General features: G+C 67.7%; 40 protein-coding genes and 5 pseudogenes (2 of these 45 cut by a window edge). 16 read left to right on the top strand and 29 right to left on the bottom strand.

Features of this window, described 5'->3' with window-relative positions; translation table 11 throughout:
- Positions 1–971, bottom strand: partial view of a thiolase family protein gene (locus ISO16_RS27255; RefSeq protein WP_072634975.1) — the 5' portion only. The gene continues 214 nt to the left of window position 1, outside the view; 971 of the gene's 1,185 nt are visible here — the first part of the coding sequence; the start codon lies at positions 969–971; its stop codon lies off the left edge, out of view.
- 115 nt (positions 972–1,086) lie between these two features.
- Positions 1,087–1,938, bottom strand: coding sequence for a hypothetical protein (locus tag ISO16_RS27250; protein ID WP_006939462.1), 852 nt, complete (start codon positions 1,936–1,938; stop codon positions 1,087–1,089).
- Positions 1,939–2,313: 375 nt separating this feature from the next.
- Between ISO16_RS27250 and ISO16_RS27245 the strand changes: the two genes are divergently transcribed.
- Positions 2,314–2,613 (top strand): chorismate mutase, encoded by a 300-nt coding sequence (locus ISO16_RS27245; protein WP_006939464.1) that lies wholly within the window; start codon positions 2,314–2,316, stop codon positions 2,611–2,613.
- A 99-nt stretch (positions 2,614–2,712) separates the two neighbouring features.
- Here the strand turns inward: ISO16_RS27245 and ISO16_RS27240 are convergent, their stop codons facing one another.
- The 3 genes from ISO16_RS27240 to ISO16_RS27230 all read right to left on the bottom strand — a co-directional run bounded on the left by ISO16_RS27240 (position 2,713) and on the right by ISO16_RS27230 (position 5,874).
- On the bottom strand, positions 2,713–3,186 hold the full coding sequence (locus ISO16_RS27240) for a hypothetical protein (RefSeq protein ID WP_072634929.1): 474 nt from the start codon (positions 3,184–3,186) through the stop codon (positions 2,713–2,715).
- Positions 3,187–3,280: 94 nt separating this feature from the next.
- Complete coding sequence (locus ISO16_RS27235; protein WP_072634928.1) at positions 3,281–4,705, bottom strand: aldehyde dehydrogenase family protein; 1,425 nt, start codon at positions 4,703–4,705, stop codon at positions 3,281–3,283.
- A 95-nt stretch (positions 4,706–4,800) separates the two neighbouring features.
- Complete coding sequence (locus ISO16_RS27230; protein ID WP_072634927.1) at positions 4,801–5,874, bottom strand: alpha/beta hydrolase; 1,074 nt, start codon at positions 5,872–5,874, stop codon at positions 4,801–4,803.
- A gap of 147 nt (positions 5,875–6,021) precedes the next feature.
- Here ISO16_RS27230 and ISO16_RS27225 point away from each other — a divergent pair, with 147 nt between their 5' ends.
- Complete coding sequence (locus ISO16_RS27225) at positions 6,022–8,109, top strand: elongation factor G-like protein EF-G2 (RefSeq protein ID WP_072634926.1); 2,088 nt, start codon at positions 6,022–6,024, stop codon at positions 8,107–8,109.
- 19 nt (positions 8,110–8,128) lie between these two features.
- Here the strand turns inward: ISO16_RS27225 and ISO16_RS27220 are convergent, their stop codons facing one another.
- From ISO16_RS27220 to ppk2, 3 genes are all read right to left on the bottom strand, one after another.
- Positions 8,129–8,824 carry an alpha/beta fold hydrolase gene (locus ISO16_RS27220; RefSeq protein ID WP_072634925.1) on the bottom strand — a complete coding sequence of 232 codons (696 nt, stop codon included), beginning with the start codon at positions 8,822–8,824 and terminating at the stop codon, positions 8,129–8,131.
- 33 nt (positions 8,825–8,857) lie between these two features.
- Complete coding sequence (locus tag ISO16_RS27215) at positions 8,858–9,067, bottom strand: hypothetical protein (protein WP_044476108.1); 210 nt, start codon at positions 9,065–9,067, stop codon at positions 8,858–8,860.
- Between the two features lie 104 nt (positions 9,068–9,171).
- Positions 9,172–10,119, bottom strand: coding sequence for a polyphosphate kinase 2 (gene ppk2 / locus ISO16_RS27210; RefSeq protein WP_072634924.1), 948 nt, complete (start codon positions 10,117–10,119; stop codon positions 9,172–9,174).
- Positions 10,120–10,310: 191 nt separating this feature from the next.
- Between ppk2 and ISO16_RS27205 the strand changes: the two genes are divergently transcribed.
- From ISO16_RS27205 to ISO16_RS27195, 4 genes are all read left to right on the top strand, one after another.
- Positions 10,311–10,760 carry a DUF5994 family protein gene (locus tag ISO16_RS27205; protein WP_072634923.1) on the top strand — a complete coding sequence of 150 codons (450 nt, stop codon included), beginning with the start codon at positions 10,311–10,313 and terminating at the stop codon, positions 10,758–10,760.
- Between the two features lie 37 nt (positions 10,761–10,797).
- Positions 10,798–10,932 (top strand): hypothetical protein, encoded by a 135-nt coding sequence (locus ISO16_RS28975; RefSeq protein ID WP_006939481.1) that lies wholly within the window; start codon positions 10,798–10,800, stop codon positions 10,930–10,932.
- Positions 10,933–11,035: 103 nt separating this feature from the next.
- Entirely contained in the window at positions 11,036–12,184 is a 1,149-nt protein-coding gene (locus tag ISO16_RS27200) for a serine hydrolase domain-containing protein (protein WP_072634922.1), read from the top strand.
- A gap of 57 nt (positions 12,185–12,241) precedes the next feature.
- Positions 12,242–12,922, top strand: a complete 681-nt coding sequence (locus ISO16_RS27195; protein ID WP_072634921.1) for a DedA family protein — start codon at positions 12,242–12,244, stop codon at positions 12,920–12,922.
- Between the two features lie 25 nt (positions 12,923–12,947).
- Here ISO16_RS27195 and ISO16_RS27190 read toward each other — a convergent pair whose 3' ends face one another.
- The 3 genes from ISO16_RS27190 to ISO16_RS28870 form a co-directional block, all read right to left on the bottom strand.
- A complete protein-coding gene (locus tag ISO16_RS27190; RefSeq protein ID WP_072634920.1) occupies positions 12,948–14,162 on the bottom strand; it encodes a GNAT family N-acetyltransferase in 1,215 nt (404 codons plus the stop codon).
- Between the two features lie 70 nt (positions 14,163–14,232).
- On the bottom strand, positions 14,233–15,513 hold the full coding sequence (locus ISO16_RS27185) for a glutaminase (RefSeq protein ID WP_072634919.1): 1,281 nt from the start codon (positions 15,511–15,513) through the stop codon (positions 14,233–14,235).
- Positions 15,514–15,771: 258 nt separating this feature from the next.
- Positions 15,772–16,818 (bottom strand): excalibur calcium-binding domain-containing protein, encoded by a 1,047-nt coding sequence (locus ISO16_RS28870; protein ID WP_083662470.1) that lies wholly within the window; start codon positions 16,816–16,818, stop codon positions 15,772–15,774.
- 267 nt (positions 16,819–17,085) lie between these two features.
- Between ISO16_RS28870 and ISO16_RS27175 the strand changes: the two are divergent.
- The 4 genes and pseudogenes from ISO16_RS27175 to ISO16_RS27160 all read left to right on the top strand — a co-directional run bounded on the left by ISO16_RS27175 (position 17,086) and on the right by ISO16_RS27160 (position 24,613).
- Positions 17,086–18,454: pseudogene (locus ISO16_RS27175) on the top strand (ISL3 family transposase).
- A gap of 200 nt (positions 18,455–18,654) precedes the next feature.
- The gene (locus ISO16_RS27170) at positions 18,655–19,944 is read left to right on the top strand and encodes a hypothetical protein (RefSeq protein WP_139310995.1); all 1,290 of its coding nucleotides are present in this window, start codon (positions 18,655–18,657) and stop codon (positions 19,942–19,944) included.
- Positions 19,941–21,947 carry a hypothetical protein gene (locus tag ISO16_RS27165; RefSeq protein ID WP_170914065.1) on the top strand — a complete coding sequence of 669 codons (2,007 nt, stop codon included), beginning with the start codon at positions 19,941–19,943 and terminating at the stop codon, positions 21,945–21,947. Before ISO16_RS27170 ends, ISO16_RS27165 begins: the two co-directional genes overlap by 4 nt.
- Positions 21,932–24,613: a helicase-related protein gene (locus ISO16_RS27160; protein ID WP_072634916.1), complete on the top strand. Its 2,682-nt coding sequence runs from the start codon at positions 21,932–21,934 to the stop codon at positions 24,611–24,613. The genes ISO16_RS27165 and ISO16_RS27160 overlap by 16 nt, the downstream gene beginning before the upstream one ends.
- A gap of 83 nt (positions 24,614–24,696) precedes the next feature.
- On the opposite strand, the gene ISO16_RS27155 is transcribed toward ISO16_RS27160, so the two are convergent.
- The 12 genes from ISO16_RS27155 to ISO16_RS27100 all read right to left on the bottom strand — a co-directional run bounded on the left by ISO16_RS27155 (position 24,697) and on the right by ISO16_RS27100 (position 37,927).
- Positions 24,697–25,908 (bottom strand): bifunctional 3,4-dihydroxy-2-butanone-4-phosphate synthase/GTP cyclohydrolase II, encoded by a 1,212-nt coding sequence (locus ISO16_RS27155; RefSeq protein WP_072634915.1) that lies wholly within the window; start codon positions 25,906–25,908, stop codon positions 24,697–24,699.
- A gap of 5 nt (positions 25,909–25,913) precedes the next feature.
- Complete coding sequence (locus tag ISO16_RS27150; protein WP_072634914.1) at positions 25,914–26,399, bottom strand: flavin reductase family protein; 486 nt, start codon at positions 26,397–26,399, stop codon at positions 25,914–25,916.
- Positions 26,396–26,899, bottom strand: coding sequence for an NADPH-dependent FMN reductase (locus ISO16_RS27145; protein ID WP_075288598.1), 504 nt, complete (start codon positions 26,897–26,899; stop codon positions 26,396–26,398). Before ISO16_RS27145 ends, ISO16_RS27150 begins: the two co-directional genes overlap by 4 nt.
- Before the next feature lie 24 nt (positions 26,900–26,923).
- A complete protein-coding gene (locus ISO16_RS27140; protein WP_072634913.1) occupies positions 26,924–27,955 on the bottom strand; it encodes an ABC transporter permease in 1,032 nt (343 codons plus the stop codon).
- Complete coding sequence (locus tag ISO16_RS27135; protein WP_072634912.1) at positions 27,955–29,493, bottom strand: sugar ABC transporter ATP-binding protein; 1,539 nt, start codon at positions 29,491–29,493, stop codon at positions 27,955–27,957. Before ISO16_RS27135 ends, ISO16_RS27140 begins: the two co-directional genes overlap by 1 nt.
- Positions 29,480–30,658, bottom strand: a complete 1,179-nt coding sequence (locus tag ISO16_RS27130) for a sugar ABC transporter substrate-binding protein (RefSeq protein WP_072634911.1) — start codon at positions 30,656–30,658, stop codon at positions 29,480–29,482. Before ISO16_RS27130 ends, ISO16_RS27135 begins: the two co-directional genes overlap by 14 nt.
- Before the next feature lie 135 nt (positions 30,659–30,793).
- Positions 30,794–31,489 carry an isochorismatase family protein gene (locus tag ISO16_RS27125; RefSeq protein WP_072634910.1) on the bottom strand — a complete coding sequence of 232 codons (696 nt, stop codon included), beginning with the start codon at positions 31,487–31,489 and terminating at the stop codon, positions 30,794–30,796.
- Positions 31,486–32,979, bottom strand: a complete 1,494-nt coding sequence (locus tag ISO16_RS27120) for an MFS transporter (protein WP_072634909.1) — start codon at positions 32,977–32,979, stop codon at positions 31,486–31,488. Before ISO16_RS27120 ends, ISO16_RS27125 begins: the two co-directional genes overlap by 4 nt.
- Positions 32,972–34,624, bottom strand: coding sequence for an amidase (locus ISO16_RS27115; RefSeq protein ID WP_072634908.1), 1,653 nt, complete (start codon positions 34,622–34,624; stop codon positions 32,972–32,974). The genes ISO16_RS27120 and ISO16_RS27115 overlap by 8 nt, the downstream gene beginning before the upstream one ends.
- Positions 34,621–35,589, bottom strand: coding sequence for a carbon-nitrogen hydrolase family protein (locus ISO16_RS27110; protein WP_072634907.1), 969 nt, complete (start codon positions 35,587–35,589; stop codon positions 34,621–34,623). The genes ISO16_RS27115 and ISO16_RS27110 overlap by 4 nt, the downstream gene beginning before the upstream one ends.
- A gap of 72 nt (positions 35,590–35,661) precedes the next feature.
- A complete protein-coding gene (gene rutA, locus ISO16_RS27105) occupies positions 35,662–36,747 on the bottom strand; it encodes a pyrimidine utilization protein A (RefSeq protein WP_072634906.1) in 1,086 nt (361 codons plus the stop codon).
- A 127-nt stretch (positions 36,748–36,874) separates the two neighbouring features.
- Positions 36,875–37,927: a LacI family DNA-binding transcriptional regulator gene (locus ISO16_RS27100; RefSeq protein WP_072634905.1), complete on the bottom strand. Its 1,053-nt coding sequence runs from the start codon at positions 37,925–37,927 to the stop codon at positions 36,875–36,877.
- Between the two features lie 274 nt (positions 37,928–38,201).
- Between ISO16_RS27100 and ISO16_RS27095 the strand changes: the two are divergent.
- A pseudogene (locus ISO16_RS27095) lies at positions 38,202–39,829 on the top strand (IS1634 family transposase).
- A gap of 248 nt (positions 39,830–40,077) precedes the next feature.
- On the opposite strand, the gene ISO16_RS27090 reads toward ISO16_RS27095, so the two are convergent.
- A complete protein-coding gene (locus tag ISO16_RS27090) occupies positions 40,078–40,875 on the bottom strand; it encodes a hypothetical protein (protein ID WP_230304449.1) in 798 nt (265 codons plus the stop codon).
- A gap of 152 nt (positions 40,876–41,027) precedes the next feature.
- On the opposite strand from ISO16_RS27090, the gene ISO16_RS27085 reads away from it, so the two are divergent.
- Entirely contained in the window at positions 41,028–41,375 is a 348-nt protein-coding gene (locus tag ISO16_RS27085; RefSeq protein ID WP_072636901.1) for a hypothetical protein, read from the top strand.
- A 229-nt stretch (positions 41,376–41,604) separates the two neighbouring features.
- Here the strand turns inward: ISO16_RS27085 and ISO16_RS27080 are convergent, their stop codons facing one another.
- Both ISO16_RS27080 and ISO16_RS27075 read right to left on the bottom strand, forming a co-directional pair.
- A complete protein-coding gene (locus tag ISO16_RS27080; protein WP_139310994.1) occupies positions 41,605–42,117 on the bottom strand; it encodes a hypothetical protein in 513 nt (170 codons plus the stop codon).
- A gap of 337 nt (positions 42,118–42,454) precedes the next feature.
- Entirely contained in the window at positions 42,455–45,091 is a 2,637-nt protein-coding gene (locus ISO16_RS27075; RefSeq protein WP_072636899.1) for a DEAD/DEAH box helicase, read from the bottom strand.
- A 121-nt stretch (positions 45,092–45,212) separates the two neighbouring features.
- On the opposite strand from ISO16_RS27075, the gene ISO16_RS27070 reads away from it, so the two are divergent.
- On the top strand, positions 45,213–48,623 hold the full coding sequence (locus ISO16_RS27070; RefSeq protein ID WP_072636898.1) for a helicase-related protein: 3,411 nt from the start codon (positions 45,213–45,215) through the stop codon (positions 48,621–48,623).
- Between the two features lie 86 nt (positions 48,624–48,709).
- Positions 48,710–49,761, top strand: a pseudogene (locus ISO16_RS27065) (ISL3 family transposase); the annotation flags it as partial.
- A gap of 7 nt (positions 49,762–49,768) precedes the next feature.
- Here ISO16_RS27065 and ISO16_RS27060 read toward each other — a convergent pair.
- Entirely contained in the window at positions 49,769–51,340 is a 1,572-nt protein-coding gene (locus ISO16_RS27060) for an IS1634 family transposase (RefSeq protein WP_072636907.1), read from the bottom strand.
- A gap of 110 nt (positions 51,341–51,450) precedes the next feature.
- Between ISO16_RS27060 and ISO16_RS27055 the strand changes: the two are divergent.
- Positions 51,451–51,984 (top strand): annotated as a pseudogene (locus tag ISO16_RS27055) (ISL3 family transposase); the annotation flags it as partial.
- Positions 51,985–52,317: 333 nt separating this feature from the next.
- Here the strand turns inward: ISO16_RS27055 and ISO16_RS28865 are convergent.
- Entirely contained in the window at positions 52,318–52,659 is a 342-nt protein-coding gene (locus ISO16_RS28865) for a DUF4352 domain-containing protein (protein WP_072634898.1), read from the bottom strand.
- Between the two features lie 291 nt (positions 52,660–52,950).
- Positions 52,951–53,043: pseudogene (locus ISO16_RS29130) on the bottom strand (DUF2510 domain-containing protein); the annotation flags it as partial.
- Between the two features lie 1,526 nt (positions 53,044–54,569).
- Between ISO16_RS29130 and ISO16_RS27045 the strand changes: the two are divergent.
- Positions 54,570–57,671 carry the 5' portion of a protein kinase domain-containing protein gene (locus ISO16_RS27045; RefSeq protein WP_083662468.1) on the top strand. 942 nt of this gene lie beyond the right edge of the window, so only the first 3,102 of its 4,044 coding nucleotides appear in the window; it begins with the start codon at positions 54,570–54,572; its stop codon lies off the right edge, out of view.

Raw genomic sequence — 57,671 nt, 5'->3', positions numbered from 1 at the left:
GCCTGCGAGGCGAACGCCTCGTTCAGCTCGACGGTGTCGATGTCGGCCGGGGTGGTGCCGGTCTGCTCGAACAGCTTCTGCAGGGCGAGGACCGGCGCGTAGCCCATCAGCTCCGGCTCGAGCGCGGCGGTGGCGACGGACTCGATCACCGCGAGCCCACCCAGGTCCCGTTCCTGCGCGACGGACTCGCGGGCGAGGACGACGACGCCGGCGCCGTCGTTGATGCCCGAGGCGTTGCCGGCGGTGACCGTGCCGCCGGCGGCGAACGCCGGGCGCAGCTTCGCGAGGGTCTCGACGGTGGTGTCGGGCTTGGGGTGCTCGTCGGTGGTGACGACGGTGGGCGTGCGGCCGCCGATCTCGACGGGGGTGATCTCCTCGGCGAACGCGGCGCGGGCGGCGGCGGTGGCCGCGCGGCGCTGCGATTCGACGGCGAACTCGTCCTGCGCCTCGCGGCTGATGCCGTACTCGCGGGCGACGTTCTCGGCCGTGACACCCATGTGGATGCCGTGGAACGGGTCGGTGAGCATGCCGACGGTGCCGTCGACGAGGGTGCGGTCGCCCAGCTTGTAGCCGGAGCGGGCGCCGAAGTCGTAGAACGGCATGCGGGACATGTTCTCGTCGCCGCCGGCCAGGGCCAGATCCACCCCGCCCCAGCGCATCTGCATCGCCGCCGACCAGATCGCCTGCAGGCCCGAGCCGCACAGCCGGTTGACGGTGTAGGCCGGCACCGAGACCGGCAGCCCGGCCGCCAGCGCGACGCGACGCGCGTTGTAGGCATCCGGGCCGACCTGCCCGATGCAGCCCATGACGACCTCGTCGATGTCCTCCGCCGCCACGCCGGCGCGCTGCAGGGCCGCCTTCGCGGCGGTCGCGCCGAGTTCGTGGGCCGGTACGTCCTTGAACGCGCCGCCGAAGCTGCCGACCGGGGTACGCGCACCGTCGACGACGACGATCCGTTCCGGAGTGCTCATCTCACGTCCCATCTCTCGCAGGAACGGCACCGAGTGCCATTTATTGCCCTCGATGCTACCGGAGCAGTGAGCCGCAACACAGTCGGGTGGCACTGCGGCGCAAGACGGGCAGCCGTCAGGCCGGGTCGCTCAGGTCGCCCCGGTGCACGCGCTCGGCCGCCGCGGCCGACCCGAGCTCCGCCCGGGCCTGCGGATTTCTCGCGTAGAAGTCGAGCATCCGATACAGCAGCACCGGGTCGCCGTCGAACTTGCGGGAGTCGACCTCGATCACCGGTTCGCGGGGCAACCGGTCCAGGCGGAACAGCCGGCTGGTCCGTCGTCGCGCCCAGGCGGCGGCCGGCGTGCCCAGCACCCAGATCTCGGGGAATCCGTGATGGACGGCGTGCACCCCGGCCACCGAGACCCACGGCAGGTACGACTCGATGGTCCAGCCGCGTTGCCGGATCCCGTCCGGGGTCAGCAGCAGCGCCCCTCGGCGGATCCCCCCGCGCAGCACCTCCGCGACGAACGCCGCGCAGGGCAGCCCGAAGGCGGCGAGCAGCACACTCACCCACGGGACGCCGTCGTCGAACAGGACTATCTCGACGGCCGCGCCGAGGGAGAGCAACGCCGCGCTCGTCGTCATCGCCCCCATCAGGTGGAAGACGGCGCCGGAAGCGCGGATCTCGGTGGCCCCGCGGCCCCGGGACTCCACGAACCGGATCTCGGGGTCGCCGCGGCGCGGACGCCAGTACACGTATCCGAAGAGCGCCGTGAGGGCCATCAGGCCGGACAGGATGAGGAAGAACCGGGTCACCGCCCAGGCTCCCGCCTGCCCGGCATCCCAGGCCCGCCAGAGCGAGACGAGGATCACGACGCCGGCGAGGGCGATCGCGGCGGCGACCCGGGCGCTGAACTTCGGGGGCGGCCATTCCTCCGGGCGGATCAGCGGCACGGCGTCGGACTCGTCTTCATCGGTGCCGTGCACAAAACACCCGTCCCACTGAGTTCCCCTTCCGGAAGCGCCGGGGATCCCACCGCCCCGACCGGTTGCCGGTAGGTGGGGAACGCTACCGCAGGGCCTGCGGATTGTGGTTCACGACACGCGCCGGGGCGGGCGTCCACGGCGGAGAAGGGACCTTCGACCCTACGTCCGAGGGGCCCGACGAGGCGGATACTCGACGGTGTGACCATTGCCACAAATGCCACGGGACGGACATAAAGCCCAGTTCAAAAGGTGTTCAACTCGTGTTGGCCGGCCGCCGGACGCGGGACACGAAAATCTTGTCTACGGATGAGTAACACTGGCGCCGACGGGAACGACACAATCATCGACGATCCAGACGAGACCGGAGGAATCTGCATGACTGTCCAGCTTGATTCGCCTGGCTTCGAGTCCGCCCGCGAGGTGGTTTCGGCCCAGGAAGACCTCGGTCGACTGTTCGACGAGATCGGGACGCTCGATGCGCAGATCCTCGAGGCGATCGAGCGCCGCAGCGAGCTGTCGCGCCGGGCGGGCATCGCTGCGAAGGAGTCCGGGACCGCGCGGCAGGCCCAGAACCACGAGATGCGGGTCCTCGACCGTTTCGCCGAGCTCGGCGCCGACGGCAAGACCCTGGCGATGACGCTGCTCCGCCTCGGACGCACCCGCCTGTCCTCCTAGACCCGACGACTTCGCGCGGCCCCCGCACCGGATCGGTGCGGGGGCCGCGTCGTCGTTGCCACCCGAAGAGCCGTGGCCGCCCGAACGCAGGTACGGCGGTCAGCGCCTCGCGTGCAGGAGGCCGTCCCGCACCCAGGCCGGCTGCGGCGTCTCCAGCTCGAACTCGGCGAACGCGCGGCCGGCGACGGCGGCGATGCCCGCCGGCGGCAGCTCCTCGAACTCACCGAGCACGAGGGCGATCTGCTCGACCGGCGGCAACGTCGAGAACAGGACGGCGTCGTCGCCGCAGCCTTCCGCACGCCGATGCGCGGGCGTCTCGGCGTGCAACAGGTACACGAACCACGACACGGCGTACGCGCACAGTTCGGGACCGATCGGGCCCCGCCACGTCGCGACCGCACGCGCCAGCGCCCGGTCGAAGACCGCGGCCGCGCGCTCGGAACCGACGGACAGCAGCCGCGCGCAGGCCGCGAGGTCCGGGAGCTGGCCTTCCATGACCTCACGCAGGCCACGCGGGGGAACGTCCAGGTTGCCCGCGGACCCGCCACTCGGGTCCGGCGGCATGATGTACATCGTCCGCTCCCTCCGCGCTTTCCCTGTCGGGGAAACCGATGCCGTTTTCCCGTCTATCGTTCTGCGGCACCCGAACGTGACGTACCCCATACGGTCACCGCAGGAGTGCCTTGACCTCCAGGAACTCTTCGAGACCGAAGACGCCGGCTTCGCGCCCGACGCCGGAGTGCTTGTAACCGCCGAACGGTGCGTCGGTGTTGAAGGCGCCCCCGTTGATGGAGACCTGCCCGGTGCGCAGCTGTCGCGCGACCCGCTCGGCCCGGGCGCGATCGGCAGACCAGACCCCGCCGGAGAGCCCGTAGTCGCTGTCGTTGGCGATGCGCACGGCGTCGTCCTCGTCGCGGTATCCGATGATCGACAGGACCGGACCGAAGATCTCCTCGCGCGCGATCGTCATGTCCTCGGTCACGTTCGCGAACACGGTCGGCCCGACGAAATAGCCGGTGCCGAGGCCGGTTTCGCGGCCGTCGAGGACCAGTTCGGCGCCCTCCTCGATGCCCTGGTCGATGTAGGACCGCACGCGCTTGAACTGGTTGGCGTTGACCAGGGGGCCGAGCCGGGTGGTGGCCGCGGCGGGATCGCCGACGGTGTAGGCCCGCGCGACCTGCTCGGCGAGGGCGGCCACCTCGTTCATGCGCTCGGCGGGGACGAGCATGCGGGTCAGTGCCGAACAGGTCTGCCCGGAGTTCAGGAAGCACTGGGCCACGCCGTCGGTGACGGCCCGGGTCAGGTCGGCGTCGTCGAGGATGACGTTGGCGGACTTGCCGCCGAGTTCGAGGGCCACCTTCTTCACCGTCTCCGCGGCGACGACGGCGACGCGCTTGCCGGCGCGGGTGGAGCCGGTGAACGAGACCATGTCCACGCCGGGATGCGCGGCGATGGCCTCCCCCACCACCGGCCCGTACCCGCTGACGAGGTTGAACACGCCGGGCGGCAGGCCCGCCTCGTCGCAGATGTCGACGAGCGCGTAGGTGATCAGGGGCGCCACCTCGGTCGGCTTGAGCACGACGGTGCAGCCACCCGCGAGGGCGGCGAACACCTTCAGGACCACCTGGTGCAGCGGGTAGTTCCACGGCGTGATGGCGCCGACGACACCGATGGGCTCGCGCACAATCAGGGCGTTGCCCACCTCGCCGGCGTCGAAGTCGTAGGTCGCGGCGAGTTCGGCGTAGCGGGTGATGTTCTTCAGCGGCATGCCGATCTGGACCGGCTTGGCCAGCGTCACCGGCATGCCCATGTCGCGGGAGACCAGCGCGGCGAGATCGTCGATGCGCTCGGCCACGAGGGCCGCGACCTTGCCGAGGTGGGCACCGCGTTCGGCGCCGGTGAGCGCCGACCACGCCGGGAACGCCGCCCGCGCCGCGCGTACGGCCCGGTCCACGTCCTGTGCCGTGCCTTCGGCGACGACGGCGATGACGTCCTCGGTGGCCGGGGCGATCACGTCGATCCGGCCGGTGCCGTCGGAGTCCACCCATTCGCCGCCGATGTAGATCTTCGTGCGGTCGAGCACGTTGTTCATATCGTTCCTTCTCCGCCGAGTGATGTGCTTCACACGCAGCGTACGACGCGTCCCCGACGGGCCGCGGGAAGCGGGTCCGGCCCCGCCGCGGCGCGTCAGGGCCGGGTCTCCAGGGCGCGCTGGAGCGTCGGCCACGCCTTGGGCAGCTGGTCGCGCCAGTAGCCCCAGGCGTGCACGCCGACGGGTTCGTAGGTGACGGTGACGGGGATCTTCAGGGCGCCGAGGCGTTCCTCGAGCCGCTGGGTGCACATCCGCGAGCCGGCCTCGAGGATGCCGCCGGCGACGAGGGTGCGCGCCAGGTCCGGGGTCTCGGGCGTCTCGTGGGGACCGGGCACGCCCGTCGCGGCGGACAGGTAGAGCTCCTTGCCGGCGAGGTTCTCGGCGTGCGCGACGGTGTCGTGCTCGGCCCACTCCCGGCTGCCGGGCGGGCCCCACATGTTCACGACGTCGCCGCCCTGCGACGAGGTGCTGGTCTGCACGACGGCGCTGCCGAGCAGGTCGCCCGTCGAGTAGCAGCCGCTGAAGGCGGCGACGCCCCGGTAGAGCTCGGGGTGCCGGTGGGCGAGCATCATGGCCGCCTGCCCACCCATCGAGTTCCCGGCGATCGCGTTGACCCCGTTGCTGTTCAGCCGCGCGGCGAGCAGCGGCGGAAGCTCCTCGGTCAGGAAGGTTTCCCACTTGTTCAGGCCGAGCTTGGGGTCGGACTGCTGCCAGTCGCTGTAGAGGCTGCCGCGGCCGCCGTTGGGCATGACGACGTTGACGTTCTTGTCGGCGAAGAAGGCGGGCGCGCCGCCGATGTTCATCCAGCCGCTGGTGTGGTTGCGGGCGCTGACCCCGTCGAGCAGGTACAGGGTGGGGCGCGGGGCCGAGTTGTCGGCGGGCAGCAGGACCTCGACGCCCACGTCGCGGCGCAGGGCGGGGCTCGCGACGGTCAGCCGCACCGCGCGGTCGGAGATCGGGGTCTCCCCCACGATGGCCGGTGTCGCGATGTTCCGCAGCTCCGGCAGGGGGCCGGGGTCCTCCTGGAAGGCCGCCGGCACCGACGAGCCGGAATTCGACCCGGTGCCGGGTGCCGCGACAGCGACCCCCGCCCCCAGCACGGAGACGGCGGCGAGTGCCGTCCCGGCCGTGAACAGGCGGACGAGTGCCGGGCGCTGAACATCAACCACGAGGGCCTCCCTAAACCTCAAGTTCAGGTTGAGAGTAGCTCGAGCATCGCCCCCGTGGCGTCTTTTCGGACCGCCGCCGATCCCGAAAGACGCCACGGCGGCGGAACCGCCTCCTACACTTGGCACAGGCCACGGGAGGAGTCGCCGATGCCCGACCGCTCTGCCGCACGCACCGAACGGGCGCCCGCCGTCGAGCGCCCCGCACAGCTCCGCAACGTCGTCCTCGTCGGTTGCAGCGGGGTCGGCAAGACCACCCTCGCCGAATCCCTGGCCCTGGCCGCCGGTGCCGTGGGCCGCGCCGGACGCACCGCCGACGGCACCACCGTCTCCGACTACGAGGCGATCGAGCAGCAGCACCGCCGCTCGGTGCAACTGGCCGTGCTGCCGCTCGAGTGGAACGGCGTGAAGATCAACATCATCGACACCCCCGGGCATCCGGACTTCGACGCCGAGGTCCGCGCGGGACTGCACGCCGCCGACGCGGCCGTATTCGTCGTCTCCGCAACAGATCCCATCTCCGCCGCCACGCGCACCCTGTGGCGCGAATGCGCCGAGACCGCGATCCCGCGCGCCATCGTCGTCTCCAAGCTCGACGTCGCCCGCACGGACTTCGACGAGATGCTCACCGCCTGTCACGACGCCTTCGACCTCGGGCCGGACACCCTGCGCCCCGTGTACGTGCCGGTCTTCGACGGCGGCCGCCCGTGCGGCTCGATCGATCTGCTCACCGGCCGCGGCTACGGCCATCCCGCCGCCGTGCCGGACACCGGCGCCGCGCGCGAGAGCCTCGTCGAGGCGATCTCCGGCCAGGACGACACCCTCATGGAGCGCTACCTCGCCGGCGAGGCCCTCGACACCGAGTCCCTCGACGAGGGGCTGCGGCACGAGATCGTCGACTGTGCACTGCATCCCGCGCTCGCCACCACCGACTACGGGGTCGGCGCCGCCGAACTGCTCGATCTCGTCGCGATGGCCTTCCCCGACCCCACCCACCGTCGTCCGCCCGCCCCCGCCGCCGATCCCGCGGGGCCGTTGACGGCGCAGGTGATCCGTGTCGCCGGGGACGCCTACGTCGGGCGCATCAGCCTGGTGCGGGTGTTCTCCGGAACGCTGCGCCCCGACACGACGATCCGGCTGGCCGGGTCCGCCGGCGACGACACCACCGAGCGCGTCGCGACCCTCACCAGCCCGTTCGGCCGGCAACAGCGACCGGTGCCCGAGGCCGTCGCCGGCGATCTGGTGTGCATCGCCAAGCTCGTCACCGCCCAGCCCGGCGACACCCTCTCCGAAGCGGGGGCATCGACCCTGCTGGACCGCTGGCCGCTGCCCGAGCCGCTGCTGCCCGTGGCCGTCGAGGCCCACAGCCGCAGCGACGACGACAAGCTCTCGCAGGCCCTCTCCAGGCTGACCGCCGAGGACCCCGCCTTGCGTCTCGAGCAGAACCCCGACACCCACCAACTGGTGCTGTGGTGCACGGGCGAGGCCCACGCCGAGGTCGTCCTCGACCGGCTGCGCACCCGCCACGGCGTGAACGTCGACGCCGTCCCGTACCGGGTGGCGCTGCGCGAGACGTTCGCGGCCCCCGCAAAGGGCCACGGCCGCCTCGTCAAACAGTCCGGCGGCCACGGCCAGTACGCGGTGTGCGACGTCGAGGTCGAACCGCTGCCCATCGGCGGCGGCATCGAATTCGCCGAACGCGTCGTCGGCGGCGCCGTGCCCAGGCAGTTCTTCCCGTCCGTCGAGAAGGGCGTGCGTGCGCAGGCCGCCAAGGGTGTGGCCACCGGAAACCCGCTCATCGACGTCCGCGTCACCCTCGTCGACGGCAAGGCGCACTCGGTGGACTCCTCCGACGCCGCGTTCCAGACCGCGGCCGGGCTGGCGCTGCGCGACGCCGCCACGCACACCGAGGTCAGGCTGCTCGAACCTGTCGCCGCGGTGCGGGTGATCCTGCCCGAGGAGTACCTCGGCGCCGTCCTCGGCGACCTGTCCGCCCGGCGCGGCCGGGTCCTCGGCACCGAGAGCGCAGAGCCGGGCAGGACCCTGCTGCGCGCGGAGGTCCCCGAGCTCGAACTCGCCCGCTACCCGGTCGATCTGCGATCGCTCACCCAGGGCACCGCCGAGTTCGCCCGGATGCACCTGCGCTACGAGGCGATGCCCGCCGCGGTGGCGGCGCAGTTCACCGGCGGCCAGGAGACGGCCACGTCGAACGGCAAGTCCCGCAGCGGAAGCCGGTAACGCGTCCGGCGGCGGATCCTCACTCCCGCAGCAGCAGCGACGCCAGTTCCGCCGGGCGGGCGAGGGCGGGCAGGTGCCCGCTGTCGATCACCTCGGGCTCCACGCCCAGCCGCTCGCGAGCGAGGCGCTCGATCAGCGGCAACGGGAACAACCGATCGTGACGGCCCGCGATCACCCGCACCGGCACGTCCGGCCACCGCGGCGCCCGCCACGCCGGCTCGAACGCCGTCTCCGACATGCCCGGCTGCTCGTGCGCGAAGGCCTCGTCGACCACGTCGGCGGGCACGTCGTGGAAGAACAGCCCGCGCGGATCCAGCGGCGCGTCCGGATCGCGCCCCTCGGCGACGTCCTGCGCGCGCTTCGCCTCGGCCTGCCCCACCGCCGACCACCACTGCCCCGGCGACTCGCCCGGCGCCGGAATCATCGGGGCCACCAGGATCAGCCCGTCGACGGGCATCCGCTCGGCGGCGATCGCCGCGGTGAACGCGGACATCGACTGCGCCACCAGGGTCGGCGGCCGCGCGACGTCACGGCCGGCCGAAACCACGACGTCGGCGTAGGTGTACTGGTCGGCGCCGGGATCGGTGTACGGCAGGTCGACCGGGACGACCTCGTGCCCACGCTCGCGCAGCAGCGGCACCACCCGGTGCCAGTACCACGAGTCCGAGCCGGCCCCCGGCAGCAGGACGAAGGCACGGGTCACAGCATCGGGCATCGGCGGCTCCCGGTCGGTGACGACACGGCCCGGTCAGTCCGGCGCCTCGTCGCCCGTCACGATCGGCTTCTGCTCCTCGCGGTCCGAGACGCTGCCCTCGACGCCCTCCTCCTCACGCTCGGACTCGACCCGCTTCTCCATGTCGTCCACCAGGTTCTCCAGGTCTTCCCGGGTGACCGGGGCCGGGCGGTCGGTGGCCTCCACGGGCTCTTCGCGCTCATCGCGCTCATCCGGACTTCCCACGGTGTGACGTCCTTTCGATGTCGGCCGGCGTCCGCCGGTTCGGCCCTCTCGCAGTACCCGGTCTCCCGCACCCCGAAACGGCGCGGGCGGTCGCCGGGCGCAGATCACATCGTCGGAAAGGACTCCGAGGGGCGCTCCCCCTCGTCGTACACCGTCTCGGGCGAGCCGATGATCAGCGGATCCGGGGTGCGAACCACCCGCGGATCCTTGCCGGTGTAGTCGAAGCGGTGCAGCACCCACTTCATGGCCTCGATCCGCGAGCGCTTCTTGTCGTTCGCCTTGACGATGGTCCACGGCGCGTGCGGGGTGTCGGTGTAGAACAGCATCGCCTCCTTCGCCTCGGTGTACGCGTCCCACTTGTCGAGGCTCGCGAGGTCCGTCGGCGAGAGCTTCCACTGCTTGACCGGATCGGTGCTGCGCGCGACGAACCGCGCGTGCTGCTCCTCGCGGCCCACCGAGAACCAGAACTTGACCAGATGGATCCCCGACTGCACCAGCATCCGCTCGAATTCCGGTGCGGAGCGGGTGAATTCGCGATACTCGTTCGGAGTGCAGTAGCCCATCACCCGTTCGACGCCGGCCCGGTTGTACCAGGACCGGTCCATCAGCACGATCTCCCCACCCGCCGGCAGGTGCTCGACGTAACGCTGGAAATACCACTGCGTGCGTTCGCGCTCGGTGGGCTTCTCGAGCGCCATCACCCGCGCGCCGCGGGGATTGAGGTGCTCGGTGAACCGCTTGATGGCCCCACCCTTGCCGGCCGCGTCGCGGCCCTCGAAGATGATGACGATCTTCTCGTCGTACTCCTTGACCCAGGCCTGCAGCTTGAGCAGTTCGATCTGCAGCCTGCGTTTGCGGGCCTCGTACTGCCGCCGTGTCATCTTCGTGTCGTACGGATACCCGTGCCGCCACGGTTCGTCGACGTCGGCGACCAGGTTCTTGCGGCCCGACTTGCGTAGCAGCTCGCCGATTTCGTCGATCTCCGGGGTGACGTCGACCTGGCCGTCCGACGCGAGTTCGAACGGCTCGCCGTTCTCGTTCAACTCGTCCACTCCGTGAGATTACCGCCGGCACCCGCACCCCGCGGTTCGATCGGGTGTGCGACCCGCTGCACATTCGCCCGTTCCCGGCCCCACCCTGTAGGCTTCGGGTATCGATGGGCATCTCGCGTCGAGCCTCCCGCTCGATGGGCCCCGATTGGAACATCTTTCCGGCTGATTCGCGGCCGACCAAGGAGCGTCCTGTGACGCACACACCGCCTCCACATCCCGGCACCAGCCGGGATGCGCCGGCACGGGCGGGAACGCAGCCGTTCCCCGAGCCCACACGCACCCCGCGGCTGCTGCTGCGACCTGCCGGGGCGCCCGAGTCGTCCGTCGACGGCGCATGGTTCCCCTGGACCTCGAACATCACCTCGGAGCTGCACGACCTGATCTCGGCGCTCGCCCCGCGGCTCGGGTCCGTCTCCCGGATCGCGTTCGAATGGAATGCGGTCAGCTCCGCTCAGCGACGCATCGACGACGTCGACGGCATCGAGATCACCGGTCCGATTCCCGGACAGCCGGCGAATCTGATGTATCTGTTCGGCGAGGACGACACGCGGATCGCGCTGACGCTCGTCGCTCCCCACACCGATCCGGACCGCGCCTACGAGATCATGCGAACAGTCACCGATGCGCCCGGCGACCACTGACCCTTCCCTCCCCGATCGCTCCACAGAACAGGACACCATGCAGCACCACGAGTACCCGATCTTCCTTCAGCCCGGCAAGCCCGCCGAGCCGGACACCACCGCCGACCTCGAGGCGGACACCCGGCGTCACGGACCGTACGACTACTCCGGCCTCTTCTCCGCACCGAACTGAGCGTCCGCCGCCGCTTTCATGATCGAACTGCACGCGTTCCGCCGATGCAGGGTTCACACTGAGGTCCGATGATGTTGTCATCCTGCCGACCTTGGGAGCTGCGATGCGCCGTCTTTCGATCCTCGCCATGAGTGCCTTCGTGATGGTGGCCGCGGCCTGCGGCTCCGACACCGGCACCGAGGACTCCGCGACGACGACCACCCGCGCGCCCGACTCGGCCCAGGCCGAGAAGTTCCAGGCCGCGCTCGACGACGTGCGCAACGACTTCAAGTTCCCCGGCGTCGTCGCGCGGGTGATCACCGCCGACTACGAGTGGACCGGCAGTTCCGGGACCGCAGGCCAGGACTCCACCGAGCCCCCGACCGCGTCCGACCACACCCGCATCGGCAGCATCACCAAGACGTTCACCGTCACCGCGGTGCTCCAGCTGATGCAGGACGGCAAGCTGTCCCTCGACGACCCCATCGGCAGGTACGTGCCGGGCCTGCCCAACGGCGACACCGCGACCCTGCGCCAGCTCGCCGACATGACCAGCGGGATCCCCAGCTACACCTTCGACGAGAACTTCCAGAACCAGCTCTTCGGCGACCCGACCAAACCCTGGACGCCCGAGCAGCTGCTCGACATCGTGCGCGGAGCGCCGCCGAACTTCCCGCCCGGGGAGAAGTGGGAGTACTCGAACTCGAACCTCATCGCCCTCGGGCTGGTCGTCGAGCAGGTCAGCGGGCAGAGCCTGCGCGACTACATCACCGACAAGATCATCGAGCCGCTCGGGATGCGCGAGACCTCCTTCCCCGACACCAACGAAATCCCCTCCCCTCATCTGGACGGCATCACCGAACAGGGACAGCCGGAGGGACAGACCACCGACCCCACGGACTGGGATCCCTCCTGGGCATGGGCCGCCGGGGCGATGATCTCCACCCTCGACGACCTGCAGATCTGGGCGAAGGCCATCGGCACCGGTGAGGGGCTCTACGACCAGCAGACCCAGGACGTGCGCATGTCGTCGTTCCTGTACGGGCTGCCGCCGAACACCGCGACCGCGGCGTACGGGCTCGGGCTCGGCGACGCCGACGGCTGGCTCAGCCACACCGGCGAACTGCCCGGCTTCAACACCTACTTCGGCTACGACAAGAACACCCAGGACATCATCCTCGTGGCCGTCAACAGCGACATCCCCAATGCCCAGAATCAGAACCCCGCGCCCGCCGTGGTGCAGAAACTGCAGGCCGCGCTCGCCGGCTCCTGACCGCACGAGGGTCGTGGCGGCCCTCACGTCGGCCCGGATCCGGCGTGATCGGTCGTTATGGTGGATCAGGTGACTGTCGCACTCCTCGCCGCCATCCCGGCCGACGCCGCCGCCCCCACCGACGGCATCGCCGGCTGGGCGCTGTCCCTCATGGACCGGCTCGGCGGCGTCGGAGCGGGGATCGCGATCGCGCTGGAGAACTTCTTCCCGCCGCTGCCCAGCGAGGTCATCCTGCCGCTGGCCGGGTTCGCCGCGAGCCTGGGCAGCTTCACCCTCTTCGGGGCGCTGTTCTGGACCACCCTCGGCTCGCTCGCCGGCGCCCTCGGCCTCTACGCGGCCGGGCGCGGCGTCGGCCCCGACCGCATCCGCCGGATCGTCGACAGGCTCCCCCTCGTCGACGTCGCGGACCTCGACCGCACCACCGCCTGGTTCGAGCGGCACGGCAGCAAGGCCGTGTTCTTCGGCCGGATGGTCCCGCTGTTCCGCAGCCTCATCTCCATCCCCGCCGGCGTCACCCGCATGCCCGCGTGGCGATTCGTGCTGTTCACCACCGCCGGCAGCCTCGTCTGGAACACGATCTTCGTCCTCGCCGGCTACGGGCTGGGCGCGAACTGGTCGCGGGTCGAGCCGTACGCGTCGGTGTTCCAGAACATCGTGATCGCCGCCGTCGTCCTGTTCCTCGGCTACGCCATCGTCAAGCGTGTCCGGAAACGTCGCGCGCAGAGCGACGCGAGCTGAGCCACGACACTGCGCCCGGGCGGGATCAGAACATGACGCCGGCGAACGGCGCCGATGCCGTCGCGAACAGCTGCTCGACCACCGGCAGCGCCTCCTCGTCGTGCACCCGCACCAGGCCGGCGACCTCCAGCTGATGCCACCGCGTCCCGCCGAGCAGCGTCGCGGCAAGAGCGGACACCTCCACCTCGAGCTGCGCCGGCTCGTCCACCCGCTCGGCCCCCGCCGCCGAGATCCGATAGGTCCCGGTGTTCTCCGGGAGTCGCTCGTCGAGGACGGCCAGCCGCACCTCTCCGGTGCCGGCGAAGGTCCGCGCACGCAGCGCGGCCGGCACGTCGACGATGCGCAGCCACGTCTCGTCGCCGGCACTGCGCAGGCGCACCGCGCGCGAGTTCGTCAGCAGCCACGGCAGCGGATCGTCCTGCGGGAGCGCGGCGAAGACGAACGTGTCGACGAGATCGAGGTTCAGCAGGAACCGGAGCAGGCCCAGGTAGGCGGTGCGGGTCGGGGCGAAGAAGTCCTCGACGACGACGGTCCGATCGCGGCTGCCGAACCACATGTCGGTGCCGATCGGCCGGTACCGGGCAAAGCCCGTCTCCGCCCCCGGCTCGCCGTGTACCGCGACGTACCGGGGCTCGCGATCGCCGATGATCCGGTGCTCCTGCGACCGCCACCACGGCGGGATGCGGTCGATGCTTCCGGGCCGCGACGACGGATTGGCGTCGGCAATGCGCGACAGCAGGTCCCACGCGTGGTGCGGATCGACGAGCCGCACCGGTTCGCCCTCGCCCACCGACGGACGCAGCACCGCCCGCCGCACGTCGAGCTCGACGGTGTGCGTCGTCGTGGCGACGCCGTACCCGAAGCGGCCGTAGATCGTCGCCTCGGAGGCCCGCAGCGACGTCACCACCTCACCCCGGTCCTGGGCATCGCTCAGCTGACGACGCATCAACGCCGAGAGCACACCCCGCCGCGTGTGCGTGGGCAGCACGCCGACGTGCGTCACGGCGGCGTGCGGAACCCGCCGGCCGCCGGGCAGCACCATGCCACTCGACGCCGACTCCACCGTGCCGACCATCTGCCCGTCGACGAACGCCCCGAGGGTGCGGCCCTGTTCGCGCTGGGTGAGGATCTGTCCCGGCTCGAGCGGATTCGGCGCCGGCATCCCGATCATCGCGGTACGGAACAGCTTCGCCGCCGTCAGCAGCTCGGCTTCGGTGTCCAGGACTCGAATCTCCGGCATTACCGCAGCATACGGGCCGCCGGGCCGGGACGGGTCACGACGCGGACCGGTGGCGGTGTCCGCCCTGCGGTCACGCCGACGCCGCGAGCAGGTCGTCGACCGACCGATGGACGTCCGGGCGGCGACCGTCGCCGACGTCGGGGTCCGGCAGGTGCTCGTCCGGGTCGACCAGCGTGACGTCGTGCCCGTCGAGCAGCAGCCGCCGCAGCACTTCGAGGATCATCCGCCGGCCCACCGGCAGCACCGAGTGCACGAACGTCAGGTCGAGTGCCACCCGCCGGGTGGTCACCGGCTCGTCCACCACGGCCCGCACCACGGTTTCCGCGTTGGTGAACTGGATGTCGCCCTGCAGTTCCAGCACCGTGACCGCCTCCGGCTCCTCGCCGAGGATCTCGCGCCGGCGCAGCACCGAATGCGCGACCATCGGGGCGTCCATCAAATGCAGATTCATGTCGTGGGACAGGCGCTCGAAGGCGACGACACCCCGCGCGCTGTTGCCGTGCCGGTCCAGCCGCGGCGAGAACACGGCGATGCCCAGCTGACCGGGCAGGATCCCGATGATGCCGCCGGACACGCCGCTCTTCGCCGGGATGCCGACGGTGGTCAGCCAGTCGCCGGCCGCGTCGTACATCCCGCACGTGGCCATCACCGACAGCACCTGCCGCACCGTGGGCCGGGAGAACACCCGGGCACCCGTGCGCGGCTGCACGCCGCCGTTGGCGAGCGTGCCCGCCATCATCGCCAGATCGGTCACCGTCACCGACACCGAACACTGCCGCACATACCCGGCGACCACATCCTCCGGGTCGTCGAAGAACACCTCGTAGCTGCGCAGCAGATTCGCGATCGCGATGTTGCGGTACGTGGTGGTCAACTCGGAGGCGGCGACGCGCTCGTCGATCGCGAGGTCGCGGCCGGCCAGGTCGGAGAACAGCGCCCGCACCTGCTCGCCCCGCGCGTGCGGCGACGCATCGTCGGACAGCAGGGCGTGGGCGGTGAGCGCGCCCGCGTTGATCATCGGATTCAGCGGGCGCCCCGAGTCGTGTTCGAGGGAGATCTCGTTGAACGCCTCCCCCGACGGTTCCACATCGATCTTCTCGAGGACCGCATCGAAGCCCAGCCGGTCGAGCGCCATGCCGTACACGAACGGCTTCGAGATCGACTGGATCGAGAAGGCATGCTCGGTGTCACCCGCCGAATACACCGTCCCGTCCGCCGTCACGAGAGCCACCGCGAAACGATCCGGGTCGGCAGCGGCCAGCTCCGGGATGTAGTCGGCGACGGTCCCGCTCACATCAGCGGTGCATGTGCCGAGCACCTCGGTCAGGTAGTCCGGTATCGGGGAGCGCATGTCCCCATCCTTCCCGAACGCCGGGGTATCGGCGTCGCGTACCGTACCCGGTCGCCCGTCAGTCATCCGCTCCTGCGATTCCCGCCGCGTACGGCTGACGGCGGCACGGATCCCGTGCGCGCCGATATCGCTGTGCGGCCTGCCTTTCCGCCGCGGGCAGGAGGCGGCCCATCCGCTGTCTCTTCGTCTCCAGGTACCGCTCGTTCGCCGGGACGCTGCCGGTGGCCGCACTCGGCGCTCGCGCTATTCCTGGGACGATCAATCCCACTCACAAGCTACGCCGTCGTCGTCCCGATCGAGTTCGGGTCTATAACCAGCCTGACCGCGCAAGAGCGGTGCAGCGCCCGCATCGCGGGCAGCGTCGCAATTCTTGTAGTAGGCGAACGATTCGGTCGAGGGCGGTGGGGTGTACTCGGGCGTGTTCACCCGCGGTGCGGGCACGTACGTCGTCGTCTCCGACGGCACGTACTCAGGAGGCGGCGGGCTGAACACGGTGGTCGTCGGTACAGCGCTCGACGACGCGATCTCCGACGGTGTGCGAGTCACCTCTGGCGCTGTCTGCTGTGTCGTGGCTGCCGAGGAGAGTTCACTAGTAGTCGTCGTGGATGACATGTGCGGCGGATCTACGGAGTGGTCGGCGTTCGAGCTGTTCACGGCTGCCAACACGCTTCCTCCGACAACCATGAACATCACGGCGCCGACCGCCACGAGCCCCCTGTTTGCACGTTGATTCGCTGAAGGCTTCCGCGCCCTCCGCTCTGGCACCGCCTCGGCAAATTTTTTCAAGCGGGCAAAGAGCGCGGTACCGACAGACTTAGCGACCGCAAGTAGCAGTCTCCTGACTTGTTCCACCTCAGGACTCTCCCAGGCCTTTATCGCCTGGTCTCGGGGGTCGGACGGCCGCTCACGACGACCCTCGGCCTCCTTCTGCAAAGGCCACGACGGAGGCGCCACCGAATCGGGCGCGCGGAGTCCTACCTCGTTGCGCTCAGTGACGCGACCGGCACTATCGATCTCGAACAGTTGGATCCGATGCGTTCTTGCATAGTCGACAGCCGTTGGTCCGTAGCCGTTGAGCGCAAAGTACGCTCGCGCCTCGGCCGTACCGATATCACGATCCATGTAGAAGCTCGTCAGTTCGGATCGGCTGACGGGGGCGGCACGAACAGTCACCTTCGCAACCAACCCTGGCGCCCGAATATTCATGCGGCTCGATCCACCGCCGGCAGTGGGGACGAACCCGAGATATCTCAGGTGGCGCTCAGCGATGGTTTTCGCCTCTGATGGGGCCATGCTCTCGGCCATAATGCCCTCACCGGTCCTACTTCAAGATCATCAATGCGAAAGCGCATGCACGCTGATTCACTGACTGAGGTAATCGTTCGGGACGAATAATCCGTTACGCACCGAAGACATGCAGCAGACGGAGGTAGGCCGTCTCCTCTGGACCGCATTGCTAATGATCAACCGCGCCCAGCAACTGCGCTCACATTTGGGGCTCTTCGCAGTTGGTAGGGGCGTGGTGTTGTCCGACCGTGCCGTGTCGGTGATTGAAAAAGGGCCCGCGCCCTTGTGAGCTGGGTGTTCTTCAGGCAACCAGACCAGCAAGGAACGCGGGCATGCTCCACGGTAGTTCACTGCTGCTCGATCTCGACGGCGTCGTCGTCGAATCGGTGCGGCGCGTCGACGACGGCAGTCGGATCGTCCGGCTCGGCACCGACCCCCGGTGGGTCGGGGTGTGCCCGCAGTGCGGGCAGAAATCGACACGGTCGAAGGGCTGGGTCACCACCCGCCCCGCGATGTGCAGGTCGGCCCCGACCGCCCCCGGCTCGAATGGAACAAGCGGAAATGGGTGTGCACCAACACCTCCTGCGAGCGGAAGGTGTTCACCGAGTCGGTGCCGGGCATCCCGCCCCGCAGCCGGGTCACCCCGCGGGCGAAGACGATGATGGCCGCGGCCGTCCTCGACGACGACCGCTCGGTGGCCGCCGTCGCCGCCGAGTACCGGTGCGGCTGGCACACCGTCCACGATCGGATCGTCACCGTCGCCGACACCGTCCTCGACGACGAGCCGGGCCCGGTGCGGGTGCTCGGTATCGACGAGACCCGCCGCGGCAAGGCGAAGTGGGAGACCGACCCGGTCACCGGAACCCGGCGGTGGGTGGACCGATGGGACACCGGCCTGGTCGACGTCGCCGGCGACCAGGGCCTGCTCGCCCAGGTCAACGGCCGCAGCGCGGCGACGGTGCTCGACTGGCTGCACGCACGCGACGAGCAGTGGCGACAGCAGATCACCCACGTCACCATCGACCTGACGAGCGTGTACGCCAAGGCGGTGCGGGAGGCGCTGCCAAACGCCGAGTTGGTCGTCGACCGGTTCCACCTGGTCAAGAAGGCCAACGAGGTCGCCCGGGCGGTGCGCCGGCGGGTCACCCAGACCCAGCGGGGCCGGCGCGGCCGCACGTCCGATGTCGAGTGGATCAACCGCCGACGGCTGCTGCGCGGCGCCGAGACCCTCACGACCGAGCAGCGCACCAGCCTGTTCACCAGGCTGCTCGCCGCCGACCCCAGCGAGGAAATCGCCGCCGCCTGGATCGCCAAAGAGCTCCTGCGGGACCTGCTGTCCTGCACCGCCCGTGGTGGGCTGCGCCACGAGATCCGAGCCGCGCTGTATCGGTTCTACAAGTTCTGCGCCGCGTGTTCGGTGCCCGAGGTCACCGCGCTGGCCCGCACCGTCGAGACCTGGCAGGACCCGATCGTCCGGGCCATCGAGACCGGCCTGTCGAACGCGCGCAGCGAAGGCTACAACCGGATCGTCAAGCACGTCGGGCGGATCGCGTTCGGGTTCCGCAATCCCGACAACCAGCGGCGCCGGGTACGGTGGGCCTGCACCCGCCGCTCCCGGCGGAGCACACCCAGCCGGCATCAATGCCACTGCTAACTGCGAAGAGCCACATTTTGGCGGATGTGAAACGAATCGCGGCGAGCCGGCGATCTAGTTTCTCGAACAAAGCACTACAACTGGTCTGGTTGCTTTGGGGGATGCACCCGGCGGAGGGAACTGCGAGGACGCGTGTACAGCGACACAGGGAAGCACAGGTGGCGTCTCCCCACCCTCCACGACGAGGGCCGACGACAGTCGTGACACTTCTCGACCAGCTCCCCCATTTCTCCCAATACGATCCCGGCGCCGAAGGCGAGGGCAGTCTCGATCCGCTCGGGCTGGGCTCTGTCGCCGAGCGAATCGCGCACCACCTCGTCCCGGCCTTGCGAGCACGTATGGCCCAACCGCGGTTCGTGACTCTTGCAGGGGTAGGCGCGTTTGCTTGTCAGCAGCTTGTGGACGTGGTCTCGTCGGACGGCAAGACCAGGCCGGACATTGCCTTCGAGTGGATCCTCGTCGAAGCTCTGGTACGCCACGCAGACCCAGACGCTATCCGCGGACTTCCCGGCATCCAGAAAGCACGGCGAGCACAAAGAGCCAAGGAAAGACTGGGCCCTTCGACATACCTGTCCGGACCTCGGGTATTCGGATTCACGGGCGTGTACAGGCCATTTTCTGTCGCGTCGGAAGTTCTCACCAAGGAAGGGCTTCCGAGCGAGGCTGCCTATCGCCTCGTCCGCGCATGGGAGATCGACCACGACGTATCGGGGTTCATCGACGGTGCTTATCGGTCGGATGGCGACAAGCTTCGTCGCGAGATCGAGCGTGAGGTACAGCGCGCGCTCGCCGCGAACCACAGCGTGGCGCCCCCGACCGGATGGTTGATGCGACGCCTCGCGGGGATTCTCGCGCCTGGCGGAGTTCGCGCACGGGAACGTGCCGAACTGAGAAACTTGGTAACCGCCACTGGGCACCCGATTCACGACGAGCTTGCCGCGCTACTGCGTACCGACATGCCAGCGTCGGACGCACCCCAGCAGGTAGTTGTCGAGAATCTGCTGCCGCGCGCATCAGCACCTACACGAGTCGCCTTGGACGCTGTAATCAAGTTCGAACGGTGCGCTACTGCAATCGAATATGCGTATCGACGATTGCTCGCCTACGCCGCAAGCCTCGGCGGGGCTTTTTCCGTGGAGCAAGGCTGTGAAACTCCGCTCATCGCAGACACGGCTGCGCAGCTCGAGGAGCTTACGGCTCGGGCCATCGAAGCGGTAGCCGCGCTCGATGAGCAGTTGGCGAGCGATGTCTCCCAGGTTCTGTCCCGCTTCGACCGCAAGCTCACCCCTTCGGAGTTCGTCACTTCATTGATCCTTCGACACCAAGAGGTGCAGGACGCCAAGCACAAGCGGATGTGGCTCGATCACCTCAACAACCGATGGGTTGTCCGACCACCCTACCGAAACCAGAGTCTGGAGCTCGACAACGCGTACTGGACCCACCCGATGCGGGTCAACACGCTCGCCACATTCGTTCGGGAGACCATGTGAAAGAGCAGACGAAGACCTCACCGTTACTCGACCATTGGCAGGCACCCACCGGCGCCGGTGAACCCGTCGCCGTGATTGCCACGACTTTCACCCTCGAACCCGACTTCTTCGAACGAAACTGCCTCGCTAGGTTTCTCGCGGTGGAGAGTGTCGACGAGGACACCGGCTCGGTCGACGATCTTGTTGCACGGCTCGAGCTCGAAGAGGGTTTGCGGTCGACGACCGTAACCGTGCTCGCCGATCGGCACACTCAGTCGGAACGATCGAGTCTTCGGTGGGATGTCCTCCACTGTCATGTCGACGGCGGGCTTCTCCATTCCAAAGTGGTCGTACTCCTGTGGGAGCACGCAACCCGGGTCGTGATCGGTTCGGCGAATCTCACTGATGCCGGGTACCGCCGGAACATCGAAATGGCGCTGGCAGCAGATCTCGGACCTCGCTGTCTGTTTCCCGCGAACGTACTGCAGTCCCTCGCAGATGAGCTGCAGTCCTATCTCGAGCTCGTTCCCGGCCTCACCGGTGACGTCCCCGCGCGACAACGTGCCGTCGCGCTGATCGATGAATTCCGAGGTCGTATCGCCGCTCAATCAAGTACGTCGTCTTCCGTAGCGGTGTCGATCGCTCCCACCAATACGGCAGTTCGCCCTTTGGACGCCTTCGAGTCGGTGTGGAGAGGCAGCCGGCCACTGAGGGCCACGCATGTCTCTGCATACTGGGATTCGGCCTCGCCCACTGTTCTGACCACGGTCCGTGAGCTACTAACCGGACGTCCGCCATCGGCACGGCATCACGATGTTGCTGTCGTACTCGGCCCGACCGGTGAGACAACGTTCCCGCCACAGTTCCTTACCGAGAAGTACGTGGACTCCGTAGTGCAGCTCGGCCCGTTGGACAAGGAGATCAGGCGACTCCACGCCAAATGCCTCGTTCTATACAGCAAGGCGTGGATCGCCGTGATGGTCGGCAGTTCCAATCACACCGAAGCGGGCCTGGGCCTCAAAGGACCTCGTCGTCACCGCGAACTCAATGTCTGGCTCGGCGCATCCCTGGACAGCAAAGAAGGTAAGGCTCTGTCAGGGTTGATCCCTCACGGCAAGGAGCTCGCGGCGGATATTCCGTTCGAAGCTCCCGACGATGATGATGAGGACGTCGGCGAGATCGTCGCACTGCCCGCATTTTTCGGGACCTGCCGCCTGAGCTCTGATCATCGAGGCTGGAAGCTGACGATCTCGCTAACCTCGGAACCAGGTCCGGACAAATGGGGAATCCGAATGCCCACGGGGACCACAATTCTCGATTCTGAGAGATGGAAATTCGAGGGGCGGCCGGGTCGGTTCTCCTTCGCTGTGGGAGAGGAACAAATTCCGTTGTTTGTCGACGTTCAGTGGACAGGCAACACCTCGACATGGGCGGTACTCGTCGATGATCGTCATGCATTGCCCCCCGGATTCGGCCTTAAGGATCTGCTGTCCTCCCACCTGTTTGCTGCCCTCTCGTCGGGTCGCTCGGTCACTCAGATTGTACGAGAGCTGCAAGAACAGGGCATTGCGAAGGCTGGCGCCCCCGTCGCGGTCATCGATCCGCTGAAACGCTTCGATTCGCTCAGTACCCTGATGCGACGCGGGCGGTCGCTCGGCGCGGCACTCACCGCTTTCGAGCGACGGCTCTCCCGCCCGGTGGTCACCACAGAGATGCTCGCAGCACGGTTGTCAGGACCGCTGGGCCCGCGTTTTTTGGCGACGAAGGTCGTCAAGGATGCGGCAGCCGGTCACCTGAGCAGTGCAGAGTCGCTGTTCACCCTTGCAGAGATTGCCCTGTCCGTCTCGCGAATTCCGTGGTCGGCTGTATGTGCCCATATCGACCTTGCCGATGGTCGTCGTCTCGTCCGCCAGGTACTCGACGATCTCGATCAGCTCCGCGCCCACGTACTCGTTCACGGAGGGGAAATAGCGGAGTACAGCGACAGCGCATCGAAGGAAGCACGGGCATGTCTGAACTTCTGAGCAAGCACCTCCGCCGCTCACTCGACAACCACTTCGCAGACGACTGGGAAAGGCAGCGACGGACCGCCGAGGACATCCTGAGACGACTCCAGACGCAAGAGGGCGTAATCCTCGCGGATCAGGTCGGAATGGGGAAAACCTACGTCGCACTCGCCGTCGCGGTCACCGAGATCTTGAGAAAGAACACGTCACAGCAGGTCGTTGCGTTCGTCCCCGCACGCGTTGCTCAGAAATGGGTGGACGAATGGAACAAGTTCCGTGAGGCATTACTCGAGCCATCCGCTCGGAAGATCCGGTGTGTCGATGCCCCGATCCGAAGTGGAGAGGATTTCCTCAGGCTGCTCGACGACCCCGCGTATCGCCGCAAACATCTTGTAGTCGTTACTCACGGAGCCCTGACAACTTCGTTGAAGGATCGCTTCATCCAGCTCGCCTTGCTCTCCTATGCCGTCCGTAACCGACGCGGGGCGAGCGATGTACGCGCGCGTATTGCCAGGTGGTCGGAACAGTCCCATGGACTGATCCCGGACACTCGGTTCACTCCCGAGCGCGTCGCGCGGCTTCTGTCGAGCCCGACGTCGACGTGGCAGAAGGAGTGGCTCGACCTCACCGGCGAGGACCTCGGAGACGACCCCGTTCCACATGCACTCGACGATGTCTCGAGCGAGCTCGATCTGGACGCTGTGTGGGAGGTAGTGCGAGAACTTCCTGCGCGGCGATCACTCGGATTGAAGAAGAGGTTGAAGGCGGCACGAACCGCACTGAACGATGCCACGCAACTCGTTTGGAAACAGGCTCTTACGCAGGCGAACATCCGTCTTCCACTACTCATCGTCGACGAGGCCCATGCGCTGAAGAACGACCACACGCGCATCAGTCGACTGTTCTCGCCACTTCCCGATCATCCGACCGACGGGGCGCTCTACGGGATCTTCGACCGAATTCTGCTCCTCACAGCGACGCCCTTCGAGCTGGGCCACAACGAGCTGGTCAACGTCCTGCACCGGCTCGAAGCTGTTCGCCCCCTCCAGCCGATGCCCGCGCAGACACTGAACCAACGACTCGCAGACTTGGGGAATGCACTTTACGACGCACAGGGGTCGGCGGTCCGCTTCGACGAGTCGTGGTCGAAGATCAACGAGGAAGATTTGCCTGCATTCGATTCCTGGTCCCCGGAGTCGACACCGGATACGTCGCTCGACGCCCATGTGGTGCGCGCTTGGAGGGATGCTCAGCTCACCGTTCGCGCACGACAGCACATGCACGACCACCTCCAGCCATGGCTGATCCGGCATCAACGGCCACACCGGCGCGACTATCTGTGCGGAGCTGCCATTCTTCCCGACGCCACGGACATCACCGGCGGACTTCCCATCCGTGACGAGGATGCGATGCCGTTTCTCCTCGCGGCACGCGCCCAGGCAATCGCGTCCGGGGAAGGCGCCCCTCGTCCGTTGTTCGCGTACGGCATCGCATCGTCGTACGAGACATACCTTCGGCTGGAGACAGGCAGTAGTCCTCTCGACTCTGACACGGAAGAACCAGCCGGCGAAACACCTAGCCACTCGACGTCGACTGCAGCCGATTGGTACCACCGGTACATCTCCGATGTCCTTGCAACGGCGGAGCGGCGGCAACGACATCCCAAGGTGGATGCGACAGTCGAACGAGCATCCGCCTTGTGGATGGCCGGCGAGAAGTGCCTGATCTTCTGCTGGTACATCCGGACTACAGAGGCGCTCCGCGATGCTCTGCGTCGGCGAGTGGACGATCTGGTCGAGACTCGCGCAGCGGACCTGCTCGGTGTCCCACGCACGCAGGCTTTGACCGAGCTCAGCCGGATTTCCCGACGCATGTTCGATTCCACCGGCACCTCGCACCGGACCATCCACAGTCATTTGGTCAAGTTGGTCGACGCCGCGACAAATGACACCGACCTTGCAGAGCAATTGGCAGTCATCGCGATCCGCAACCTGCGGACTCCGGCCAATCTCATCCGTTACACCCACATCGCCCGTGAGATGGACAGCACGACGGTCCTCGATGGTCTCGCCGGCGCGAATCCGGCCGGGGTCGCTCTGCTGGATCGATGGACCGCTTTCGCGGCTCGTCTCGCGTCCACGACAGACATCGAACGCCAGAAGACACTCTCGAATCTCGTCGGCGAGCACGATCGCTCGACAACGCAAGAGGGGCGCGGCGCGAGCCTCGCCCAGGTGCGTCGCGCGTACGGAGGTACGCGACGCGAAGATCGTGAACGACTGATCGCTGTCTTCAACACCCCGTTCGCGCCGGACATCCTCATAGCAAGCTCGGTGATGGGAGAAGGCATCGACCTGCACCACGAGTGCCGGCACGTGATTCACCACGACCTGGACTGGAATCCCAGCAAGCTCGAACAACGCACCGGTCGTCTCGATCGGATCGGTTCGTACGCCGAAAGCGTGGGCGAGAAGATTCAGGTCTACGAGCCGTACCTTGCCGGAACCCACGACGAGAAGATGTTCCGTGTCGTGAAGGATCGAGCAGCTTGGTTCGATGTCGTCATGGGTCGGGCTTCGAGCACCGACGAAGGCGAAACGGATGCCGAGGAATCTCGTACTATTCTTCACGACCGTATTCGACGTGAACTCGTTATGGATCTGCGAAGTCCTACAATCACCTGAACGAGATCCGACCGGTCCGTCTGAGTTGGAGTTACTGTAGACTAACGAATTGACGGTTTCACTTGCGCCGAGGCAGGCGCGACTCACCCCTCCGCCGCGGGCGGCAGATGCCCCATCCGCCGCCGCTTCGTCTCCAGATACCGCACGTTCGCCGGGGCACTGCCCACGTGCAGCGGCACCCGCCCCGACACCACGATGCCGTTGTCCTCGAGGCCGGCGATCTTGGCCGGGTTGTTGGTGAGCAGCCGCACCGACCGCACACCGAGGTCGTGCAGGATCGCGGCGGCACCGCCGTATTCGCGGCCGTCGGCGGGTTCGTCCAGTTCCAGATTGGCCTGTACGGTGTCCAGGCCGCCGTCCTGCAGCCGGTAGGCGGCCAGCTTCTTCAGCAGTCCGATGCCACGGCCCTCGTGCCCGCGCAGATACACCAGCACCCCGCCCTCGTGGGCGAGACGCTCGAGGGCGGCGTCGAGCTGCGGGCCGCACTCGCAGCGCTGGGAGGCGAACGACTCGCCGGTCAGGCACTCCGAATGCACCCGCACCAGCGCGCCGTCGACCGGGTCGCCGGCGAGCAGCGCCAGATGCTCGGCGCCGGTGTGCCGGTCCAGGTAGCCGACGGCACGGAAGGTGCCGAACCGAGTCGGCATCACGGTCTCGTCGGCGCGGCTCACCCGCCCGGCCGGCACCACGCCTGCGGGCAGCGGGTGCGCGGCGCGGTAGTTGATCAGCTCCGCGACGGTGAGGACGGGCAGGTCGTGCCGGGCACCGAGGTCCTCGATGCCGGGCATACGCATCATGGACCCGTCGTCGGCGACGAGCTCGGCGATCACCCCGACCTGCGGCAGGCCGGCGAGCGCGCACAGGTCGACGGCGGCCTCGGTGTGGCCGGGACGTTCGAGCACCCCGCCGGGCCGGGCGCGCAGCGGCAGGATGTGCCCGGGCCGGATCAGGTCCCGGGCGGTGGCGGTGGGGTCGGCGAGCACCCGCAGCGTGGTGGCGCGGTCGGCGGCGCTGATGCCGGTGCTCACCCCGCGCGCGGCGTCGACGGTCACCGTATAGGCGGTCTGCTTGGGGTCCTGGTTGTCGGTCACCATCGCCGGCAGGTCCAGGGCGTCGGCGCGGGCGCCGGTCATCGGCGCGCACAGCAGGCCCGAGGTGTGCCGCACGGTCCACGCGATCCACTCCGGGGTGGCGTGGTGGGCGGCGAGGATCACGTCGCCCTCGTTCTCGCGGTCGGCGTCGTCGGCGACGAGGACGGGCCGCCCCGCGCGCAGTACGGCCAGCGCCGCCTCCATCCGGCTCACGACGCCACCAGCCTGCGGAAGGCGCTGCGGTGGAACACGATCGGCTCGGTGCCGGAGTCGTCGCAGTGCAGTTCGTGGACCCGCAGCACGACGATGGCGTGGTCGCCCGCGGGAATCTGCTGCTCGATCGACACGTCCAGCCGGACGCTACAGCCGGCGACGAACAGCGCTCCCCCGTCCCGGGTTTCGGTGTCGATGCCGGCGAACCGGTCGCCGTCCTTGGCCGCGAGCACGCGGGCGGCACCGTCGGAGTTCAGGACGCTGATGCCCAGTCGCGGCCGCGCCGCGAGCTTCGGCCACGTGGTGGAGATGTTCTGCACGCAGAACGCCACCAGCGGCGGATCCAACGACACCGGCACGAACGTGCTGGCGGCCATGCCGAGGCGTTCGGTGCCGGTGTCGGCGCAGATCGCGACGACCCCGGACGGGACGTGGGCGAAGGCGCGGCGCAGCGCGGCGCCGTCGAGGGTCAGGGTGGTCATCGGGCCTCCGTCCGGAGAGTGGAGCGCAGGACCGGCGCCCAGCGCTCGGCGTAGTCCGCGATCCGCGTGTCGGTGGTGTAGGTGGAGTCGAGCAGGTACAGACCCGGCGCCGGGGTGGTGGCGCCGAGTTCGACGAGCACCGGCTTGAGCAGCAGGTCCGGGGCCATGGCGTGGGCCGGGCCGGCGCCGAGCATGAGCGGCACGGCGGTGACGTCGCGCAGGCCGTCACCGGTGGCGAACTGGTCGAGGAACAGCTTGAGGATCCCGGTGTAGGTGGCCTTGAACGTGGGGCTGGCGACGACCACGAGGTCCGAGGCGGCGACGGTGTCCACCGCCGCCTTGACGGCGTCGTCGCCCCAGCCGAGCAGGCCTGATCCGAGGGTGGCCACATCGACGACGTGGTCCGGTGCCGAGCCGGTGAGTTCGGTGGCCAGGAGGGCGGCGGCGTCGAGGGTGCGGGAGCCGGGCTTGGGGTTGCCGGCGACGACGGTGGTCTTCATGGCGGGTGTCCTTCGGTCGGGCGCTCAGCGCGCGGATCGGGAGGCGGTGCGACGACGGACCGCACCGGAGAGGGCGACGGCGACGACGAGTGCGCCGCCGTAGAACAGTTGCTGGACGAAGCTGGCGACGCCGAGCATTTGCAGCCCGACGACCCCGGCGACGAGGAAGTACACCGCGACGAGGGTGCCGAAGGCGTTGAAGCGGCCGGGCACGATCGCGGTGGCGCCCAGGAATGCGGCGGCGAAAGCCGGCAGCATGAACGACTGGCCGGACGACGGGTCGGCGCCGCCGAGCATGCCGGCGTAGACGATGCCGGCCAGGGCCGCGACGAGCGCGGAGGTGACGAGCGCGCCACCGCGGATGCGGTCGACGTGCAGGCCGCTGAGCCGCGCGACCTGCGGGCCGCGCCCGACGAACAGCAGCCGCCGCCCGATCGGCGTGTACTGGAAGATCACCGCGGTGAGCAGGACGAGGGCGAGGGCGTAGTAGAACTGCAGCGACACCCCGAACAGGCGGGTGCCGATGGTCGCGTCGACGAGCGCGGCGTCGATGCCGGTGACCGAGGTGGAATCGGAGATCCACTGCATCACGCCGAGGACGACCGTGCCGCTGCCGAGCGTCGCGATGAACGAGTCGATGTGCAGCCGGACGACGAGCACGGCGTTCACGACGCCGACGAACAGCGCGACAAGCACGGCGACGGCGATGGCCGGCAGCAGCGACCAGCCCTGCTGGACGTTGAGCACCGCGATGGTCATCGCGGCGAGGGACATGGTGGACACGGCCGAGAGGTCGAACTCGCCGGCGGTGAGCGGCACGATCAGCCCGAGCGCGAGGATGAGCAGCACGGCCTGGGAGCCGAGGATGTTCTGCAGGTTGTTCGCGGTCGGGTAGATCTCGGGGCGCAGCGCGCTGAACACGAGCACGACGGCGACGAGGGCCAGCACGAGCGCGTACTGCTCGACCAGCGGGCCGAGCGCGACGCGCGGCCGGGCCGAGTCCGCCACAGGTGCGGGGGTTTTCGTGGTGGTGGTCTTGTCGAGGGTGACGGACATCAGGCTTTCACTTCCTGTCGGGTCAGGCCGAGGACGCTGTCCGAGATGTGGTGCTTGGAAAGGTGGTCGCCGGTGAGTTCGGCGACGACGTGGCCGCGGGAGAAGACGAGGACGCGGTCGCACAGCACCGACAGCTGCTCGTAGTCGGAGCTGGCGACGACGATGCCCGCTCCCCCGCGCGCGGTCTCGCGGAGCATCTCGAAGATGCGGGCGCGGGCACCGATGTCGACGCCCTGGGTGGGTTCGGCGAGCAGCACCAGCGCCGGGTCGGTCTGGAGCCACTTGCCGAGCAGCGCCTTCTGCTGGTTACCGCCGGAGAGGGAACCGTAGACGGCCTGCGGGTCGCGGGGCCGCACGTCGCAGCGTTCGGCGAGGGACGCGGCGACGGCCCTGAGCGCGCCCGGTTTCACCAGTCCGCCGCCGAGGATCGGCAGCGTGACGTTCTCGGCGACGGTCAGCTCCGGCGCGCTGCCCTCCACCGTGCGGTCCGGCGGCACGTACACGACCTTGCGGTCGAGCGCGTCGATCGGGGTGATCGTCTGCAGCGCAACGGTGTCGGGGCCGATCGTCAACCGTCCCCCGCGGGCCGGTCGGGCCCCGTACAGGGCGGGCAGCACGTCGTCGTAGCCGGAGCCGGCGATGCCGGTGAGCCCGACGATCTCGCCGGGCCGCACGTCGAAGCCGATCCCGTCGACGGTCGCGGTCTCGAGTTCCTCGATCCGGGCGAGCGGCGCCGCGTCGTCGAAGTCGCGGACGGGACCGGCGACGCGGGGGTCGGCGGAGTCGAGGCTGCGGCCGACGATGAGGTCGATGAGCGAGGCGGCGGTGAGGTCGCGGGTGCGGTGGGTGCCCTGGGAGACGCCGTCGCGCAGGACGGTGACGCGGTCGGTGTGGTCGAGCACCTCGTCGAGGTCGTGCGAGACGAACAGGACCGCGGCCTTCTTGTCGGCGACGATCTCGCGGACGACGGAGAACAGCAGGTCGGTGCCCTCGCGGGGCAGGAACACGGTCGGCTCGTCGAGGACGAGGAGGGTGCGGCGGTCGCCGAGTTCCTCCACGGCCCGCAGGATCGCGACGAGCGCGCGGTCGGTCTCGCCGAGGCTCGACACCGGCGCGTCGGGGTCGACGTCGAGGCCGAATCGGTCGAACAGGGCTCGGGCGGTGGACTTCTCGCGCCGCCAAGAGATCCACGGCCTCGAGCCGGCGACGACGGGCCCGACGCGCAGGTTCTCCACCACCGACAGGTCGGGCACGAGGGCGAGGTCCTGGTGGACGAAGCTGATGCCGAGTTCGCGGAATCCGCCGGCCGGGACGGGCAGGGTCACGTCTCGGCCGCGAACCTGGAGGGCGGCGCCGGGGTCGGGGGCGTGGAACCCGGCGAGGACCTTGATGAGGGTGGACTTGCCGGACCCGTTCTCGCCGAGCAGGCCGTGCACCTCGCCGGCGTGGATCGTCAGGCCGACGTCCTTCAGGACGGTGTGGCTGCCGAAGGTCTTGGACAGGCCGACGATGTTGACGATGGGATCAGGGCTGCTCACTGGACCCCCACAGGGCCTCGTAGCCGGTGACGTAGGCGGTGCCGTAGCCCTTGTCGGGCTGGGGCGGGGTGCCGGTCTCGTCGATGTTGTCGGCGGTGATGAGCTTGAGCGGGGTCAGCTGGGCACCGTTCGGGACGGGGTCGTAGCCCAGGAGCAGGCGGCCGGCCTGGTCCATGGTGGCCCAGGCGAGCCACGGGATGGATTCGCCGACGTTCATGGTGACGATGCCGTCGTCCTGCTGGATCTTGAGCACGGCGGGGGTGCCGTTGACGGAGGAGATCTCGACCTGGCCGGTCTTGCCGGCGGCCTTGATGCCGGACTGGGCGTAGAGCGACATCGAATCGTAGATGGGCAGGACGAAGTTGATGGTGGGGTCGGCGGAGAGGGCGGACTGCACCTCGGACTGGATCTTGGTGGCCCACTCGGCGACGGGCACGTTGACGATCTTGTATTCGCACCGGGGGCAGTACTGCGCGATCTCGTCCTCCATCGCCGCGACCTCGGCCTTGGCGGGCGGGACCTCGTTGGAGGTGATGATCAGGGCGTTGCCCTCGCCGTCGGTCTGATCGATCATCCAGTCGACGGTGAGGCGGTTGGCCTCGGCGAGCGGGGCGTCGGTGGTGGCGTCGACGAGGCCCTCGAGGCCGGCGGGCAGCGACTCGCCGCGCAGGATGGTGTGGGTGAGCAGGACGGGAATGTTTGCCGCCTCGGCCTTTTCGAGGGCCGGTTTGATGAGGGAAGCGTCGATGCCCTGGGAGAGGATGATCAGGTCGACCCTCTGGTTGACGGCCTGTTCGACGCCGGTGGCCCACTGGGCGGGCTGGCCCTGGTTGGTGTATTCGATCCAGGTGGCGCCGTAGCGTTCGGCGACCTTCTTCGATTCCTCGTCGACGGCGACGTTGTAGGGGTTCTCGCTGTTGGTGGGGATCGCGAAGATGGTCTTGCCGGCGATGTTCCGCATCGGGAAGGGCTCGGCCTCGAGCGTGAACTCCGGGTCGGCCGCGTACTTCGCGAGCTGGGCGCGGGCGTACTCGATGCCGGCGGCGACGTCGGCGTCGGAGACGTCGCCGCCGCCGGAGCCGGAACTGCTGCATGCGGCGAGACCGAGGGCGGCGGTGAGGGTGAGCGCGGCGATCGCGGCGCGGCCGGGAAGGGAGGGGCGCATGAATTCTCCTGGAGGGGGAAGAGGAGGTTCGACGAGAGGCGGGGGCGCGTCGTTGCGGGGCCGGCCGATGCGGTCGATGACTTCGAATGTATCGGGTGCCGTGTTGCGACCGGCAACACCGTTGGTTCGTTCGTGTTAACTGCAGGCGGCTCCGCCGCCGGTGTGTCCTTTGGGCTGCTCAGGCAGCCCAAAGGACGCACCGTTCAAGTACCGTCGAGCGCGTGACAGCGGCCAGACCTCGGCCATCTTCTGCTGCATGTCGAACAGGTTCGAGTGGTGGATGGCCGGATCCCGGTCGCCCACGGCGTCTTCCACGACGATGGGGATGTAGCCGTGCTGCATCGCGTCCAGCGTCGTCGCGCGCACGCAGCCGCTCGTGGACAGGCCGGCGATGAGGACGGTGTCCACCCCGAGCGACGTCAGGTACGAATTCAGCGACGTGCCGAAGAACGCGCTCGCGTACTTCTTCGTCACGAGCAGCTCGGCACACGTCGGCTCGAGGCCGTCGATGAGCTCCCCGTACGGGCTGCCCTCGCAGAACGCGACGAGCGTGCCCGACTTCTTGAAGAACACCCCGGCGTCGGCACCGTCGGCGCGCAGCCGCACCTTGGTGATCACGACGGGGATGCCGGCGGCGCGGGCGTCGGCGAGCAGCGTGCGCATCGCCGCGACGTTCTCCTCCACCCCGGCGTAGAGCGGGCAGTCCGGGTCGACGTAGGCGCGGGCCGGGTCGACGACGATCAGGGCCGGGCGGGTGCCGGGCTGAAGCTCCTGCCCGAAGCCGGCGCGGGCGTAGTCGGCCGCCTGGGCGGTGCGGTCGGCGAGGGTCATGCGATGTCCTTCAGGGTCGTGACGGGTTCGAGGGGACGCACGGCGGCGGGCGCGGAGACCTGCCGACGCGGGAAGGCCAGGCACACGGCGACACCCGCGGCGGCGACGACGGTGAGCGCGAGACCCACCGCGCGGACGTTGTCGACGAACCGCGCCAGTTCGGCGCTGCCGAGCGTGCCGAGGGTGCCGCCGTACGCGGCCTGCCGCGCGGTGGCGCTGAGCCCGACGGTCGCGACGGCCAGCGCCAGCGCGGTGCTGAGCAGGTAGCCGACGTTCTGCAGCGTCGAGCGCAACCCGTTGGCGATCCCGCGACGTTCCGCGGGCGCGGTGAGCATCAGCGCACTGGTGCTCGGGGTCATGAACAGGCCGGTGCCGCAGCCGAGGACGAACAGAAACGGCGCCGTCGCCCCCAGCGCCCCGCCGTCGGGCGAGAGCGTCAGGGTGACGCCGAGCAGGCCCACGGCGTTGAGCGCCATGCCCGTTGCGGTGAGCGCGCGCGGGGTAAAGCGCAGCATGAGCGAGCCCGCGGCGGCGGCCGCGACGACGGTGCCCACCGCGACGGGCATCACCAGCAGCCCGGCGGCCACGGCCGAGATCCCGCCCACCGCCTGCCCGTACAGCGACACGAGCAGCGTCACCGCGTAGGTGGCGACGGCGTTGACGAGCACCGCGACGAGGACGAGCGCGATGCCGCGGTTGCGGAACAGCGTCAGGTCCACCAGCGGGTGGGTGCGACGGATCTGCACCACCGCGAACACCGCGCCGAGCACCAGGCTCGCCGCCCCGCACGCCCACGGCAGCCACGGCGACGACGTCACCCCCGGCGTCAGCGCCAGCACGACGGCGGTCAGCAGCGCGGTCGACAGCACGGCCCCGGCCAGGTCGAACGGTTCGCGCTCGACGCGGCGCCGTGCGCCGGGCGGGATCACCAGCAGCGACGACGCGATCGCGAGCACCCCCACCGGCAGTACGACGACGAACAGCCCGCGCCAGCCGAACGCGGCCGTCGCGGCACCGCCGATCACCGGCCCGACGACCTGCGCGACAGCCGCGACGGTCGCGTTCCAGCCGAGGGCACGGCCCAAGCTGTGCGGCGGGAACGTGTCGGTGAGCAGCGCCGTGTTGTTGGTGACGACAGCCGCCGCCCCCACACCCTGCAGCACCCGCGCCGCGATCAGCCAGCCGGCGGACGGCGCGAGCATGCACAGCCCGGTCGCGACCGTGAACACCGCCAGCCCCGCCAGATACAGCGGGCGACGGCCGACGATGTCAGCGAGCCGGCCGAACACGAGGATCAGTGCGGTGGTGACGAGCATGTAGCCCAGCAGGATCCACGTCGACTGCGCCGCCGACGCCCCCAGCTCCCGGGTGACGGTGGGCAGCGCGACGGTGAGGCCGCTGATGCTGAGGAACACCGCGACCACGCCGACGCTGGTGGCCGCGAACACCCGCCACGGATGCGGATGATGCCGTGCGGCAACGCTATCCATCGGCGCGACGCTCGTGGACGTCGGTGACGGCCTGCAGCACCTGCGTCAGGCGCAGGCACGTGTCGTCGGCCCACGGCCGGCCCACGATCTGCACGCCGACGGGCAGGCCGTCGACGAAGCCGGCCGGGGCCATCACCGCCGGCAGGCCGAGGTAGTCGAACAGCCCGGTGTTGCGGCCGACGATCGACTGCATGGGGTGGCGCACGCCGTCGATCTCGACGGTGACGTCGGACAGTCGCGCGGCCGTCGCCCCGATGCCCGGGGTGACGAACGCGTCGATCCCGGCGGCGTCGAACGCCTGCACCGTCGCGCGCTGGGCGCCGGCGCGGCGCCGCAGCGAGCGCAGGTAGTCCACCGCCGACGGCACCAGCCCGCGAGCGATGCGCACCTGGGTGCCGATGTCGTACCGCGCGAACCGCCCCAGCGCGCCCTCCTGGTTGGCGGCGAGCTCGCAGGTGAGCACGATGGTGACGTCGTCGTGCAGGCGGTGGGCGTCGGGGATGTCGACGGGCACCACCTCGGCGCCCAGGCCCCGCAGCGCGGCGACGGCCGCCTCCCACGCGGCCAGCACGCCCGCGTCGCACAGTTCGGTGAACCACGTGGTGGGGACGCCGAGCCGCACGCCCGCCAGCGACGGCGCGCCGGGCATGCCGGGTTCGGCGAGGCCGGCCTGCACCTGCCGCGCCACCGCATCCGGGGCCGCGGCGGGGTCGAGGCCGTCGGGTCCGGCAAGGACGTCGAGGGCGACGCGCAGGTCGGCGGCGGAGCGCGCCATCGGCCCGATGTGATCGAGGGTCCACGACAGCGACGCCACGCCCGTGCGCGGGACGAGCCCGTAGGTGGGCTTGATGCCGGTGAGGTTGCACAGGGCGCTCGGCACACGGATCGAGCCGCCGGTGTCGGTGCCGAGCGCGAGCGGGACGAGGCGCGCGGCGAGGGCGCCGGCCGAGCCGGTCGACGAGCCGCCGGTCCAGCGGCTGCGGTCCCACGGGTTGGTGACGGCCCCGTAGCGGGCGTTGTGCGGCGCGCCGCAGGCGAATTCGGTGGTCGCGGTGATCAGGACCGGGATGGCGCCGGCGGCCCGCAGCCGGGCGACGGCCGTCGCGTCGGTGCCGGCGACGCGGTCGCCGGTGGTGTGCGAGCCCGCGGTGACGGGCGCGCCGGCGACGTCGACGATGTCCTTGACGCCGAAGAAGACGCCCTCGAGCGGGCGGGCGGTGCCGCCCAGCCAGCGGCGGCCGGAGTCGGCGGCGGCCTCGTCAGCGCCGTCGACGACGGCGAGGATCGCCCCGCCCACGAGCGCCGGGTCGGCCCAGCGGGCGCGCAGCGCGGCGAGCACCGCGGTGGGCGTGGTGGTGCCGGCGGCGTAGGCGGCGAGCAGGTCGAGCACGCCGAGGTCGTGCAGCGCCGCGTCGATGCGCGCGCGGTGCGCCGGGGCCGGGACGGGCGGGACCGGGACGGGGCTCGCGGCGAGCAGCGCGACGGAGTGGGCGGGCTCGGCGGCCGGCGCGTCGGGTGCGGGCGGCAGCGGCGCGAGCCGGGAGGTCTCGAGCAGGGGTGCCATGTCCGCGCGGGCCTGCGGGAGCAGGTCGTCGACGGTGGTGGCCGCGGCGGCGGTCAGGTCGGGGTAGTCGGTGGTGGTCACCCGCTCACCTCCAGCGGTAGGGCGCTCGGCCGGGGCAGCGGCGCGGGCCGGACGGTGCCGGCGGTGAGGTCGGCGAGCAGGCGCAGCACGTCGGGGCGACGGTCGCGGGCCAGCGGGAAGGCGGCGCGCACGGCCGGGACGGCGTCGAGGTCGAGGGTGAAGCGCAGCGTCTCGCCCGCCCGGTGTGCGGGTGCCTGCGCGACGATCTCGCCGTTCGGGGCGATGACGCACGAGAGGCCGAAGTAGTCGACGGTCACGCCGTTCAGGGTTTCCGGCCCGGCCCGGTTGGCGGCCACGATCCACATCTGCGATTCGAGGGCGCGGGTCTGCAGCTCGGCGAGGAACAGGTCTTCGCGGGTGCCGAGGGACGAGACGATCGCGAGCATCACCTCGGCGCCGAGCGCACGGGCGACGGCCCAGTTCTCGGGGAAGGTGCGGTCGTAGCAGATCACGCAGCCGAAGCGGGTGCCGAACAGGTCGGCGGTGGCCGGGGCCTGGCCGGGTGCGAAGTGGTACTTCTCGTCGATGTCGACGCCGCCGACCTTGCTCGCGGGCAGCGAGAGCTTGCGGTAGGCGGGCACTCCCCCGCCGTCGGGGGTACGCCAGGTGACGACCTCGCCCGCCCGGTCGACGAGGACGACGGAGTTGTGGGTGACGTCGTGCGCGGTGCGCTCGTACATGCCGAAGGCGACGGCGCAGCCGAGTTCGCGGGCGAGGTCGCCGAACAGCGTGGTGGCCTCGCCGGGGACGGTCTGCGCCCAGGGGGTGCGGTCGACGTCGTGGCTGGTGCAGAAGTAGGGGGTGGTGATCAGTTCGGGCAGCACCACCAGGTCGGGGACGGCGCCGGTCGCGTCGGGGGCGGCGGCGGTGCGGACGAGGGCGACGAGCCGGGCCAGGTTGCCGAGGAAGTCCTCGGTGAGTTCGCCGGCCTGGCCGATCGCGACGTCGAGGGTGCGCAGATGCAAGAGGGAACCTCCGGTGTGGGGTGGCGGGTGGGGGCGCGGATCGGTGCACGCGCCCCCACCCGCCGCTCGGGGTCAGGCTGCTTCGGCCTGAATAGTGTTGCGGCTCTTCATCAGCGGCTGGATGCGGGTGCCGAAGTTCTCGATGCCCTCGACGAAGTCGTCGAAGGTGAGCATGATGCCCTTGATGCCCTCGATCTCGGCGACCTCGTCGAGCATCTTCGCGACGGTCTCGTACGAGCCGACGAGGGTGCCCATGTTGAAGTTCACCGCACCCTCGGGCAGGGAGATGGTCTTGGCGGTCGAGACGTCGTCGGCGGTGGCGTCGGCGGCCGACTGATCGGCCATGTAGCCGAGGGCGGCGAGGTCGGCGTTGTCGTGGTAGTCCTGCCACTTCGCCTGGGCCGCTTCGTCGGTCTCGTCGGCGATGATCATGAACAGGGTCAGGGCGCCGACGTCGCGGCCCGTCTTGTTCGCCGCCTCCACAAGGGTCGCGGTGGCGTCGGAGATCGCGGTGGGCGTGTTGATGCCCGTGCCCATGATGAAGTTGTAATCGGCCATCTCGGAGGCGAACTTCATGCCGCTCTTGGACTGTCCGGCCGCGACGATCGGCACGGCGCCGCCGGTGGGGCTCGGCGAGAGGACGCACTCGTCCATCGTGTAGTGCTCGCCCTTGAAGTTGCTGACACCGTCGGCCCACAGTTGCCGCATGACGGTCACGTACTCGGTGGCCTGCTGGTAGCGGTAGCCGAAGTACTCCTCGCCCGGCCACAGGCCCATCTGCGTGTATTCGTTGGGCGCCCAACCGGTCACGATGTTGACGCCGAAGCGGCCGGGGGCGATCGAGTCGACGGTCGACGCCATGCGGGCGACCATCGCCGGCGGCAGGGTGAGGATCGGGGTGGAGGCGAACAGCTTGATCTTTTCGGTGACAGCCGCGAGGCCGGCCATGAGGGTGAACGACTCGAGGTTGTGGTCCCAGAACTCGGTCTCGCCGCCGAAGCCCTTGAGCTTGATCATCGACAGGGCGAAGTCGAGGCCGTGCTTCTCGGCCTTCTGCACGATCGTCTTGTTGAGCTCGAACGACGGCATGTACTGCGGGGCGCTCTTGGAGATGAGCCAGCCGTTGTTGCCGATGGGGATGAAGACGCCGATTTCCATGTCGCTCCTGAAGCTGCGGGGATTCGAAGAAGCGGTGGGGCAACACTGCCCTGCTCGCTATGACTTCGAATGTATGCAGGAGTTATTGCCGGGTCGGAGCTTGAGGGTAACGGACTTGTTGCCCCGGTTAACGATCTTTGACGGACTGCGCACGTCCCACTTGGCCGATGGGGGCCGCACTCCCCCGCTGCACCCATTCCACGGCGAAGTTCCGGTGCACCGGCGCGCCCGCCGCGCCGTCGATCCGCGCGAGCAGCAGTTCGGCGGCGGCCGAGGCCATGTCCTCGAGGGGCTGGCGCACCGTCGTCAGGTCGAACATCGACCAGCCCGACGCGTCGAGGTCGTTGTAGCCGACGATCGACACGTCGTCGGGCACGAGCAGGCCCAGGCGTTTGGTGGCGTCGAGGGTGCCGTAGGCCATGTAGTCCGTCGCGCAGAACACGGCCGTCGGTCGGTCCGGCCGGCTCAGCAGTTCCATGCCGCCCTCGTAGCCGGTCTTCGCGTCCACCGCACCACGGTGCACGAGCGTCTCGTCCAGCGGGTGGCCGTGCTGGTCGAGCCCCTCCCGGAAGCCTGCCTCGCGCAGCTTCACGCTCGGGTTCTCCAGCGGGCCGGAGATCAGCCCGATGCGCCGGTGCCCCATCTCGATCAGGTGGTCGGCGACGAGCCGGCCCCCGCCCACGTTGTCCGACGTCACCCGGTCCACCCGGCCGGCCTGGCTACCGTCGACGTCGCGGTTGAGGATCACCAGCGGGATCTTCCAGTCGATCATCTCCGACACGATCGGCGAGTCCAGCCGCGCCGAGATGAACACGACCCCGTCCACCAGCCCGCCGCGCAGCGCCAGGATGTCCTTCTCCAGCGATCCCTCGGTCCGGTCGCTCATCAGCAGCACCCGGTAGTCGTGCTGCGCGAACCGGTCCTGCAGCGTGTTCACCAGCGTCGGGTACGACGGATTCCGCAGATCACCGCTGACCACCGCGATCGACGACGACCGCCGCGTGATCAGGCTCCGCGCCGTGATGTGCGGGACGTACCCCATCTCCTTCGCCAGGGTCTGGATGCGCTCGCGGGTCTCCTCGATGACGCGCGGGTCGCCCCGGAGGGCACGGGACACCGTCGACTGCGACACGCCCGCGGCGCGTGCGACGTCGTAGCTGGTGACCGACTTGTTGCCCACGAACGGATTCTAGGTGCGCACCGCCCCTACCGGCGCGCAGGCTTGCACCCGTCGACGACTGCTTGGACCTGTTCCAGCAGGTTGGAACCGGTGCAAGGTGTCCGCTCCGGGTGTCAGGTTGCTCACGACAACGACTGTGCAGTCCCGAGAGAGTCCGGCGCCCGAGTTGGCTCACGTTTCCGGGATGAACAGCGGCTCACGTCTGTGACCTGCAGTTTCTCGTCGGGATCGGTCTGATTTCACGCACTAACGGCGCTGGTTCTAGGCTCGGCAGGTGGCGTTTGTCAGGAAGGTGCGCACCAAATCCGGGGCCACGGCCGTGCAGATCGCCCGATATGTGGGCGGCCGGCAGGAGATCGTCAAGCACATCGGTTCCGCACATACCGACGTCGAACTCGGCATGCTTCTCGAACGCGCTCGGGCCTGGCTCGAACCCGATCAGCAGGTTCTCGATCTGGGCGTCACCCCGCAGGTTCCGGTCGAAAGCCCCTGGCCGGCGGCCAGAGCGCACTTTTCGACCCTGCTCAGCGAACTTCGCAGGTGGACGCGCCGGGGCGCACCGAATCGACCGGGTCGGTGCTGCTGCGCCAGGTGCTGACCGATGTGTACGACCAGCTCGGGTTCGGGATCGTCGACGATGCGGTCTTCCGCGATCTGGTGATCGCCCGCATCGTCGAGCCCGGCTCGAAACTCGACGCCGGTCGCGTCCTGAAGGACCTCGGGGCCGATCCGCCGAGCTACGCCACGATCAAACGCCACCTGGGGCAGATCAATACCGGCAGATACCGGGATCGCATCGCCGAGCAGTGTTTCGAGTATGCCGCCGAAACCGGTGGTTTGAGCCTGTTGTTGTACGACGTGACGACCTTGTACTTCGAAGCAGAAAAGGAAGATGACCTGCGCAAAGTCGGGTACTCGAAGGAACGGCGGGTCGACCCGCAGATCGTGGTGGGGTTGCTTGTGGACAGAACCGGTTTCCCGCTGGAGATCGGATGCTACGAGGGCAATTCGGCCGAAACCCGCACGATCGTGCCGATCGTACGGCAGTTCCAGGCCCGCCACGACCTCGACGGGGTCGAGATGGTCGTGGCCGCTGACGCCGGGATGCTGTCCGCCGCCAACCTCGCAGCGTTGGACGAGGCCGGACTGAAGTTCATCGTCGGCTCCCGTACCACGAAGGCGCCCGGTGATCTTGCATCGCACTTCCATTGGAATGGAAACGTTTTCACCGATGGCCAGATCATCGACACCATCACTCCGCGGCACGGCCGCTCCGTGGTCAACAATCCCCGGCGACGGGCCGAGCCAATCTGGAACGCGACAGCGCATCCGAACGCGTGGCGGGCGATCTGGCAGTACTCACGCAGCCGCGCCGGCCGGGACGAGAAGACCCTCAATGCCCAGGAGGCCCGTGCCCGGGCGGTGGTCGACGGGGACACGGTTCCGAAGTCCACGCGGTTCGTGACGGTGACCGCGAAGGGCCGGCGACTGGACACCGCCTCGCTCGAGCGGGCACGGATGCTCGTCGGCCTGAAAGGTTACGTCACCAATCTCCCTGCCCCATTGATGGATCCGCGTGAAATCATCGCGAAGTACCACGAGTTGTGGCACGTCGAGCAGTCGTTTCGGATGTCGAAGACGGATCTGCGGGCCCGGCCGATCTTCCATCGCACCCGCGATGCGATCGAGGCGCACCTGACCGTGGTGTTCGCGGCGTTGGCCGTTTCCCGGGTGGTGCAGGAACGCAGTGGCCTCGCGATCGGCAAGGTCGTCAAGCTGCTGCGACCGTTGCGGTCGGCGACCATCGCGATCAACGGCACCCGACACACGTTCCCACCGCAGGTCGACGCCGACCTACAAGCACTGCTCGACCGGATTTCAGGATCTGGACTCACGCACTAACAAAATGAGCCAACTCGGGTTGGAACCGGTGCAAGGTGTCCGCTCCGGGTGTCAGGTTGCTCACGACAACGACTGTGCAGTCCCGAGAGAGTCCGGCGCTATTCGCAGTCACGCTCGACCATCAGCACGATGAACTGCCGCGCGAGCGCCGCCAGTTGTTCGGCGTCGTCGAGTGCCGAGGACGTCGCCGGGCACCATCAGGAACGACGCCGAGATCCGAAGCATCATCTCGGCCGTCAGGTCGATGTTCAGTCCTGCATCACCCGTGACGCAGTGCAAGTGCGTTCAGTTCCCGGTAGTCTCACGAGTTCGTGGACCCGGCGGGGACTTGACAACGCGCCGATCCGACGGGTGAGCACAGCGATCGCTTCTTCTCGCCACACCGCCTCACGAAGCCGGTGGCGCACCGACTCTGTGAGACCGGCGCGAAGATCCTCCCTCACAGCAAGCGCACTCAACGCCTGGTGACCGACTTCAGCTGGATCGACACCCTCGGGGACCTCGACCGTCCACCATCCGCTCCCCCGCAATGCAACCCACGGATCCGCCGGATTCGGAGCAGAGCTGGCAACCGCAAACGGCGCCAACAGTTCGGCAAGCTCCTTCCGAACTTCGGAGAAGCGGACCAACCCGGGGTATGTGTCGGTGTGCGTCACCGCCCAGAGCAGTACAACAAATTTGTATGCGGCGCTTCGGCCACCCCGGGTGAAGACCTGAGCAGTCTCGAGGTCCCACAGCAGTCCACCGCGAGCATGCTTGCCGCCGTGGTCGACGACGAAGCCCAGGTCGTTCAAGCAATCGGCGACAGTTGCCAGCCCTCCCGAGAATTCCGAGCTGTTGCTGAAGTGGCCGGTCGCGTACCCGTGAGCAACACCGGCGATCGCCTTCGAATCGTAGAAGCGTCCGCGGTACACCAATCTGAAGTTCCTCGCTTCGGCGTAGCCTCGTCTGCGCAGGAACTCTTCCTGACCCAATTCGTCGAACTCCTTGATCGCGGAGAGAACGGCGGGACGCGTGATCGCGGAGAGGTTCACCTTGACAGCCACGAACAGGAGCTTAGTACGTACACGTAATCAGCCGAGTTAGCTGCTGCGGGACGCTACCCCTACCTCTGACCACCGGATACCCGTCGCCTCGAGCATGGCTCCGGGAGGCACAGCCGGCGGAGACGATCTTGACTATCGCTACAGTTCCGTGCATGGCTCGAATCCGCTCCATCGCCGCAGGCACGCAGAAGGTCCAGGCTCATCCGACGGAAGTCGATTGCTACTACAACATTATCGACGAGGGCGGGACTCGGCTTCTGCACTTGAGCACTTTCGGATCGGATTATCGCCAGTCCAAGCCGAAGAGCAGCCAATCGATTCAGCTCGATCGAGATATGGCCGTCCAGCTCATCGAGGTCCTCCTCAAGACATTCCCGGATATTCTTCCAGCGGCCAAAGCGGCGCTGCCCGGCTCCAAGGGCACTGGGGACTCGGCATGGCCTGCCGACGAATCCCCCATTTTCCAGTCACTATTCCGTGAACTGGGGATCAGGGATTGATCCCAACAACCTCATGACAGCGGCCCCGTAAGGTGCCTCACTGTGCGAGGCACCTTCTCCACCGGGCCACTTGACTACCGCTCCCTCACCGGTTCGAACTCCGCACACTTGACGGGGCGTGATGTTGCCCGACCCCTCCCGCGCGGGTGATCAAGGGGGCCCGGGAGAGCAGAATTTCGCTCTGAACGTCTCTGACATTCACCAGCATCCGATCCCCGCCAGTCAACCCTCAGTAATTGGCGGCGATTTCACTCAGTTGATCAATCCCTCGGTCAAGATCTCCAATCATCTCCATTCCATCTTCGATTACATCCGGGTGACCATCCAGATCTATCGCATTCCAGAGGAACTGAACCTCACCAACTCTTTGCACGAGCCTGTTTCGAACCTCCATCATTTCCACCTGCGCCTCGGCGATCGCCGTAAAGAGACGGCCTTCGCCGAGAGCCTTTGGCAGGTCGGCCAAGCAAGCTTCGTACAATGCGGAGGATTTTTCGATGTCCTTGTACAACTTCTTCACGGCCCTACCAAACAAGCGCTCGCACACTTCCGCGTATGATTCGATATCGATACGCGATGCAGCCAGCCACTCCGACTTCGTTTCCAACATTGAAGTCCGCGCCTCTTCGACTTGTTTGGTAGCGTCCTCCCACTCCCGATGCGCGATATCGAGTTCTTGCCGTGCACGTTCGACTTCTTCACGAGCTCTAATTACTTCGGGATGCTCGTCGTCATAATGCACACACTCCTCTAACTCACGCGGTTGATCCGCCCCGAGTCTTTCACCGGACCGGGTAAGGCGACCAAATAGGGACATCGAGATCCTTTATGCCGATGGAACTGCGGAGCAGGCGCCGTCCTCAACGATCAAGCGCCGCCACAGAATACACAGCACATTCGTGCTGGGGTACGAGGCTACTTGTGGAGGCCAGGTTGACCTCCGTGTCTTGCGCCGACCACCCTCGGATCGGCGAGGGTTTCTCTCCTGCGCTATACCTGCTGACGAGCTGGACCTCGGCAGAGGGCAGTCAGTTCTACATACCGTGGCGGCCAGTCCACCTGCCGGGCAGTGCGGTAATTCAGGGCTGACCGGCAGAGAAGAGCCGTTGGCGTTCGGCAGCAATGACATCGCGCGCCAGCTCGGCTTCGGATATGTCGAAGGCTTCGGGCGCGCTGTGGGCGGTGTCGCTGACACGTGCGAACTCGTCGAACATTTCACGCTTGCGCGCAAGGATTTCGGTGATTCGCTGGTCCACACCCTCCTCGGACAGCAACCGATGGACCTGCACCGACTCCAATTGCCCCATTCGATGTGCTCGCGCGATGGCCTGCCATTCGGTGGTCGGTTTCAGTTGCGGCTCGCAGATCACGACGATCGATGCTGCTTGGATGTTCAGGCCCACTCCGCCTGCGACGATCTGCGCCACGAGTACTGCGCCGTGACCGGCGGCCGAGAACTGATCGACCATTACCTGCCGTGCGGCCGCTGCCACGGACCCGGTCAGCGGCCCGAACACTTGTCCTGGTAACGCCCGAACCACCTGATCGAGCACGCCGCGGAAGTGGGAGAACACAATCACGCGACGGCCGTTCTCCTCGGCCTCCGCGACGATCTCGATCAGTCGCTGCATCTTCTCCGAGCGGCTTTGGGTCAGGGCTGCCTGGCGCATCGCCATGAAGTTCCCTGCTGCGACGGCGGCCCGGTAAGCGGACGCATCCTCAGGCGACATCGGAAGCCACTCTTCGGCCTCCACCAAGTCCGGCAACTCGGTGAGCACGTCCTCCTGGTTGCGGCGCAGATAAGCGGGTGCGACTTGCTTCCGGAACCGACGGGGTGCCAGTTCACTGGCATCGACCACAAGGTCGGGCCTGAGGTAGCCGACAAGGTTGCGAAACTCGTCGATACGGTTTTCCAGCGGTGTGCCCGTCAGCAAGATCGCGCGCTCTGCCGAGTCGAGCACTCGAGCGGTGCGCTGCGAGCGCAGCGCGGCGGGATTCTTGATGTAGTGCGCCTCGTCCACCACGACGCAACCCAGATCCGAGACCGCCGTGAGGTGCTTTTCGAACCACGCCAGCGTCTCGAAGGTGGTCACGGCGACACCGCCATGGCGAACCCAGTTCCGCGCGCCGGTCGCGCGGTCCGGTCCGTGAACTCGGTGGGGACGCAGTAGGGACTTGGAGGACACTTCGCGGACCCAGTTGGTCACGACTGCAGCCGGACAGATCACCACGGCGTGGTGAGATCCTCTCGACCGAAGGTGGGCGAGGACAGCGAGCGCCTCGACGGTCTTACCGAGTCCCATCTCGTCACCGATGATGACCTTGCGCTGAACGAGGGCGAACCGTGCACCGAAACTCTGATAACCACGTAAGGACGCGGCCAGATGCTTGGTATCGAGTTCCAGCGCTCGTACCGCTTCGATGATGTCGTCGGGAAGGTCACCGTGGGTCTTCTGCTCGTCCTCGGCGAGGAAGCCGAGTTCGGCGAGCATGGCGAAGTAGTCGGCGGGCCGCGCAAGGAAGTCATCCCATGGATCTGTCGGTCCTGTGGCACTGGACGTGCCGGAGAGTGCGCGGGCACGGCGGACCACCGTCGCGACATCGTCGCGGAGGTCAGATACAGACGTGCTTCCCTCGACGAACACCACGAGTTGGCTGACCTTCCGGTCGAGCGCCCCTGCGAGGGGTGCGAGTTCTTCCGCGCGGGCGAGGTCGGCAGTCGCCCCTTTGGTTTTCCGCATGGCGTCCCATGCCGCGAGGCAGCGGAGAAGTTCGGTGGTGGGCCTCGTCCGGTTCTTGATGTCGATCCGCGTCGGCATCTCGTCGTACGTCGTTTGCCACAGTGTCTGGGCGGCTCCCCGCATTCGGGTCGCGGTGGTTGCACCGATCCCTGGCAGGTGTTCTAGTCGATCACCGAGGTCCAGTAGTGCCTGGACTGTGGTGATGCCGGCATCGATGAGGGGGCCGACGCGAAGTCGGTCGCGAGTGGCCTCCTTGAGTCGCTCGACCGGCATCTCGGCGAGCAACGCACGGGTCTCGGCGCGACGGACTTCGTTCCCAGCGTTCACAGCGTCATCGCGGAACTTGGCCTCGTCCTTCAGCGCCCGCGTAATGGTTGCGATCGCGTCGGGTAGGTCGGCAACTACGGCAGCCATCACGATCTCGGGGCTACGGCCGAGGTCGTTCAGCCGTGGTGTCAGGCCGACCCACTCGGCCAGTGCATCGGAAAGGTTGATCTTGGTTGCCGCCACCGACTGGCCATTGAGCCGGTTGAGGAGGTCAGGCAGACCGATACTGGCCGCCCATCCTCGGAATGCCACCAGAAAATCGGCAGCGTCGCGACCGGCGTCGCGTTTTTTGCTACCGCGGAAGAACCGGCGAATGCCGGCAACGGCGCGTACGTCGCGCGTAGCGGCGGCTGCCTCGGTCATGAGCCGCTGGAGGACTTCTTCGTCGGCGGCTGTCAGCGGCGTGAGATGCGCGTGTCGTGCCACCTCGGCGAGTAGGACACTGTCCGTCTCTCGCAGCAGGAGTATCCGCCAGGCCAGGGCCCCTTCCCGCTGTATCCCCACGGCTGAACGGCGCAGTGTGTCGACCGCGTCGTTAGCTGCGCGATCGATCTTCGCGCGTTCGCCCATGACGGAGTTGGCCTGGCTGATCCAGTCGGCGACCTCGTCGGTGATCGCGCGTAGTCGTTGTTGGTCGTCTCGTTCCATCTACCTGATCCGTGAGTGCAGTTGCCGGGAAGACTAGCCGGGACGCCGGTGGACGAGCCCGGCACCCGACTTGTCGGATCCCTCCGCTAGCGTTGGTCGGCTGTCGATTGGGAGGTAAATCGTGCGACTCGAAGAACTCGAGGCGGGGTTACGCATCCAGGGGCTCGTCCCCGCGGAGGTGGTCACCGTCATCGCGGTACAGGGGCACGGCGCCGATGCGATCGAACTGACGTACAAGACCACCGCCGGCGGACTCGGTCAGCAGATCGTATTCCGCAAGGACGAGGACGCGCTCAGCATCGCCCAGACCGGTAGCCGCGCGTTTGACGGGGCCGCCTCCGATTTCAAGCTGGTCGCCGAAGCCCAGCGCATCAACCTGGCCGGGTTGTTCGACCCGATGCTCGCCGTCGCCACCAGCGATGTCCAGCCGCTCCCTCACCAGATCAGGGCCGTCTACGGGGAACTGCTTCCCCGTACTCCGCTAAGGTTTCTGCTCGCCGACGACCCCGGCGCCGGCAAGACGATCATGGCCGGCCTATACATCAAGGAGCTGATCCTGCGGGATGACGTCCGCAGGTGCCTGATCGTCGCGCCGGGTGGCCTGGTCGAGCAGTGGCAGGACGAGCTGTTCTTCAGGTTCGGGCTCCGATTCGACCTGCTCACGAACCAGCTGGTCGACGCGAACGTCAACCTCAACGTCTTTGAATCCAACCCGCTGCTGATCGCGCGAATGGATCAGCTCGCCCGCAACGAGCAATTGCAGACTCAGCTCGAAGAGACCGAATGGGACCTCGTCATCGTCGACGAGGCACACCGCATGGGAGCCCACTACTTCGGTGGGAAGCTGGAGAAGACCAAGCGGTTCCTCCTCGGGGAGCTGCTGGGCGACATCACTCGTCACCTGCTGCTGATGACCGCGACTCCGCACTCGGGCAAGGAGGAGGACTTCCAGCTGTTCCTCACCCTGCTCGACAGGGACCGGTTCGAGGGGAAGAACAAGGTCACCGCCGATACCAGCGGGATCATGCGCCGCATGGTCAAGGAGGATCTGCTCACGTTCGAGGGCAAGAAACTATTCCCGGAGCGCATCGCCGAGACAGTGCCCTACGAGCTGACCGCGCTCGAGTACGACCTCTACCAGCGTGTCACCGACTACGTTCGCGAGGGGATGAACCGGGCCGAGCGTGTCGGTGGGAAGCGCAAGAACACCGTCGGGTTCGCGCTCACCGTTCTCCAGCGGAGGCTCGCATCGAGCCCGGAGGCGATCTACAAGAGCCTGGTTCGCCGCACCGAGCGGCTCGAGCGCAAGAAGCAGGACATCCTCAATGGCACCTACCAAGAGCCGGAGCCAAACCTTGATCTGGCAGGCCTCGACAGCGACGACTACAACGCCGAGGAGATCGAGCAACTCGAAGAGGAGCTCCTCGACGCCGCAACCGCAGCGCAGACTGTGGAGGAACTCGACGCCGAACTGCTTGAGCTCGCGGGTCTCAGGCGCATCGCTCGGCAGGTCCGCAGCGCCGGGACCGACCGAAAGTGGATCGAGCTGTCCACTATCCTGCAGGATCACATACTCATAACCGACCCCAACGGCTGGCCACGGAAGTTCATCATCTTCACCGAACACCGTGACACTCTCGAGTATCTCAACGCCCGGATTGGTTTCCTACTCGGCCGATCCGACGCGGTGAAGGCGATTCACGGCGGCGTGCGCCGCGGTGAACGGCGCCAGATCACCGAGGAGTTCACCAAAAACCGCGACTGCCAGATCCTCATCGCCACCGACGCCGCCGGTGAGGGTCTCAATCTCCAGGCCGCGCACCTGATGGTCAACTACGACCTGCCGTGGAACCCGAACCGCATCGAGCAGCGGTTCGGCCGCATTCACCGCATCGGCCAAGAAGAGGTCTGCCGCCTGTGGAACCTAGTAGCCTCCAACACCCGTGAGGGCGAGGTCTTCACGCGGTTGCTCGACAAGATCGAGGAACAGCGTAAGGCCTACGGCGGCAAGGTCTTCGATGTCCTCGGCGAGGCCTTCACCGAGACTCCGCTGCGCGATCTTCTGATGGACGCCATCCAGTACGGCGAACGGCCGGACGTGAAGGCAAAGATGCACGAGGTCATCGACCACTCTGTCGGCGAGGGACTCAGGGAATTGCTCGACGAGCGTGCACTTGCGTCCGAGCACCTCTCCGAGGCCGCCCTCGCCGAACTTCGGGCCGCGATGGACGAGGCCCGAGCCCGCCGGCTTCAGCCCCACTACATCGAGCTGGCCTTCAAGGCCGCGTTCACCCGACTCGGTGGCCGGATCGCTAAGCGCGAAAAAGGACGCTATGAGATCGCCAATGTGCCCGCCCCCATCCGCGCCAGCAAGCACGGCCCCATCGCGACCCGCTACGACCGAGTGACCTTCGACCTAACGCACGTCCAGTCCGATGACTTGGCCCGTGCCGATCTGCTCGCTCCTGGCCACCCCCTGCACGACGCGGTGATGGACGAGGTGATCCGGCAGTTCGGTGGAACCCTCAACTCCGGGACCGTCCTGGTGTCCTCCACTCTGGAAGAGCCACGCCTCCTCGTCGGCGCCATTGAGGAGGTCGCCGACGCGACGGGAGCATCAGTCGCTCGCCGCTTCGGCTACGCGTACGTCAATAGCTCCGACAAAGTCACACCTGCTGGGCCGGCGCCCTACCTCGATTGCGTGGCAGCCCCTGACGTGCCGGCGACTACCGCGGCCCGCTCGCTACCGTGGCTGGCCGACGCCGAGGGCAAGGCGGCGAGCTGGATCATCGCCAACCAACTCCCCGAGTACTTCTCGGAGGTCAAACCCAAGAGGGCGGCCGAGCTCGAAAAGACCCGCGAACTGGTTACCAAACGCCTCCGAAGCGAGTCCGAACGACTCTTGCTCGATGCTGCGGTCGCAGCAGAAAAGGAACGATCGGGCGACAAGCCCAAGGAATCTTCAGAGAGTCTGAACCGCAAGGCAGTCGAACTCGACCACCGCCTCCGCCGACGCCTCGAGCTGCTCGACCAGCAAGTCCTCATGTCCACCAAGCCGCCGCTCATCCTGACCGCGGCCCTGGTACTCCCCGTAGGGATGCTCGAAGGAGAGCTCCCAGCCACCGCGCCGATCCACGCGAAGGAGACCAAGGAGGTCGAACGACGCGGCGTCGACCTCGTGCTAGCCCGAGAGCGCGAGCTCGGTCGCCAGCCCGTCGAGCAGGCTTTCAACAACAAGGGCTTCGACATTCTCTCGACAGCGACCAATGGCGACACCTATCGCATCGAGGTGAAGGCCCGCTTCGAAGGGGCTGAGGACTTCTTCGTCACCCACAACGAGGTGATGACCGGCAAGAACGCCGTCCCGCGCTATCGCCTCGCCCTCGTCCGAGTCGACCGCCGGGGTGCTCAGTACGACGAAGTCCGCTACCTCGACGACCCCTTCGCCACCACCGACGTCGGCGACTTCGACACCACGGGTATACGTGGCGACTGGAACAAGATGTGGGCCAAGGGCAAGGCGGCGTTCTGATCCATAGCGGCTCTTCGCAGTTGGTAGGGGCGTGATGTCGTCCGACCCCGTGCCGTGTCGGTGATTGAAAAAGGGCCCGCGCCCTTGTGAGCTGGGTGTTCTTCAGGCAACCAGACCAGCAAGGAACGCGGGCATGCTCCACAGTAGTGGCTCACTGCTGCTCGATCTCGACGGCGTCGTCGTCGAATCGGTGCGGCGCGTCGACGACGGCAGCCGGATCGTCCGGCTCGGCACCGACCCCCGGTGGGTCGGGATGTGCCCGCAGTGCGGGCAGACGTCGACACGGTCGAAGGGCTGGGTCACCACCGGTCCCCGCGATGTGCAGGTCGGCCCCGACCGTCCCCGGCTCGAATGGAACAAGCGGAAATGGTTGTGCACCAACATCTCCTGCGGGCGGAAGGTGTTCACCGAGTCGGTGCCGGGCATCCCGCCCCGCAGCAGGGTCACCCCGCGGGCGAAGACGATGATGGCCGCGGCCGTCCTCGACGACGACCGTTCGGTGGCCGCGGTCGCCGCCGAGTACCGGTGCGCCTGGCACACGGTCCACGATCGGGTCGTCGCCGTCGCCGACACCGCACTCGACGACGAACCAGCCCCCGTGACGGTGCTCGGTATCGACGAGACCCGCCGCGGCAAGGCGAAGTGGGAGACCGACCCGGTCACCGGCGCCCGGCGGTGGGTGGACCGGTGGGACACCGGACTGGTCGACGTCACCGGTGACCAGGGCCTGCTTGCCCAGGTCAACGGGCGCAGCTCGGCGACGGTGCTCGACTGGCTGCACGCACGCGACGAGCAGTGGCGACAGCAGATCACCCACGTCACCATCGACCTGTCCTCGGTCTACGCCAAGGCGGTGCGCGAGGCATTGCCGCACGCCGAGCTGGTGGTCGACCGGTTCCACCTGGTCAAGAAGGCCAACGAGGTCGTCGATGCGGTGCGCCGGCGGGTCACCCAGACCCACCGCGGTCGGCGCGGACGCAAGTCCGATGTCGAGTGGATCAACCGCCGCCGGCTGCTGCGCGGCGCCGAGACCCTCACCGATCAGCAGCGCACCGAACTGTTCACCAAGCTGCTCGCCGCCGACCCGAGCGAGGAGATCGCCGCCGCCTGGATCGCCAAGGAACTGCTACCCGAGTTGCACCAAATTAGTGTGCCAACTTTGACCCGGGATTCGGGATGCCGAGGGAGTCGAGGATGTGCACGGCGTCGTCGGTGAGTGGATCGAAGGCTGTGTGTTCGTGCCCGGCGATGGTGACGGTGATTTCCTGCAGCGGCCGCAGGGTCCGCACGATCTTCCGGATCGACATCCCGGTCGCATCCTGCAGGTAGCGCGAGATCGCCAGCGCGGTGAACACGATGGTCAGGTGCGCCTCGATCGAATCGCGGGTGTGGCTGAAGATCGGGCGGGCCCGCAGGTCGGTCTTCGACATCCGAAACGACTGCTCGACGTGCCACAGATCGTGATACTTCGTCATCACTTCCTGCGGATTCATCAGCGAGACAGGAAGGTTGGTCACGTAGCCCTTCAGGCCGATCAGGGAACGCGCCCGGGCCAGAGCGTCGGTATCGAGGGTTTTGCCCTTGGTGGTGCTCTTGACGAACCGGGGTGTTCGGGCAGCGCGGGTGCCGTCGATGACTTCCCGGGCGCGGGCTTCCTGCGCGTTCAGTGTCTGGTTGTCCCGCACGGCGCGTTTGGTCGAGTACGCCCAGATCGCCCGCCACGCCGAGGTGTCGGCCGGCTCCCACACCGGTTCGCTGCGGCGACTGATGTCGTTGACGGTGCTCTTGGCGTGCCGTGGGGTGACGGTGTCGATGACCTGCCCGTCGGTGAACACGTCACCGTTCCAGTGAAAATGGCTGGCCAGATCCGCTGGTGCTTTCGTCACCCTCGAGCCGACGATGAACTTCAGACCGGCAGCATCGAGATCCTTCAGGTTCGTCGCCGACAGCATCCCGGCGTCGGCGGCGATGACCATCTCCACACCCTCGAGGTTGTGGCGGTCCTGGAACTGCCGCACGATGGGCACGATCGTTCGGGTCTCGGCCTGGTTTCCTTCGAAACACCCTATTTCCAAAGGGAATCCGGTGCGATCGACGAGCAGGCCGACGACGATCTGCGGGTCCACTCGACGTTCCTTGGAGTATCCGACCTTGCGGAGCTCGTCTTCCTTGTCTGCTTCGAAATACAACGTAGTCACGTCGTAGAGCAGCAGGTTCAGATCCCCCGCGGTAGCAGCGTGCTCGAAACACCGCTGCGCGATGTCGTCGCGGTAACCATGGGCGGTGCATCGCTGCAGGGTTCGCACGAAGGTGTTGCGGTGGGCGGGTGCGATCCCGATCTCGCGCAGCACTCTGCCCGCGTCCGCAACCGATGTCGGTTCGACGAGGCGGGCCGTCACGAGCTGGAAGAACGCCTCGTTGTCGACCGCGTCGAAGCCGAGACGTCGCCAGGTGGTGTCGATGACCTCGATCAGCCACCGCGACCGCTTCCCGGTGATCGTCGGCGGTCCGCTGCTGGTGGTGCCCAGGTCGAGGTCGAGTTCCTGCTGGCCGGCGAGCAGCTTCTCCCGAGCGGTCTCGAGCAGGGCAGCGAGTTCGCTGTCGGTATGAGCCGATCCGAGGTGCTCGAGCACCTTGTCCCGGCGGTCGTGCTTGGCCGCGATCTGCACCGCGGTCGCTCCCGAGGCGGTGCGGACTTTGCGGATGTAGGCGGCCACGGACCGAAAGTCTACCGAGCCGTTAGTGTGCCACTTTCCGAACACGCACCGCTGCTACCTGCACCGATGACGCGATCATCCCGAAAATCGGCTCACCTGGTGCAACTCGGGTCGATGCGGTGCGCCGGCGGGTCACCCAGACCCACCGCGGTCGGCGCGGACGCAAGTCCGATGTCGAGTGGATCAACCGCCGCCGGCTGCTGCGCGGCGCCGAGACCCTCACCGATCAGCAGCGCACCGAACTGTTCACCAAGCTGCTCGCCGCCGACCCGAGCGAGGAGATCGCCGCCGCCTGGATCGCCAAGGAACTGCTACGCGACCTGCTCGCGTGCACCGGTCGCGGTGGGCTGCGGCACGAGATCCGAGCCGCTCTGTATCGGTTCTACAAGTTCTGCGCCGCCTGCTCGGTGCCGGAGGTCACCGCGCTGGCCCGCACCGTCGAGACCTGGCAGGACCCCATCGTCCGGGCCATCCAGACGGGTCTGTCGAACGCGCGCAGCGAAGGCTACAACCGGATCGTCAAGCACGTCGGACGGATTGCGTTCGGATTCCGCAATCCCGAGAATCAACGGCGCCGGGTACGGTGGGCCTGCACCCGCCGCTCCCGGCGGAGCACACCCAGCCGGCATCAATGCCACTGCTAACTACGAAGAGCCTCCATAGCTCTCGTCATCACGTAGGTTCGCCGAAATAGCACCCTGCACGAACTGATAGTTGCCTCCGGTTCACGCCCTGACGGCGGCGAGTCTTGGGACATCGGTCCCAAGCTCATTCCATTGCCTCGCCCTGCAACGGTGACGGTAACGTGTCCACGTCGGCGATGCGGGGTCGCTTACGTATTCCTCCTGCGCGCCATCAATACATGCGACCCACTGGAAGGGAACCAATTCAGCCGTGTCGATTGCACGGCCCTCCAGCAGAGAACTCTCACATACTCCCCCACAAACCCAACTCATCACGGAAGCCCGCATTCAGCATCAGCGCAGCGATACTTCAACTCCACCAGAAAAGATCGAATCATGCAGTTCCAGGTGAGCCGGAGTAGCGCCACTCAGGACATATGTGAGAGTTCCGGATACCGATTGACCGGGATTCAACTCTGCGAAGGCCAGGTCGGACGTCCAATCGAATTCGGGCTCGAATCTTCTTCCCTGAGTGTCGAAAAGATACTGAGCCGATACTGCCACGGAATTCGGCCGATCCCCAATGTTGGTGATTGTCAGCGAAGCTGTGGCACCGTCCCAGGAATGCACAATGAACTCGAACTTGCCATCACGGACAGGCCTGCCAATACCCACGCGGCTAGTGGTTGTAGTCATCGGTACTCGTGCCGCCGAGGGAGCGGCCTGGCGGCTGGCTTCAGCCTCCCTTCGTATTCGGTCTACCGCCTCGGCTTCCGCTGGTGACAACGATGTTGGAGTCGCAAACTTGGCTCGCTCCCCGGGCGTTGGTCCAGACTCTTCACTACCGCCGGTTGCCACCGCCACGAACGCAAAGAAGGCGAACACTCCGCCAACAACCCATGGCCACCGCCGCTTGTTACGCCGTGCCGGCGGCAGTGGCTGGCGAACACCGGACAATGAAGGTGCGGGGGTCGACGCAGTCGAGCGAGGCCTGGTCGCACCCGTCCACGCTTGCCCATCCCACCATCGATCAACGACGGAGTTCCTGGGATCCGGATACCAGCCGGCAGGAGGAGTCATCTAGGTCCCATTCCTTTTGTATACCTTGCCCTATCGTCCCTAAAGTAGGACATGCAGGTCGGCCCGTTACACTGTAACCAGCAGTTGCAGCAAACATTCCGCTTTACCCGCGCCCCCAAGTTCACCGACCTACGCTGTCCGGATTTGAGACTCGATCCAGATCCAACCGCAAGGTGAGCGCGAAGACGGTGATCAGTTCGGTACACACCGCAGGCCGACGTGGTATCAACCTCGCATGCGATCTGTTGTGACGGTCATCTGTGGGTCCGCCATTCTCCTTGGCAGCTGTTCGTCCGAACGTGTGCCGACTGCCGTGCCGGTCCCCTCCCCAACCGCCACAACATCAAGCCAACCGACCTCCGCACGTATCACTGTGATGGCAAAAGTCGCAGCACCGTATGCGCGTGCGACCGCAACTGGATGCGAGGGTTCGGGATACTTATCAGGTATTCGAGACGGCGCATTCGTTTCGGTAGCTGATGCAACGGGACACAAAGTAGGGGCAAGCACCTTCACGGCCAGCAGGCTTCAACCTGATGGATCATGCAACCTGTGGGCATACCCAAATGTGGTTCTCGGCAGCGACTTCTACGATGTGAGCGTGGCCGGCGAAGACCCAGTGACCGTCACCGCAACAGAAGCCCAGCACGAAGGTGTCGGAATCGGATTTGGTTTTTGAGCGCCTCATATTCTCATTGAAGTGTTTACGACGCAATCGCGCCCGACGTATTTATTAGGATGTCAGTTCACCAGCTGGCACAGTCATCCGATCTTGGTCCACGTTCCGCAACCACTGGACTTGAAAGCTACGTCCGACGAACTAATGGTCACCACCGACGCCCCTGACACGTTGTCGTTGGTGATGATGTCGTCGAACTCGCCGGAAGTACCAGAAAGTCGCTCCCAATAGCAGTACGACCCGCCGGCGGTCCGATACGTCCCGGGGTTGATGTCGCGCCCGACGAGGTGCATGCCGTTGCCAAATGTGGATTTGGCTGCGTCGGCTTCCCTCGGCAGCGACGGAGGTGTCAATCATCGCCTGGTTCTCCTCGTCGGAGGGCGTACCGGCGACACCGATCCCCACGCCCACGGCGAGGGCGGCGACGATGCCGAGGATCCACGGCCAGCGCCGCGGCTTCCGAACCGGCCCGGGCTCTGACTCTGGCTCCGGTGCATACGGCGCGGCGGGCACAGACATGTTCTCGGTCATCGACAACGTCCTCGAGGGTGTGGCGGACCACCCCGACGCGGCACCGTAGTTGATTGAACGATGAAATTGATAGCAGGCGTACCCGACAATCGTCGCGTTCGGCCCGAACCTGGAATTTCATACAAACTGCACGTCCGAGCTTCTGGCGTGCCACCGCTGTACAAGGTCCTCCAATTGGTAACCTCAGCGACCGAAGCACGCGACCCGAGTTCGGCCGCGGGGATGCAAGCGGCAGGGTGGTGACGTGGCACAAGGCGATGACCGGTGGGTCGAGGTCTCGAAGTCGGCATTTCCACACGAAGCCGACGGTTTGGCAATGCTCCGCTACGTCGTCCCGAAGGCCTCCCCCTACCGCGCGTGGACGAACTTCGAGTTCATGGACAACCACGGTCAGTGGCACGAGATCGACGCCTTGGTGCTGGGCCGGCGCCGCCTACACCTGGTCGAGCTCAAGCACTACACCGGTCTGCTGCAGGGCACTGAGACAAGCTGGGTGCGTACCACCCTCGGCGGCAAGACCCGCACGCAACGCTCCCCGCTGCTCATCACCCGACGCAAGGCGCAGCGGCTGGCGACGCGCATCGAGGAGGAGGCCCGCAAGGTCGCCCAGCAGGCGGGCCTGAACGTGGAGAAGGTGCGCCGCGCGCTGCCCTTCGTGCAGGAATCGGTGTTCCTGCACGGCTCACCGTTCAAGGTCGACATGCCCGATCTGGCGAAGTCGGGCCTGTTCGGTCCGGACGGATTCGAGGACGAGACCGGCCTGCCCGGCATCTCCACCCGGCTGCTCGAGCCCCCTACCGAGACCAAGCGGGTCGACGAGGACCTGTCCGTCATCATCGCCCTCGCGCTGAAGAACCTCGGCATCGCCCGCCGCACCGAACGTGACGCCGGATCGTGGACGATCACCGGCACTCCCCTGGCCAGTGGCGACGACTGGCAGGAGTGGGCCGCCACCCACAAGGGCACCGACGAACGCGGCCGCGCCCGCATCGTCTCGTTCCACCGCGGCACCCCGGTGCAGGCGCGGGCAGCGTCGCACCGGCGCATGCAACGGGAGTTCTCGCTGCTGTCCTCGCTGCGGCACGACGCGATCGTCGCCCCCCGCGACCTGGTGCAGGACGACGACGGCAACACCGTCATCGTCTATCCGGACATCCCCGGCTACGAGCCACTGGACCTGGCGCTGGCGACCCGCACCCTCACCGCCGAGCAGCAGCTGCGGATTCTCACCCAGATCGCCGAGGCCGTCGCCTACGCGCATCGCAACCACGTCGCGCATCGCGGCCTGGGTCCGAGCACCGTGCTTGTCCATACCGACGCGCTCGATCGGGGCAAGGTGCGGGTGCGCCTGGCCGACTGGTCGTGGGCGGGTCGCGTGCACAGCGGCGACACCCGCTCGGCGACGATGCTCGGCACCGCGGTCGCCCCGGGCAGCGCCCCGGCCGACGCGGTGTATCAGGCGCCGGAGGACCGGTGGGCCCCTGACGCCGACCGGCTCGCGCTGGACGTGTTCTCCCTCGGCGCGCTCGCCTACTACCTGCTCTCGGGTGGGCAGGCCCCGGCCCGCGACCGCGCGGCGCTGCTCGAGCGGCTGCGGCTCGAACACGGCCTGGACCTGGCGGCGTCGGGCGGCGGGTTCGTCGACGAGACGTTGCGCGCGTTGGTGCTGCAGGCGACGGCCCCCTCGGTGTCGACGCGGATGAAGACGGACCGCAAATCCGGCGTCCCCCAGTTCGGGGCGCAGCAGTTCGTCACCGCCCTCACCGACTACCGGCACGAGCGGTTGGCGACGACCGCCACCCCGGAGGCCGATCCGCTCAACCCGGCTCCCGGCGCGCTGCTCGGCGGCCGCTTCGACGTGGTGCGGGTGCTCGGCGCCGGCTCCACCGCGCGCGGGGTGCTGGTCACCGACCGCGAGCACGACGACCGGCTCCGGGTGCTCAAGGTGGGTCTGGACGACGCCGCCACCGCGCGGTTGCACGACGAGGCGCAGGTGCTCACCGAGCTGGCCCGCCAGTCCCCGCCGGTGCCCGGGGTGGTGGAGCTGATCGAAGGCCCGATCGAGCTGGCGCACCGCACGGCGCTGCTGCTGAGCAACTGCGGCGAGCAGACCCTCGCGGACGTGGTGCGCTACACCCCGCTCGGTGAGGCGCAGTTGCGCACCTGGGGCAGGGAGCTGCTGGACGTGGTGGTCGCACTCGACGCGGCGGGCATCACCCATCGTGACCTCAAACCGTCCAACCTGGGGCTGACGAAGCCGGAGGGTAAGGCCAAGGCGAAGACGCGGCTCGCACTGTTCGACTTCTCGCTCTCGCGTGCCCCGGTCGAGCAGATCGACGCGGGCACCCCGCCGTATCGGGATCCGTTCCTGGGCACTGGGATCCGCACCTCGTACGACTCGGCAGCGGAACGGTATTCGGCTGCGGTGGTGCTGTACGAGATGGCGACCGCCGGGACCCCCGTGTACGGGGACGGCCTGAGCGACCCGAAGGTGCTCGACGACGACGTCGCCGTCACCGCGGAAGACTTCACCGCAGGTGGACTGAGCGCCACGCGTGCCGAAGCACTGGCCGCATTCTTCCGGACCGCGCTGGCACGTAACGTGAAGCACCGCTTCGACACCGCCTCGGCCATGCGCGACGCATGGGTCGAGGTATTCACGGCACCGGCGACCGAGCCGGCACCGACGCAGAAGAAGAAGCCCGCGCCTGCGCCCGCTCCGGAACCGGCACCGCCGGTTGCCCCCGCCGCGACGTACGCCGCGCTCGCGGTGCTGGCGGACGAGTTCGCGCGCGCGGCCGCGACGAAACCGTCGGCGATGCGGCGGCAGGTGGTGGAGCTGGTGCTCGGCGGGCACGCGCAGAGCCCGGCAGATCCGTTCATCACCTACCCGATGCTCGCGGCCCGAGCCGGGGTATCGGCTGGGCGCATCGCGCAGATCTTCGGCGAGTTCCCGTCGCTGTGGGCGAAGAACCCGCAGCTCGCGGCGACCGTCGAGGAGCTGAACGGGCGGTTGCTCACCCTGATCGAATCCTCCGGGGGCGCCTCGACCCCGGACCTGCTGGCCCGGGAACTCGCCGGCGCCCTGCACACCGAGGGTGTGGTGAATCCGCAGCGCACCGCGCTCGGTGTGCTGAGGCTGCTGTTGGCCTCGCCGCCGCAGGTCGACGCCGACGGCGACGGTGCGGGGTCCACCGCGGTGCACATGGTGCGGCGGCACGGGTCGGGCACCGTAGCGATGATCTCGACGCAGGCGGTGTCGCGCAAGCTGCCCGCGGTGCTCGCCGCGCGCGCCGAGTCGCTGGTGGACGACGCGCAGGCCCAGGGGTCGCTGCTGGTGGCGCCCGCCGAGTCCGAGCCGGCACTGCGGGCAGCCGCTGCGACGCTGTTGGATGTGGCCGCCGGCGACCTGGAGATC

Origin of the sequence: Rhodococcus sp. M8, assembly GCF_015654185.1 — a bacterium.
In the GTDB taxonomy this organism is placed as follows: Bacteria; Actinomycetota; Actinomycetes; order Mycobacteriales; family Mycobacteriaceae; genus Rhodococcus; species Rhodococcus aetherivorans.
The sequence above is the reverse complement of the archived record's forward strand: the minus strand, read 5'-3'. Positions and strand labels throughout refer to the sequence as shown.

What these genes read in the sequence shown, in the direction of transcription:
- ISO16_RS27225 (WP_072634926.1), top strand. Translation starts at nt 6,022, where the DNA reads ATGCCCGACCGCTCTGCCGCACGCACCGAACGGGCGCCCGCCGTCGAG.
- ISO16_RS27140 (WP_072634913.1), bottom strand. Translation starts at nt 27,955, where the DNA reads ATGTCCGTCACCCTCGACAAGACCACCACCACGAAAACCCCCGCACCT.
- ISO16_RS27220 (WP_072634925.1), bottom strand. Translation starts at nt 8,824, where the DNA reads ATGCCCGATGCTGTGACCCGTGCCTTCGTCCTGCTGCCGGGGGCCGGC.
- ISO16_RS27245 (WP_006939464.1), top strand. Translation starts at nt 2,314, where the DNA reads ATGACTGTCCAGCTTGATTCGCCTGGCTTCGAGTCCGCCCGCGAGGTG.
- ISO16_RS28865 (WP_072634898.1), bottom strand. Translation starts at nt 52,659, where the DNA reads ATGACTACAACCACTAGCCGCGTGGGTATTGGCAGGCCTGTCCGTGAT.
- rutA (WP_072634906.1), bottom strand. Translation starts at nt 36,747, where the DNA reads ATGGAAATCGGCGTCTTCATCCCCATCGGCAACAACGGCTGGCTCATC.
- ISO16_RS27125 (WP_072634910.1), bottom strand. Translation starts at nt 31,489, where the DNA reads ATGACCCTCGCCGACCGCACCGCCCAGGCGGCCGACTACGCCCGCGCC.
- ISO16_RS27160 (WP_072634916.1), top strand. Translation starts at nt 21,932, where the DNA reads ATGTCTGAACTTCTGAGCAAGCACCTCCGCCGCTCACTCGACAACCAC.
- ISO16_RS27190 (WP_072634920.1), bottom strand. Translation starts at nt 14,162, where the DNA reads ATGCCGGAGATTCGAGTCCTGGACACCGAAGCCGAGCTGCTGACGGCG.
- ISO16_RS27085 (WP_072636901.1), top strand. Translation starts at nt 41,028, where the DNA reads ATGGCTCGAATCCGCTCCATCGCCGCAGGCACGCAGAAGGTCCAGGCT.
- ISO16_RS27240 (WP_072634929.1), bottom strand. Translation starts at nt 3,186, where the DNA reads ATGTACATCATGCCGCCGGACCCGAGTGGCGGGTCCGCGGGCAACCTG.
- ISO16_RS27150 (WP_072634914.1), bottom strand. Translation starts at nt 26,399, where the DNA reads ATGACCACCCTGACCCTCGACGGCGCCGCGCTGCGCCGCGCCTTCGCC.
- ISO16_RS27075 (WP_072636899.1), bottom strand. Translation starts at nt 45,091, where the DNA reads ATGGAACGAGACGACCAACAACGACTACGCGCGATCACCGACGAGGTC.
- ISO16_RS27120 (WP_072634909.1), bottom strand. Translation starts at nt 32,979, where the DNA reads ATGGATAGCGTTGCCGCACGGCATCATCCGCATCCGTGGCGGGTGTTC.
- ISO16_RS27130 (WP_072634911.1), bottom strand. Translation starts at nt 30,658, where the DNA reads ATGCGCCCCTCCCTTCCCGGCCGCGCCGCGATCGCCGCGCTCACCCTC.
- ISO16_RS28870 (WP_083662470.1), bottom strand. Translation starts at nt 16,818, where the DNA reads ATGGCCGAGAGCATGGCCCCATCAGAGGCGAAAACCATCGCTGAGCGC.
- ISO16_RS27145 (WP_075288598.1), bottom strand. Translation starts at nt 26,899, where the DNA reads ATGAAGACCACCGTCGTCGCCGGCAACCCCAAGCCCGGCTCCCGCACC.
- ISO16_RS27235 (WP_072634928.1), bottom strand. Translation starts at nt 4,705, where the DNA reads ATGAACAACGTGCTCGACCGCACGAAGATCTACATCGGCGGCGAATGG.
- ISO16_RS28975 (WP_006939481.1), top strand. Translation starts at nt 10,798, where the DNA reads ATGCAGCACCACGAGTACCCGATCTTCCTTCAGCCCGGCAAGCCCGCC.
- ISO16_RS27195 (WP_072634921.1), top strand. Translation starts at nt 12,242, where the DNA reads ATGGTGGATCAGGTGACTGTCGCACTCCTCGCCGCCATCCCGGCCGAC.
- ISO16_RS27155 (WP_072634915.1), bottom strand. Translation starts at nt 25,908, where the DNA reads ATGGAGGCGGCGCTGGCCGTACTGCGCGCGGGGCGGCCCGTCCTCGTC.
- ISO16_RS27200 (WP_072634922.1), top strand. Translation starts at nt 11,036, where the DNA reads ATGCGCCGTCTTTCGATCCTCGCCATGAGTGCCTTCGTGATGGTGGCC.
- ISO16_RS27185 (WP_072634919.1), bottom strand. Translation starts at nt 15,513, where the DNA reads ATGCGCTCCCCGATACCGGACTACCTGACCGAGGTGCTCGGCACATGC.